General features: G+C 69.1%; 54 protein-coding genes and 1 pseudogene (2 of these 55 cut by a window edge). 15 read left to right on the top strand and 40 right to left on the bottom strand.

Going from position 1 to position 57671, the window contains the following annotated elements; all coding sequences use genetic code 11:
• Window positions 1-559: the 5' portion of a hypothetical protein gene (locus ROP_RS31145; protein ID WP_015889977.1), read on the bottom strand. The gene continues 281 nt to the left of window position 1, outside the view; 559 of the gene's 840 nt are visible here — the first part of the coding sequence; its start codon is at window positions 557-559; the stop codon falls past the left edge of the window.
• A 211-nt stretch (window positions 560-770) separates the two neighbouring features.
• Between ROP_RS31145 and ROP_RS31140 the strand changes: the two genes are divergently transcribed.
• Window positions 771-1982: a serine/threonine-protein kinase gene (locus tag ROP_RS31140; RefSeq protein ID WP_043825671.1), complete on the top strand. Its 1212-nt coding sequence runs from the start codon at window positions 771-773 to the stop codon at window positions 1980-1982.
• Between the two features lie 12 nt (window positions 1983-1994).
• Here ROP_RS31140 and ROP_RS31135 read toward each other — a convergent pair whose 3' ends face one another.
• The 6 genes from ROP_RS31135 to ROP_RS31110 all read right to left on the bottom strand — a co-directional run bounded on the left by ROP_RS31135 (window position 1995) and on the right by ROP_RS31110 (window position 6322).
• The gene (locus ROP_RS31135; protein ID WP_015889975.1) at window positions 1995-2654 is read right to left on the bottom strand and encodes a response regulator; all 660 of its coding nucleotides are present in this window, start codon (window positions 2652-2654) and stop codon (window positions 1995-1997) included.
• Complete coding sequence (locus tag ROP_RS31130; RefSeq protein WP_015889974.1) at window positions 2641-3138, bottom strand: RDD family protein; 498 nt, start codon at window positions 3136-3138, stop codon at window positions 2641-2643. Before ROP_RS31130 ends, ROP_RS31135 begins: the two co-directional genes overlap by 14 nt.
• Window positions 3135-3980, bottom strand: a complete 846-nt coding sequence (locus ROP_RS31125) for a hypothetical protein (protein ID WP_015889973.1) — start codon at window positions 3978-3980, stop codon at window positions 3135-3137. The genes ROP_RS31130 and ROP_RS31125 overlap by 4 nt, the downstream gene beginning before the upstream one ends.
• A complete protein-coding gene (locus ROP_RS31120; RefSeq protein WP_015889972.1) occupies window positions 3980-4294 on the bottom strand; it encodes a WXG100 family type VII secretion target in 315 nt (104 codons plus the stop codon). Before ROP_RS31120 ends, ROP_RS31125 begins: the two co-directional genes overlap by 1 nt.
• The gene (locus tag ROP_RS31115; protein ID WP_015889971.1) at window positions 4291-4788 is read right to left on the bottom strand and encodes a YbaB/EbfC family nucleoid-associated protein; all 498 of its coding nucleotides are present in this window, start codon (window positions 4786-4788) and stop codon (window positions 4291-4293) included. Before ROP_RS31115 ends, ROP_RS31120 begins: the two co-directional genes overlap by 4 nt.
• A 154-nt stretch (window positions 4789-4942) precedes the next feature.
• Window positions 4943-6322 carry a PspC domain-containing protein gene (locus ROP_RS31110; RefSeq protein WP_419789306.1) on the bottom strand — a complete coding sequence of 460 codons (1380 nt, stop codon included), beginning with the start codon at window positions 6320-6322 and terminating at the stop codon, window positions 4943-4945.
• A 68-nt stretch (window positions 6323-6390) separates the two neighbouring features.
• Between ROP_RS31110 and ROP_RS31105 the strand changes: the two genes are divergently transcribed.
• On the top strand, window positions 6391-7857 hold the full coding sequence (locus ROP_RS31105) for a PspC domain-containing protein (RefSeq protein WP_015889969.1): 1467 nt from the start codon (window positions 6391-6393) through the stop codon (window positions 7855-7857).
• Window positions 7850-8080, top strand: coding sequence for a hypothetical protein (locus tag ROP_RS31100; protein ID WP_015889968.1), 231 nt, complete (start codon window positions 7850-7852; stop codon window positions 8078-8080). Before ROP_RS31105 ends, ROP_RS31100 begins: the two co-directional genes overlap by 8 nt.
• A gap of 60 nt (window positions 8081-8140) precedes the next feature.
• On the opposite strand, the gene guaA is transcribed toward ROP_RS31100, so the two are convergent.
• The 4 genes from guaA to guaB form a co-directional block, all read right to left on the bottom strand.
• Window positions 8141-9712 (bottom strand): glutamine-hydrolyzing GMP synthase, encoded by a 1572-nt coding sequence (gene guaA, locus ROP_RS31095; RefSeq protein WP_015889967.1) that lies wholly within the window; start codon window positions 9710-9712, stop codon window positions 8141-8143.
• 64 nt (window positions 9713-9776) lie between these two features.
• On the bottom strand, window positions 9777-11519 hold the full coding sequence (locus tag ROP_RS31090; RefSeq protein ID WP_015889966.1) for a GMC family oxidoreductase N-terminal domain-containing protein: 1743 nt from the start codon (window positions 11517-11519) through the stop codon (window positions 9777-9779).
• A gap of 212 nt (window positions 11520-11731) precedes the next feature.
• A complete protein-coding gene (locus ROP_RS31085) occupies window positions 11732-12871 on the bottom strand; it encodes a GuaB3 family IMP dehydrogenase-related protein (protein ID WP_015889965.1) in 1140 nt (379 codons plus the stop codon).
• A gap of 33 nt (window positions 12872-12904) precedes the next feature.
• The gene (guaB, locus tag ROP_RS31080) at window positions 12905-14428 is read right to left on the bottom strand and encodes an IMP dehydrogenase (RefSeq protein WP_005239781.1); all 1524 of its coding nucleotides are present in this window, start codon (window positions 14426-14428) and stop codon (window positions 12905-12907) included.
• 222 nt (window positions 14429-14650) lie between these two features.
• Here guaB and ROP_RS31075 point away from each other — a divergent pair, with 222 nt between their 5' ends.
• Window positions 14651-15055, top strand: coding sequence for a DUF5319 domain-containing protein (locus ROP_RS31075; protein ID WP_005239778.1), 405 nt, complete (start codon window positions 14651-14653; stop codon window positions 15053-15055).
• A gap of 85 nt (window positions 15056-15140) precedes the next feature.
• On the opposite strand, the gene ROP_RS31070 is transcribed toward ROP_RS31075, so the two are convergent.
• From ROP_RS31070 to ROP_RS44365, 5 genes and pseudogenes are all read right to left on the bottom strand, one after another.
• Complete coding sequence (locus ROP_RS31070; protein ID WP_015889964.1) at window positions 15141-16175, bottom strand: anti-sigma-D factor RsdA; 1035 nt, start codon at window positions 16173-16175, stop codon at window positions 15141-15143.
• Window positions 16159-16737 (bottom strand): sigma-70 family RNA polymerase sigma factor, encoded by a 579-nt coding sequence (locus tag ROP_RS31065; RefSeq protein WP_005239770.1) that lies wholly within the window; start codon window positions 16735-16737, stop codon window positions 16159-16161. Before ROP_RS31065 ends, ROP_RS31070 begins: the two co-directional genes overlap by 17 nt.
• Window positions 16738-16897: 160 nt before the next feature.
• A complete protein-coding gene (locus tag ROP_RS31060; RefSeq protein ID WP_015889963.1) occupies window positions 16898-17731 on the bottom strand; it encodes a hypothetical protein in 834 nt (277 codons plus the stop codon).
• A 34-nt stretch (window positions 17732-17765) separates the two neighbouring features.
• Window positions 17766-18413, bottom strand: coding sequence for a transcriptional regulator (locus ROP_RS44370; protein ID WP_231869078.1), 648 nt, complete (start codon window positions 18411-18413; stop codon window positions 17766-17768).
• Window positions 18414-18533: 120 nt separating this feature from the next.
• Window positions 18534-18719, bottom strand: a pseudogene (locus ROP_RS44365) (MerR family transcriptional regulator); the annotation flags it as partial.
• A 306-nt stretch (window positions 18720-19025) separates the two neighbouring features.
• Between ROP_RS44365 and ROP_RS31050 the strand changes: the two are divergent.
• The 3 genes from ROP_RS31050 (at window position 19026) to ROP_RS31040 (ending at window position 20838) form a co-directional block, all read left to right on the top strand.
• Window positions 19026-19319: a WhiB family transcriptional regulator gene (locus tag ROP_RS31050; RefSeq protein ID WP_005239766.1), complete on the top strand. Its 294-nt coding sequence runs from the start codon at window positions 19026-19028 to the stop codon at window positions 19317-19319.
• Between the two features lie 129 nt (window positions 19320-19448).
• On the top strand, window positions 19449-20117 hold the full coding sequence (locus ROP_RS31045; protein ID WP_043825661.1) for a sigma-70 family RNA polymerase sigma factor: 669 nt from the start codon (window positions 19449-19451) through the stop codon (window positions 20115-20117).
• A 1-nt stretch (window position 20118) separates the two neighbouring features.
• Window positions 20119-20838, top strand: coding sequence for an anti-sigma factor (locus tag ROP_RS31040; RefSeq protein ID WP_015889960.1), 720 nt, complete (start codon window positions 20119-20121; stop codon window positions 20836-20838).
• A 97-nt stretch (window positions 20839-20935) separates the two neighbouring features.
• On the opposite strand, the gene groL is transcribed toward ROP_RS31040, so the two are convergent.
• Together groL and groES are read right to left on the bottom strand one after the other, a co-directional pair.
• Window positions 20936-22549: a chaperonin GroEL gene (groL, locus tag ROP_RS31035; RefSeq protein WP_015889959.1), complete on the bottom strand. Its 1614-nt coding sequence runs from the start codon at window positions 22547-22549 to the stop codon at window positions 20936-20938.
• A 92-nt stretch (window positions 22550-22641) separates the two neighbouring features.
• Window positions 22642-22941: a co-chaperone GroES gene (gene groES, locus ROP_RS31030; protein WP_003940763.1), complete on the bottom strand. Its 300-nt coding sequence runs from the start codon at window positions 22939-22941 to the stop codon at window positions 22642-22644.
• A 230-nt stretch (window positions 22942-23171) separates the two neighbouring features.
• On the opposite strand from groES, the gene ROP_RS31025 reads away from it, so the two are divergent.
• On the top strand, window positions 23172-24890 hold the full coding sequence (locus ROP_RS31025; protein WP_043825656.1) for a TIGR03767 family metallophosphoesterase: 1719 nt from the start codon (window positions 23172-23174) through the stop codon (window positions 24888-24890).
• On the opposite strand, the gene ROP_RS31020 is transcribed toward ROP_RS31025, so the two are convergent.
• Window positions 24887-25423 carry a potassium channel family protein gene (locus tag ROP_RS31020; RefSeq protein ID WP_015889957.1) on the bottom strand — a complete coding sequence of 179 codons (537 nt, stop codon included), beginning with the start codon at window positions 25421-25423 and terminating at the stop codon, window positions 24887-24889. The genes ROP_RS31025 and ROP_RS31020 overlap by 4 nt on opposite strands.
• Window positions 25424-25628: 205 nt before the next feature.
• Between ROP_RS31020 and ROP_RS31015 the strand changes: the two genes are divergently transcribed.
• Window positions 25629-27281 (top strand): Hsp70 family protein, encoded by a 1653-nt coding sequence (locus ROP_RS31015; protein ID WP_015889956.1) that lies wholly within the window; start codon window positions 25629-25631, stop codon window positions 27279-27281.
• Here the strand turns inward: ROP_RS31015 and tsaD are convergent.
• From tsaD to ROP_RS30980, 7 genes are read right to left on the bottom strand one after another with little or no spacing between them, the layout of a single operon-like run.
• Window positions 27274-28311, bottom strand: coding sequence for a tRNA (adenosine(37)-N6)-threonylcarbamoyltransferase complex transferase subunit TsaD (tsaD, locus tag ROP_RS31010; RefSeq protein ID WP_015889955.1), 1038 nt, complete (start codon window positions 28309-28311; stop codon window positions 27274-27276). The genes ROP_RS31015 and tsaD overlap by 8 nt on opposite strands.
• The gene (gene rimI, locus ROP_RS31005; protein ID WP_015889954.1) at window positions 28308-28790 is read right to left on the bottom strand and encodes a ribosomal protein S18-alanine N-acetyltransferase; all 483 of its coding nucleotides are present in this window, start codon (window positions 28788-28790) and stop codon (window positions 28308-28310) included. The genes tsaD and rimI overlap by 4 nt, the downstream gene beginning before the upstream one ends.
• Complete coding sequence (gene tsaB, locus ROP_RS31000; protein ID WP_015889953.1) at window positions 28787-29446, bottom strand: tRNA (adenosine(37)-N6)-threonylcarbamoyltransferase complex dimerization subunit type 1 TsaB; 660 nt, start codon at window positions 29444-29446, stop codon at window positions 28787-28789. The genes rimI and tsaB overlap by 4 nt, the downstream gene beginning before the upstream one ends.
• A 50-nt stretch (window positions 29447-29496) precedes the next feature.
• A complete protein-coding gene (gene tsaE, locus ROP_RS30995) occupies window positions 29497-29985 on the bottom strand; it encodes a tRNA (adenosine(37)-N6)-threonylcarbamoyltransferase complex ATPase subunit type 1 TsaE (RefSeq protein ID WP_015889952.1) in 489 nt (162 codons plus the stop codon).
• On the bottom strand, window positions 29975-31039 hold the full coding sequence (locus tag ROP_RS30990; RefSeq protein ID WP_015889951.1) for an alpha/beta fold hydrolase: 1065 nt from the start codon (window positions 31037-31039) through the stop codon (window positions 29975-29977). The genes tsaE and ROP_RS30990 overlap by 11 nt, the downstream gene beginning before the upstream one ends.
• A 3-nt stretch (window positions 31040-31042) precedes the next feature.
• A complete protein-coding gene (gene alr, locus ROP_RS30985; RefSeq protein ID WP_015889950.1) occupies window positions 31043-32245 on the bottom strand; it encodes an alanine racemase in 1203 nt (400 codons plus the stop codon).
• 17 nt (window positions 32246-32262) lie between these two features.
• Entirely contained in the window at window positions 32263-33744 is a 1482-nt protein-coding gene (locus ROP_RS30980) for an NAD(P)H-hydrate dehydratase (RefSeq protein ID WP_015889949.1), read from the bottom strand.
• Between the two features lie 82 nt (window positions 33745-33826).
• On the opposite strand from ROP_RS30980, the gene ROP_RS30975 reads away from it, so the two are divergent.
• A complete protein-coding gene (locus ROP_RS30975) occupies window positions 33827-34201 on the top strand; it encodes a cupredoxin domain-containing protein (RefSeq protein ID WP_015889948.1) in 375 nt (124 codons plus the stop codon).
• A 33-nt stretch (window positions 34202-34234) separates the two neighbouring features.
• On the opposite strand, the gene glmS is transcribed toward ROP_RS30975, so the two are convergent.
• Complete coding sequence (glmS, locus tag ROP_RS30970; RefSeq protein WP_015889947.1) at window positions 34235-36097, bottom strand: glutamine--fructose-6-phosphate transaminase (isomerizing); 1863 nt, start codon at window positions 36095-36097, stop codon at window positions 34235-34237.
• A gap of 97 nt (window positions 36098-36194) precedes the next feature.
• Between glmS and ROP_RS30965 the strand changes: the two genes are divergently transcribed.
• Window positions 36195-37031, top strand: coding sequence for a dienelactone hydrolase family protein (locus tag ROP_RS30965; RefSeq protein ID WP_015889946.1), 837 nt, complete (start codon window positions 36195-36197; stop codon window positions 37029-37031).
• 9 nt (window positions 37032-37040) lie between these two features.
• Here the strand turns inward: ROP_RS30965 and ROP_RS30960 are convergent, their stop codons facing one another.
• The 8 genes from ROP_RS30960 to ddaH all read right to left on the bottom strand — a co-directional run bounded on the left by ROP_RS30960 (window position 37041) and on the right by ddaH (window position 44653).
• Window positions 37041-37268, bottom strand: a complete 228-nt coding sequence (locus ROP_RS30960) for a hypothetical protein (RefSeq protein ID WP_015889945.1) — start codon at window positions 37266-37268, stop codon at window positions 37041-37043.
• Window positions 37269-37306: 38 nt separating this feature from the next.
• Window positions 37307-39493 carry a hypothetical protein gene (locus tag ROP_RS42775; RefSeq protein ID WP_231869012.1) on the bottom strand — a complete coding sequence of 729 codons (2187 nt, stop codon included), beginning with the start codon at window positions 39491-39493 and terminating at the stop codon, window positions 37307-37309.
• Window positions 39490-39798 (bottom strand): type VII secretion target, encoded by a 309-nt coding sequence (locus tag ROP_RS30950; RefSeq protein WP_015889943.1) that lies wholly within the window; start codon window positions 39796-39798, stop codon window positions 39490-39492. Before ROP_RS30950 ends, ROP_RS42775 begins: the two co-directional genes overlap by 4 nt.
• Window positions 39799-39883: 85 nt before the next feature.
• The gene (glmM, locus tag ROP_RS30945) at window positions 39884-41221 is read right to left on the bottom strand and encodes a phosphoglucosamine mutase (protein WP_015889942.1); all 1338 of its coding nucleotides are present in this window, start codon (window positions 41219-41221) and stop codon (window positions 39884-39886) included.
• A gap of 137 nt (window positions 41222-41358) precedes the next feature.
• Window positions 41359-41895 (bottom strand): 30S ribosomal protein S9, encoded by a 537-nt coding sequence (gene rpsI, locus ROP_RS30940; RefSeq protein WP_043825651.1) that lies wholly within the window; start codon window positions 41893-41895, stop codon window positions 41359-41361.
• Complete coding sequence (gene rplM, locus ROP_RS30935) at window positions 41892-42335, bottom strand: 50S ribosomal protein L13 (RefSeq protein WP_015889940.1); 444 nt, start codon at window positions 42333-42335, stop codon at window positions 41892-41894. Before rplM ends, rpsI begins: the two co-directional genes overlap by 4 nt.
• Before the next feature lie 168 nt (window positions 42336-42503).
• Window positions 42504-43730 (bottom strand): ornithine--oxo-acid transaminase, encoded by a 1227-nt coding sequence (rocD, locus tag ROP_RS30930; protein WP_015889939.1) that lies wholly within the window; start codon window positions 43728-43730, stop codon window positions 42504-42506.
• Between the two features lie 5 nt (window positions 43731-43735).
• Window positions 43736-44653 (bottom strand): dimethylargininase, encoded by a 918-nt coding sequence (ddaH, locus tag ROP_RS30925; protein ID WP_043826894.1) that lies wholly within the window; start codon window positions 44651-44653, stop codon window positions 43736-43738.
• Between the two features lie 81 nt (window positions 44654-44734).
• On the opposite strand from ddaH, the gene ROP_RS30920 reads away from it, so the two are divergent.
• Window positions 44735-45187, top strand: coding sequence for an Lrp/AsnC family transcriptional regulator (locus ROP_RS30920; RefSeq protein ID WP_015889937.1), 453 nt, complete (start codon window positions 44735-44737; stop codon window positions 45185-45187).
• Window positions 45188-45266: 79 nt separating this feature from the next.
• On the opposite strand, the gene ROP_RS30915 is transcribed toward ROP_RS30920, so the two are convergent.
• The 4 genes from ROP_RS30915 to ROP_RS30900 all read right to left on the bottom strand — a co-directional run bounded on the left by ROP_RS30915 (window position 45267) and on the right by ROP_RS30900 (window position 51431).
• Window positions 45267-45554: a WXG100 family type VII secretion target gene (locus ROP_RS30915; RefSeq protein WP_015889936.1), complete on the bottom strand. Its 288-nt coding sequence runs from the start codon at window positions 45552-45554 to the stop codon at window positions 45267-45269.
• A gap of 43 nt (window positions 45555-45597) precedes the next feature.
• Window positions 45598-45915 carry a WXG100 family type VII secretion target gene (locus ROP_RS30910; RefSeq protein ID WP_015889935.1) on the bottom strand — a complete coding sequence of 106 codons (318 nt, stop codon included), beginning with the start codon at window positions 45913-45915 and terminating at the stop codon, window positions 45598-45600.
• 132 nt (window positions 45916-46047) lie between these two features.
• Window positions 46048-47448: a type VII secretion-associated protein gene (locus ROP_RS30905; protein ID WP_231869011.1), complete on the bottom strand. Its 1401-nt coding sequence runs from the start codon at window positions 47446-47448 to the stop codon at window positions 46048-46050.
• Complete coding sequence (locus ROP_RS30900) at window positions 47430-51431, bottom strand: type VII secretion protein EccC (RefSeq protein WP_015889933.1); 4002 nt, start codon at window positions 51429-51431, stop codon at window positions 47430-47432. Before ROP_RS30900 ends, ROP_RS30905 begins: the two co-directional genes overlap by 19 nt.
• 285 nt (window positions 51432-51716) lie before the next feature.
• On the opposite strand from ROP_RS30900, the gene eccD reads away from it, so the two are divergent.
• Together eccD and mycP are read left to right on the top strand one after the other, a co-directional pair.
• Window positions 51717-53189 carry a type VII secretion integral membrane protein EccD gene (gene eccD, locus ROP_RS30895; protein ID WP_015889932.1) on the top strand — a complete coding sequence of 491 codons (1473 nt, stop codon included), beginning with the start codon at window positions 51717-51719 and terminating at the stop codon, window positions 53187-53189.
• Window positions 53186-54577 carry a type VII secretion-associated serine protease mycosin gene (mycP, locus tag ROP_RS30890; protein WP_015889931.1) on the top strand — a complete coding sequence of 464 codons (1392 nt, stop codon included), beginning with the start codon at window positions 53186-53188 and terminating at the stop codon, window positions 54575-54577. The genes eccD and mycP overlap by 4 nt, the downstream gene beginning before the upstream one ends.
• Before the next feature lie 10 nt (window positions 54578-54587).
• Here mycP and eccB read toward each other — a convergent pair whose 3' ends face one another.
• On the bottom strand, window positions 54588-56078 hold the full coding sequence (eccB, locus tag ROP_RS30885; RefSeq protein WP_015889930.1) for a type VII secretion protein EccB: 1491 nt from the start codon (window positions 56076-56078) through the stop codon (window positions 54588-54590).
• Window positions 56079-56190: 112 nt separating this feature from the next.
• Here eccB and eccE point away from each other — a divergent pair, with 112 nt between their 5' ends.
• Window positions 56191-57671 carry the 5' portion of a type VII secretion protein EccE gene (gene eccE / locus ROP_RS30880; protein ID WP_015889929.1) on the top strand. It continues 169 nt past the right edge of the window, so 1481 of the gene's 1650 nt are visible here — the first part of the coding sequence; its start codon is at window positions 56191-56193; its stop codon lies beyond the right edge, outside the window.

Here is a 57671-nt window from a genome sequence, read left to right as displayed (position 1 = left end):
GGGTGGACCCCTTGCTCCGGGCCCGGGCCACCACCGCACGCGCACGTGACGGCGCCACCGACGCCCCTCCCAGCCCGAGCACCACCAGATCCATTCCGTCCAGCAGCACCGCGGCGATCTCCACCGGATCGGCACCCGGATCCGGGATCAGGGCCAGCCGTTCCAGCTGCGCACCCATCTCGACCGCGGCCAGCACCCCGAGCCGGGGGTGCCCGATCACCGCGACGTGACCGCCGCCCCCGGTGACGGACGCGACCAACCCCAGCAGAAGCGAGGTGGCACCCGACACCGACACCACCGAACCGCGCACCAGCCCGCCCCGGGGAAGGAGACCGGCCAGCGCCGCCGGGACCGGGAGCACCCCGGCGGCGTGGGAATCAGGAGCCGCGGACGCGCCCGTCGCAGGAAACCCGCCCTCCACCGGGGCCCGGCTCGCCACCGATTCACCGCGTGCGGGAACAGCGGCCATCCGTCGCCGGAGGTAGTCCAGACGCTCCTGCCGGGACAGCCCGGACAACTCGGGAGACCCCGGCACCGGAAACCCCGGCTCGCCGGCCACTTCAGCCAACTCGACACCCCTGTCACTCGGCACCAACAGCGGTCGGCAACCACGGGGAAGACGCGGCTCGAACAGACGCTTTGTTCGAACGTATTTTCGAACTCGTTTCCAGTAAAGCCGGTCCGCACATACCCGTCAAGTGGACCCCGAACGAGCAGGTCAGGGCGGCCGCGCGTCCCGTGTCCGCACAATCCTCTAACCTGAACGCGTGATGGAGCAGGAGCAGAGCGAAAGGGGCATCGGACCCGAATACCTGGTGGCCGGAAGGTACCGCCTGCGGTCCAAACTGGGCGGCGGCGGAATGGGCGCGGTCTGGCTCGCACGGGACACCCTGCTGCACCGCGACGTCGCCATCAAACAGGTCACCACGACGGCCGGACTCGACCCCGACGAGGCCCGACGGGTCCGCGACCGCACCATGAGGGAAGGCCGCAACGCCGCCAAACTCGCGCACCGCCATTCCATCGCGATGTACGACGTGGCGCTCGAGGCCGGGGAGCCCTGGCTGGTCATGGAGTACCTGCCGTCCCGCAGCCTCGCCCAGGCGATGAACATCGCCGACACCCTGCCCCCGCTCGAGGTCGCCCAGATCGGCGCGCAGGTGGCCGACGCGCTCACCGCCGCCCACGCCGCCGGGATCGTGCACCGGGACATCAAGCCGGGCAACATCCTCGTCGCCGACCGCGGCCGCGAACTCGGCACCGTGAAGATCAGCGACTTCGGCATCGCCCGGGCCAAGGGCGATTCCGCGGACACCGCGAACGGGGTCATCACCGGCACGCCCGCGTACTTCTCCCCCGAGGTCGCCCGCGGCCAGGACCCCACCGAGGCCAGCGACGTCTTCTCGCTCGGGTCCACGCTGTACACCGTCGTCGAAGGGCAGCCGCCGTTCGGGATCGACACCGATTCCATCGCACTCCTGCACCGGGTCGCGAAGGCCGAGATCTACCGTCCGAGCAAGGCCGGACCCCTCACCGACACGCTGCTGCACCTTCTCGAACCCGACCCCGCGCGTCGTCCGACGATGGCCGAGGCCCGCGACGCCCTGGCCCGGGTGGCCATGGCCGGGGACGGCAACGTCGCGCACCTCGTCGGCTCGCCCGTCTATTCCGCGGACGGCACCATCCCGGCCTGGGCCCACCGGTCGACACCGTTGCCCGATTCACGACGGCGCGGAAAACTGGTGAGTTCCACGCAGGCCGGTCTGCCCGCCGTGCATCAGAGCACCCCGTTGAAGAACGTGCCGCGTCCGCTCGGCCGGTTGCAGTGGCCTCCGCGCCCGGCGAAACCCGCTCCGGGTTCGCCTGCCCCCACCGTCCGCGACCAGGTGGTCGCGTGGGCGCCGATCGCCATGGGTGTCATGGTCGCGATCCTGATCCTGGCCGTGCTGGTGGCCGTGATCGTCCTGCTCGCGCAGCCCTGACCTCCGAGGGCCTCAGTCGATCCGCCTGCGATGCGCCCACCTCGTGAGCGCATTCCGGTTGGACTGCTGCGTCTTCCGCAGCACGTTCGACGCATGCGTTTCGACCGTCTTCACCGAGATCACCAGTTCCTCGGCGATCTCGCGGTAAGTGTAACCGCGGGCGAGGAGGCGCAGCACTTCCAGCTCCCGCGGGGTCAGCGAGTCCAGCTCCGGATCCAGCTGCGGCTCAGGAGCATTGGAACGTCCGGTGAAGGAGTCCAGGACGAAACCGGCGAGCCGCGGACTGAAGACGGCGTCACCGCCCGCGACCCGGCGCACGCCGTCGGCGAGCTCGGCGCCCGAGATCGTCTTGGTGACGTACCCACGGGCGCCCGCACGAATCACGGCGATCACGTCCTCGGCGGCGTCGGACACACTCAGCGCCAGGCACACCGGACCCGACTCGATGCCCCGCAGTACGGCGACACCGCCGCCGTCGGGCATGTGGACGTCGAGCAGCACGACGTGCGGCGAGGTGGCGTTGATCCCGGACACCGCCTCCGCGACACCGCCCGCCTCGCCCACCACTTCCATGTCCGCTTCCCTGCCGAGCTCGGCGCGGACACCGGAGCGGAACACGGCATGATCGTCGACGAGAAAGACACGGTACGGGGGTGTTTCAGGCAAAGTCACTGCGGCTGTTCCTCGGCGTGGGCGGTAGTGTCACCCCACTGTAGAGCGTGTCGCACGATTCACCAGGTCGCCGCACCACCGCCGGCATCCCGTCTTCGCCGTCCATGGCGATATCCGATTCGACGATGGCAAAGACACTTCGGAACCAGGCCTTCACCAGATACCCGAAGCCCGGCCACGTTCCGTCCTCCGGCCGCACAACACAGAGATCCGTCATCCACTTGCCGAACGTCGCATGGAATCGCGCCTGGAATACGGTCCGGTGGACGAACGAGACCACGATCCACGCCGGTATCGCGGCGAGTCCCGCCGTTGCCCCTGCCATACTCGACGACACCGAGTCTCCCGCCGTCCGCAGCACGTACACGATGACGCCGACCATCCCGGCGAACAGCGCATGCAGCGCGACATCCAGCGCCAGCGCGACTCCTCGTCGCAGGCGACCGGCGGGCTGGGCCCGCCGCCGAGCGCCGGTCCTGTTCACCGCAGCCGCCCGTCGATCTCTTCGCTGACGCGCCGGACTTCGTCGTCGAGTCCGGTCCGGTCCAGCACCTCGTCGGCAACGGCATCGGCGAACCTCGGTTTACCCACCGTCTCCTCCTGCACGTAGGAGCCGAGCACGCCCCCGAATTGAGAGCGCGGATCGGTGAATTTCAGCCCGAACGCACCGTTGACCGCACCTTTCACCACGCCCTGCACCGCTCCCTTGCCGCTCGCCTCGGCGACGTTGCCCCAGTCCACGGTGTCGCGCCGGCCCACGTGCATCTCATACCCTTGAAGCGCAGCCTCGAGCCCGGCCTGAGTTGCAGCGCCACCTGCCGCACCGACGGCGGCACGTCCGAGGATCGAGGTGATCAGCTGCCGCACGATCATCCGCACGGTGACCTGTGTGGCGGCCTCCGCCGCGAACGCGGCCGGACTCGCCGCACCGAACGTCATCGCGCTGGCCGCGGCTACCGCGACGAGTTCGGCCGCCAGCGCCACCAGCGCCGCGATGATCGACAGCTTCGCGACCCGGATGTCGTCGGCCGACCAGTCCAGAGTGTCACCGAGTTCGTGTAACAACCCCGACAACTCGCGCAACGCGCCGTCCGCGCCGATCCGCGCCCACTGCTGCGCCATCGCGGTCTCGACATCGCCACCGACCCCGGACAACGCCGACCGCATCGCGGCATCGGCCTCGTCGATGATGTCGTCGAGCGCGGCCCCGGCGTCCTTCCACCCCTGCCCGAGCCGTTCCATCGCCGTCTCGTCCGCATCGGGCCAGTCCGCCCCGACCACCTTCTCCGCCAGCCACCGGACACCACCCGGAACCTCGATGCCCATCAGAACAGCCCGGCGAGGCTGGACGCGGTGCCGCGGTCGGTGTCGTCGAACGAATCGGCGGTGCTCCGGAGCCTGGATCCGACCGCCGCCAGCGCCGCGACGGCGAACCCCAGCGAGTGTTCGGCTGTGTCCGCGGACGGCAGGTACCCGTTCGCGAACGTCGTCCCGGTCTCGTCGGCGCCCCAGCACTCGCCCTCCCCGTCGAGGGTTGCGGTCAGGGTGGCGGCGACCTCGGCCATCCGCTGCGACAGGGCATCGAATCGGGGTGCGACGCCGCGCAGATGTGCGGGGTCCACCCACAGGTGCGCGCTCACTGCCATCCGTCCCGCAGCAGCGGCCGATTCCACTGCCCGTCGTCGCGATCATCCGGGTCCGGATCAGCTGGGAGGACGCGGACGTCGGGTTCGAGGGGCGGGAGGAAGTCCCGCAGGCTCGGGGCGCCGGGAACGAGGTCCGGCAGATCCGGCACAGTCTCGGTCGCGGACACGATCGATCCCATGATGCGCATCGACTCGGCGTGGGCGGCCTCGCCGGCGCGCCGCGCGGCGTCAGTCATGGCACGCCCCAGCGATTCGGGAGTGGACCGCCGGAACGCGTCCGGCGCCAGGTGCACCTCGACCACCCCGCCGACCGAGTTCACCACCACCTGCACGAGCCCGTCGGCGGACGTCCCGCTCACCCGTAGCTGCGCCACCTGGTGCTGAGCGGCATGCAGATCCTGCGTCTGCCGGTCGAGCGTGGTCAGCATCGAATCGATCTGTCCCTGCAGTTCCTGCTCTCGCACCCGCAGACCTTCACGGTCGAACATGAATCCCCCCTTGACGTCTCGCGTCGCACCCCGCCGCGGCACGGTGCGACCACACGACCCCCACAGTCGCGTCGCGGGCGAACACTACCCCCTCATGGGGACAGCATGCGAGCAGACACCGCGCACCCGGTGAACCGACAGGAGAAAGCGATGCTCACGCGCCCTGACTGAACGGCACGTCCTCCACGCCCGTATCCGTGTTCTCGGCCGCCCCCGCTCCCACACGTGTCCGGCCGTTTCGCGGCATGTGGATTCGCACCTCGGTGCCCTTGCCGGGCGTGGACCGCACGTCGACGTGCCCGCCCCGCCGTTCGATCCGCCCACGAATCGACTTCGCCAGCCCCTGACGGTCCGGGGACACCTCGTCGACGTCGAACCCGACGCCGCGGTCCCGGACGAACACACTGACCTGATCGCGCTCGGCCTCGGCGAACAGGTTGATATCGGTCTCCCCGGAATGCTTGGCCGCGTTGACCAGAGCCTCGCGCGTCGCGCCGAGCACCGCCGTGAAGCTCTCCTTCGACAGTCCCTCTCCGGTGCCGTCGACGTCGAGTGCGACGTCGCCGACCGTCACCGGCCGCACCGTGACGCCGTGGTGGTCCTCCACCTCACCGGCGATGATGCGCAACGCCTCCGCCAGGCTCGAATGGTCGGTGTCTCCCCCACCGAACAACCACTTGCGCAGTTCCCGTTCCTGACCCCGGGCGAGCCGCGCGACCTCCTGTGGATGATCGGCCTGCTTCTGGATCAGCGCCAGCGTCTGGAGAACGGAGTCGTGCAGATGCGACGCGATCTCCTCGCGCTCGTCGTTGCGGATCCTCGCGGCACGCTCCGCCCCCAGTGCCCGCCACAGCCGCAACCACAGGGGCACGGTCAGCAGTCCGGCGCCGACCAGGGTGACCACGACGGCCAGCAGCGACGAACGCAGCGCGGCGAGGTCGACCTGCGCGAGGATCACCACACCGAGACCCGACACGATCAGCGTCACGCCGCCGAGCACCCGCGCCCACGTCAGGACGGTGGGGCGCTGCGGCAGCCCGATGACGGTGCGCGGCCCCTCGGAATCGAATTCGCGCCACACCAGGGCCGCGCCGACCGCCACCACGATGATCGGCGCGATCACCGAACCGACCCGGCCACTGAACAGCCACGACAGGGCGGACGCACCGGCCAGGCCGATCGCGATCAGCCCGTATGCCCTGCGCCGCTCGGACGCACTGGGCTTCTCCGTGTCCGAACCCGCAGCCGTGAAGATCCACAACAGCCCGTAGCCGACGATTCCCGCGCCGGCGAGCGCGGCGAGACAGGCGAACGCGACCCGCACCTTCATCACGTCGATATCCAGCTGGTCGGCGATACCACCTGCGACGCCGCCGACGATGCGGCCACCGGTCCGGCGTTCGAGCCGCGGCATGGGCAGACCGCCGGGCGGTACCGGCGCGGTCACGGCGCCGGCGAACTGGGCACCGCCCGCGGACGCGTTCGACACAGGTTGCACACCTCCGATACTGGCACGATCCCCGGACCGCGGCATCAGGGTCCGACCCTGACTTCGGGCCGCGTTCCGGCCCACCCCGACCGGAAAGATCAGGGTACTTCCCGATGTACGCGAAACGCGGCGACCGCAACGATGGTCGTATGAGCAATGGGAGCTTCCAAGAGCAGATACAGGATCTGTGGCGGACCCGACCGGTGCGGTTGCCCGGCCGCGGCCACGTCGCCGGTGTCTGTGCGGGAATCGGCTACCGCTACGGCGTCGATCCCGTACTGATACGAGTCGCCTTCGTCGTGTCCACCATTTTCGGCGGCGCCGGTGTGCTCCTCTACCTGGCGTGCTGGCTCGCCCTCACGAAGTCGGGCGACCCGGCCTCTCCCGCGGAGTCGTTGATGGGACGCGGTCACAGTTCCGACTCGGGCACCAAGACCATCGTCCTTCTCGTCGCACTGGCGATCGCGGTGAGCACCGTCGGCCCCTTCGGCGTCGGACTCGGCGGCTCCGGGCTGGTCAGCATGGCGCTGATGCTCGGCGGCCTGTGGCTGCTGTACCAGCGGCAGCCGATCCCCCCGCCGTCGCCCGTCGGAGCCGTCGCCCCCGGTGTCGGCACCGGCTATCCCGGGACGAGTTTCTCGCCCGGACAGTTCGGCGCCAATCCGTTCGGCCCGGGCACGTACGGTTCGGGTGCGTACGGCCCGTACACGAAGCTTCCCGACTCCTACACGCCGAGCACAGCTCCCACTGCCGGGCCGCCGGCGGACACGCCCAGCGACGCCCCGACCGAGGCACTGAAACCCGAAACCGCTGCCGCCCAGAATGATCCGGTGTCGTTCGAGAAATCCCCGGCCGCCGGTCCGCGGGCCGACACACCGTCGGCGCCGTTCGCGCCGCTCGAACCGCGACCACCGGCATGGGATCCGCTCGGCGTCGCCCCGTTCGCGTGGGACCTGCCCGAACCGGCCAGGACCACCACTCCCGCAGTGCAACCGGAGCGCACACACTCCCGTCTGACCACCATGGTGATCGGACTGGCCATTCTCGCCGCCGCGGCCGCGACGGCGCTGGCGGTCGCCACCGGATCCGACTGGCTGAACCCCGGTCGGATCGGCGCGGTCGCGCTCGCCGTCATCGGAGTGGGGCTGCTGATCGGCGGCTTCCTGCGCAAGGGCTACGGGCTCCTCGTCGTCGCGGGCCCGCTGATCGGCTTCGTGATCCTGGCGTCACTCGTCGGGTCACTCGACCTGAACAGCGAGAACATGGGCGACCGGACCTGGGTGCCCCTGACGGCCGCCGACATCGACCCCGCCTACTCCGGTGGGTTCGGCAGTTTCACGCTCGACCTCCGGAACGTCACGCTCACCGAGGACAAGACGGTCGACGTCAGCGGTCAGTTCGGTGAGGTCGTGGTGCTCCTGCCGCCCGGCATGAACGTCGACAAGCATTGCACCGCCCAGTTCGGCGACGCGCAGTGTCACCCCGACGGTCTCGACGGCGGGTCCGACGGCACGGACGGTCCCGTTCTGACCCTCAATGCAGATGTCCGGTTCGGAAGTATGGAGGTGCGCCGTGGATGACATCGACGACACCCAGGACGGCGAGCAGACCCGGACGCGCAAGCGCCCGTCGCTTCTCCTGCTCCTCGCAGGATTGGCAGCACTCCTGGTGAGCGGCTGGGCGCTCGCGGGACCGTTCTCGCTGGAACTGCTCGCGAACGTCGAGTTCCGCTGGCTGTTCGTGCTGGTCGCGGTGCTGGTCGGCGTGGTTCTCGTGTTCGCACCCAATCGTCGGAAAAAATAGGGCGCAAGCGCAGAGTGCGCGGTGAACGAGTCAGGCGACTCGCTCACCGCGCACAGTGCGTCACTCCCACTCGATGGTGCCCGGCGGCTTGCTCGTGATGTCCAGCACGACCCGGTTGACGTCGTGGACCTCGTTCGTGATCCGGGTGGAGATCCGCTCCAGGACGTCGTAGGGCAGTCGCGTCCAGTCGGCGGTCATCGCGTCCTCGCTGGACACGGGACGGAGCACGATCGGGTGCCCGTAGGTGCGCCCGTCGCCCTGTACGCCGACGCTGCGGACGTCGGCGAGCAGCACCACCGGGCACTGCCAGATCTGGCCGTCGAGCCCGGCTGCCGTCAACTCTTCGCGCGCAATGGAATCCGCGTGACGAAGCAGGTCGAGCCGCTCCTGGGTGACCTCGCCGATGATGCGGATGCCGAGCCCGGGGCCGGGGAACGGCTGACGTCCCACGATCTCCTCGGGCAGACCGAGCTCCCGTCCCACCGCGCGGACCTCGTCCTTGAACAGCAGACGCAGCGGTTCCACGAGCGTGAACTGCAGGTCTTCGGGCAGCCCGCCGACGTTGTGGTGGCTCTTGATGTTGGCCGTGCCGGTACCACCGCCGGATTCCACGACGTCCGGGTAGAGCGTGCCCTGCACGAGGAATTCGACCGTGTCGCCGTGCGCGGCGTTCTCGCCGAGCACGTCGCTGACGGCACCCTCGAAGCTGCGGATGAACTCGCGGCCGATGATCTTGCGCTTGGTCTCCGGGTCGGACACCCCTGCCAGTTCACCGATGAAGGTGTCGGCGGCGTCGACGGTGATGAGCCGGGCGCCGGTGGCGGCGACGAAATCCTGCTCGACCTGCGCGCGCTCGCCGGCACGCATCAGACCGTGGTCGACGAACACACACGTCAGGTTGTCGCCGATCGCACGCTGCACGAGCGCGGCCGCGACGGCGGAGTCGACACCGCCCGAGAGTCCGCAGATCGCCTTGCCGTCGCCCACCTGCTCGCGGACCTGCTCCACGAGGGCGTCGGCGATATTCGCGGCCGTCCACGCGGGGGGAATGCCGGCGATCTCGTGGAGGAACCGGCTGAGCACCTGCTGGCCGTGCGGCGAGTGCAGGACCTCCGGGTGGTACTGCACGCCCGCGAGCCTGCGGGCCCGGTCCTCGAATGCGGCGACGGGTGCGCCCTCACTCGTGGCCGTCACCTCGAAACCTTCGGGGGCCTCTGTGACCGCGTCGCCGTGGCTCATCCACACGGGCTGACTGGACGGCAGCCCCTCGTGCAGCAGGCCGCCCTGCACCTTCAGGTCGGTGCGGCCGTACTCGCGGGTGCCGGTGTGGGCCACCGTCCCGCCCAGTGCACCGGCCATGGCCTGGAATCCGTAGCAGATGCCGAACACCGGAACGTCCAGATCGAACAGGGCCGGATCGAGCTGGGGCGCCCCGTCGGCGTAGACGCTGGACGGTCCGCCCGACAGCACCACGGCGAGCGGATTCTTGGCCGCGATCTCCTCGACGGTCGCGGTGTGCGGGACCACCTCGGAATAGACCTTGGCCTCACGCACCCGCCGGGCGATCAGCTGCGCGTACTGCGCGCCGAAGTCGACGACGAGGACCGGTCTCTGCTGCTCGATATCTGCCACCGGGTCAGTCTAATCGGCGCAGCTCTGTGGTCTGCGCGACCCCATGACCCGGCCCTCGCCGGCGCTACGCAACGCCGTGCTTCTGGGTGTCGGGCAACACGGAGCCGCTTCGGATCTCGACGATCGGCAGCACCAGCGCGGCGGGCGCGCCTTCCGGGACGACCGGCTTGACCGGCGCGATCGGGTTCAGCCGCCGGTATCCCTCCCCCTGCTCCGGACGCAGGTCCGCCTCGCCCTTGTTCGGCCACAGCGACGCCGCACGCTCGGCCTGCGCCGAGATCGTCAGCGACGGGTTGACGCCCAGGTTCGCGGACACCGCCGAACCGTCGACCACACTCAGCGTCGGGTAACCCCACACCCGGTGGTACGGGTCGATGACGCCGTTCGACGGCTCCGAGGCGATGGTGCAGCCGCCGAGAAAGTGCGCGGTGAGCGGAATGTTGAACACATCTCCCCAGGTACCGCCGGCGCGACCGTCGATCTTCTCGGCGATCCGCCGGGTCGCCTCGTTGCCCGCGGGGATCCAGCTGGGGTTCGGCTGACCGTGGCCCTGCCTGCTGGTGACCTTGCGCCGGCCGAACAGGCCCTTCTTCGTGTATGTGGTGATGGAGTTGTCGAGGTTCTGCATCACCAGCGCGATGATGGTGCGCTCGCTCCACTTGTACGGGGTGAGGACCTTCAGGGCCGTCGGATCCTTCGCCAGTTCCCGGAGGAACGTCATCCACCGCCGCCCGCCGCCGTCGGTCAGCAGCGTCTGCAGCATGGCCATCGAGTTCGACCCCTTGCCGTAGCGCACCGGCTCCACGTGGGTGTCGGACGTCGGGTGGAACGACGACGTGATGGCGACGCCCTTGGTGAGCTCGAGCGCGGGATCCACCTTGTTCTTGGCGGCGCCGAGGATCGACTCCGAGTTGGTGCGGGTCAGCACACCCAGCCGGTCGGAGATCTTGGGCAGCGCGCCCGACTCCTTCTGGTCGAACAGCAGATGCTGAGTACCCCACGTCCCGGCCGCCAGGACGACGTTCGCGGCGGTGTACGTCTTGCGGTTCCGGTTCTTCCGCGGCCCGCTGCGCCGGGTGAAGACGTCCCAGGTGCCGTCGGACGCCTCGCGCAGACCGGTGACCGTCGTCATCGGGACGATCTCCGCGCCGGCCTTCTCCGCGAGGCCCAGGTAATTCTTGAGCAGGGTGTTCTTGGCGCCATGACGGCATCCGGTCATGCATTCGCCGCATTCGATGCATCCGGTGCGGTCGGGGCCGACGCCGCCGAAGTAGGGGTCGGGCACGGTCTTGCCCGCTTCACCGAAGAAGACGCCGACCGGGGTCTGGATGAACGTGTCGCCCACGCCCATGTCCTCGGCGACCGACTTGATGATCTCGTCCGCGGGCGTCATGTGCGGGTTCTGGACGACTCCGAGCATCTTGCGGGCCTGCTCGTAGTACGGCGTGAGCTCGTCGTGCCAGTCGGTGATGTGCGACCACTGCTTGTCCTGGAAGAAGGAGGCGGGCGGTTTGTAGAGGGTGTTCGCGTAGTTGAGTGAGCCGCCGCCGACGCCGGCGCCGGCGAGGATGAGGCAGTCGCGGAGCAGGTGGACGCGCTGGATGCCGAAGAAACCGAGGGCGGGCGCCCACAGGAACTTCTTGAGATCCCAGCTGGTCTTCGCGAAGTCGGCGTCGGCGTAGCGGCGGCCCGCCTCGAGGATGCCGACCTTGTAACCCTTCTCGACCAACCGGAGTGCGGTGACGCTGCCACCGAATCCGGAACCGACGATGAGAACGTCGTAATCCGTTGTGCGCTTCTTGCTCATCACTCGACCTCCAACGAACCTGGATTTGTTACTCGCCAGTATGCACCCGGTAGTTGTGACAACTGCCACAAGGGTCACCTTACCTGTAACGAGAGGTATCAGGAACGGTCGCGATACCCGCAAACGCACGTCGCCCGATGCCTCACCGGTGCAGTTGAACTGCACCGATGTGACATCGGGCGACGAGAGGAGCAGCAGCGGCGGCGAACGCCTCAGGCGCGAACCGTCAGGCCCACCTTCTGGAATTCCTTCAGATCGGAGTATCCCGCCTTCGCCATCGAGCGGCGCAGTCCACCGACCAGGTTCAGGGAACCGAACGGGTCGTCCGACGGACCGGTGAGGACCCGGTCGAGCGACGGGCGGTCACCGAACGAGACCGGCAGCATCGTGCCGCGCGGCACCGACGGGTGCGCGGCGGCCGACGGCCAGTACCAGCCGCCGCCGGGAGCCTCCGACGCAACGGCCAGCGGTGCGCCCAGAACCGCGGCGTCCGCGCCACAGGCGATCGCCTTCGCGAGGTCGCCCGAAGACGTGATGTCGCCGTCCGCGATGACGTGGACGTAGCGCCCACCCGTCTCGTCGAGGTAGTCGCGGCGGGCGGCCGCGGCGTCCGCGATGGCCGTCGCCATCGGGAGACCGATGCCCAGCACCTCACCGGTGGTCGTGGCGCCCTCGGTGGAGCCGTACCCGACGATCACACCGGCCGCGCCCGTGCGCATCAGATGCAGAGCGGTCCGGTGATCGCTCACCCCACCGGCCACGACGGGAACGTCCAGTTCGGAGATGAACGTCTTCAGGTTCAGCGGTTCGCTGTCGCCGTGGGCGACGTGCTCGGCGGAGATGATCGTGCCGTGCACCACCAGCAGGTCGATGCCCGCCTCGAGCAACTGCGGGGTCAGCGCCCGCGCGTTCTGCGGACTGACCCGCACGGCGGTCGTGACACCCGCGTCGCGGACCTGCGCCACCGCAGCGGCCAGGAGACCCGGCTGCAACGGCGCCGCATGCAGTTCCTGCAGCTTCTTGATCGGCGCCTCGACGTCGACGTCCGACTCCGCCAGCGCGACGAGTTCGGCGAGCTTGGCCTCGACGTCCGCGTGCCGGCCCCACAACCCCTCACCGTTGATGACTCCGAGGCCACCGCGCTTGCCGAGTTCGATCGCGAACGACGGCGACACGAGCGCGTCGGTCGGATGCGCCAGCACCGGAATGTCGAACCGGTACGCGTCGAGCTGCCAGGACGTCGACACCTCCTTGGAGGAGCGGGTCCGGCGGGAGGGGACGATGTCGATGTCGTCCAGCTCATAGGTTCGTCGGGCTGTTCGGCCCATGCCGATCTCAACGAGGTCGCGCACGCGCGCCCCTTTCTCGTGAATCGTGACTGGTTGCTAGCGAGCGGTGTAGTTGGGAGCTTCGACCGTCATCGTGATGTCGTGCGGGTGACTCTCCTTCAGACCCGCAGCGGTGATCTGCACGAACTGCGCGTTCTGCAGTTCCTCGATCGACGACGCTCCCGTGTAGCCCATGGCGGCCCGCAGACCACCGGTGAGCTGATGTGTGACCTGGGACAGCGGACCGCGGAACGCGACCCGGCCCTCGATGCCCTCCGGGACCAGCTTGTCCTCGGACAGCACGTCGTCCTGGAAGTAGCGGTCCTTGGAATACGACTTCGCGGCCCCGCGGCTCTGCATCGCGCCGAGCGAGCCCATGCCGCGGTAGCTCTTGTACTGCTTGCCGTTCACCAGGATCAGCTCACCCGGCGACTCCGCGGTACCCGCGAGCAGCGAACCGAGCATCGCCGTCGACGCGCCGGCCGCGAGGGCCTTCGCGATGTCGCCGGAGAACTGCAGGCCGCCGTCGGCGATCACCGGCACCCCGTGCGGCTTGGCCGCGGCGACCGCTTCGAGGATCGCGGTGATCTGCGGGGCGCCGACACCGGCGATGACGCGGGTGGTGCAGATGGAGCCGGGGCCGACACCGACCTTGACCGCGTCCACACCGGCCTCGATGAGGGCGGCCGCGCCGCTGCGGGTGGCGACGTTGCCGCCGATGATCTGCACGCGCTCGTCGACCTCGGCCTTGAGCTTGGAGATCATGTCCAGCACACCGGCCGAATGGCCGTGGGCGCTGTCGACGACGAGAACGTCGACCCCGGCGTCGGTGAGAGCCATTGCGCGGCTCCACGCCTCGTCGCCCACACCCACGGCGGCACCGACCAGGAGCCGGCCGTCGCGGTCCTTGGTGGCGTCCGGGTGCTGCTCGGTCTTCACGAAGTCCTTGACCGTGATGAGGCCGGTGAGCTTGCCCTGCCCGTCCACGATCGGCAGCTTCTCGATCTTGTGGCGGCGCAGCAGACCCAGCGCCACCTCCGCGGTGACACCCTCCTGGGCGGTGATCAGCGGCGCCTTCGTCATGACCTCGGACACGGCGCGGTTCTGGTCGACCTCGAAACGCATGTCGCGGTTGGTGATGATGCCGACGAGCTGGCCCGCCGCGTCGGTGACCGGAAGTCCGGAGATCCGGAACCGGGCACACTTGGCGTCGACCTCGGCGAGGGTGTCGGACGGCTTGCAGGTGACCGGGTCGGTGACCATTCCCGCCTCGGACCGCTTGACCGTCTCGACCTGTCCGGCCTGCGCCTCGACGGACAGGTTGCGGTGCAGCACGCCCATGCCGCCTGCGCGGGCCATGGCGATGGCCATCCGCGCCTCGGTGACGGTGTCCATCGCGGAGCTGACGAGCGGCACCCGCAGCCGGATGTCCCTGGTCAGCTGGCTGGACGTGTCGACCTGGCCGGGGATGACATTCGACGCCGCCGGCAAGAGCAGGACGTCGTCGTACGTGAGACCCAGCATCGCGACCTTGTTCGGGTCGTCACCGCCGGTGTGTACATGCCCTGCTGAACTTGTCATGCGGTTCGGGCCCTCCATGGAACATAGGTGCAGCGCCGCGGCGCCGTCTGTGGACAGTCGGATCGTCGATCCGGTTTACAGGGAAAAGTCGGGAGCGTCGATCGATATTCCCAGCTCCGCACACCATGATATCGGCTCGACGCGATCGCCACGGAGCCCACCCACGCTGGGCGTACGCCGAACGGCTGGCGCAGACCGGGCTGACCTGCGTACCGTGGTGCTGTGCGCGATCAACTGCCTCCAGGTCTGCCCCCGGACCCCTTCGCCGGCGACCCCGCCGACCCGTCCGCAGCTCTCGATGCGATCGAACCCGGCCAGCCACTCGACCCCCACGAGCGTCTCGCGGTGGAGGAAGACCTGGCCGACCTCGCCGTGTACGAGGCGCTCCTGGCGCATCGTGGGATCCGCGGGCTCGTCGTCTGCTGCGAAGACTGCCAGCAAGATCACTACCACGATTGGGACATGCTCCGTGCCAACCTCCTCCAGCTCCTGGTCGACGGCACCGTGCGCCCGCACGAGCCCGCCTACGACCCGACACCCGAGGCCTACGTCACCTGGGACTACTGCCGCGGCTACGCGGACGCCTCGATGAACGACGCTCTGCACGGAGACGGCTTCGACGCCTGATCCGGCACAACTCGACACAGACCACTGTGGCCCGACACGCGAAGTGTCGGGCCACAGTGGTCTGTGCGGGAGGGCCGGCGGACCGCTAGCTGGTGGGCGGCAGCACCGGGACGGTGGTCGTCGTGGTCGGCAGCGGCACAGTGGACGGCTCCTGCGGCGGCTGCTGAGTGGACGGCTGCGTCGTCGGATTGTCGGTCGGCAGCATCGGCAGCTGCATGATCGTCGGATCCGGGCTCGTGGACGGCATCGTCTCGGGCGGAAGCGGCGGCTGCGGCGGCAGGGTGGGCAGCTGCGGCAGCGGAATCGGCGGCAACCCCGGAATCTGCAGATCCGTGGGCAGCTGGCCTCCCGGCAGCAGCTCTGCTCCCGGCACCGTCGTCGAACCGGGTGTGCCCGGCACGGTGGCAGGCAGTTCGGTGGCCTGCGTCGTCGCGTCCGCGGTGGTGGTTCCCGGCGTGGTCGTCGCCGGCGGCGTGGTGGGAGCGATCTTCTCGACCTCCGCGGCCAGCTTCGCCCGCCACACGTCGAGTTCGTTGCGCATGTCGGCGTCGCGTACCCCGCCGGCACGGTCGGCGGCGCCGTCGAGCAGGTTCTTCGCCGACTCCGCGTCACCCGCGGCGATCAGCCGCTCGGCCTCCTGCAGCTGCGTCGTGGTGTCGATCTGCGCGACCGTCGAATCGGCCTGCTGACTGAACACGACCGACTTGACGCTCCACAGCGGATCACCGGGTTCGGCGTTGTACGAGAAGATGGTGGCACCGCCCATGACGACCGCGATCGCGGCGGCAGCGCCCGCGATGGGCCGCAACAGCCGGAGCTTGCCGCGGGCGGCGCTGCGTGCGGAACGGGCGTTGTCCGAGGCGTCGATCGCCGCGATCACGTCGTCGAGCAGCGGTCCGGTCGGCATCGGCGTCGACACGATGTCGGCACGCCAATTGGTCAGCAGAAGCGCGAGCTCGTACTGCTCCGGCGAGTCCGTTGCGACGGGACCGCCACCGGCGATCGCGTCGATCAGCGCATCGTCGCGGCGCACAGCCGCGACGTCCACCGGTGCGTCGTCTCCTGGGAGATCGGCATCGGGATTGCCGTTGCGCTTGATGCCCCTAGCCAAACCTCTCACCTGCCCTCGTCACTTCTTTTTTCAGTTTCGCGATGGCTCGGTGTTGAGCCACGCGGACAGCTCCCGCGGTACTACCCACGGCCGCGGCCGTCTCCTCCGCCGACATACCGACCACGAGCCGGAGGATCAAGATCTCCCGGTGCTTTTCCGGCAGCGTGCTCAGCAGTTCGTTCATCTGCCTGCTCGCTTCCGAGTCCAGCGCCCGTTGTTCGGGTCCGTCGTCGTTGGCTACGACATCAGGTACTTCGGCGACGGGCTCCGACTTGTTACGTGCGGAGTTCCGATGCGCGTCGGCGACCTTGTGCGCGGCGATCCCGTAGACGAATGCCATGAACGGCCGGCCCTGATCCTCATAGCGAGGAAGGGCCGTCATCACGGCGAGGCACACTTCTTGTGCCACGTCGTCCGCGGAGAGTTGTCCCCTCTCCGCAGCACCGACCCTGGCTCTGCAGTAACGCACAACCAGGGGCCGAATGTTTTCCAGGACCAGAGCTAAAGCGGCCCGGTCACCCTGCGTTGCAGCGGCGACGGCGGAGTCCAACTCCTCGCTCGTGTTAGTCATCGTTGCTGAATATCCTGGCGTTACAGTGGCACCTCCCCCGATGGGTGTGCTCCCGCTCTCAGCGGAACACTCCAAGAGTAACGGTGCGGACCGAACGGTATTCGCCCGGATTCGCACCGATTCGTGAACAACCCGGCCCCACGGCAGCCGACCAGCGGAGTCAGATTCGGAAGTGCCCACCTCGCGCCCTGATGACGGCTTCGCACTCCTTGCACACCGTCTCCGCTCGTGAGTCGGACGTCACACCACCGAGCAACATCGCAGCCGCCCACTTCAGAGGTATCAGGCCGTACCGATCGCAACGGTCGACCACATCCGCCGCGAGCCGCGCCGCCGGACCGGAATCGGAGTCCCCCGTCATCGACGCGCTCCGTAGCAGGTCCGATTTGACGTGGTGCCGCACCGATCCGGCGGCCTCCGAAATTTCTGCCGCGGTCTCGGCGTGGCGGCGCGCCGCGGTGAAGTCCCCGGCCGCGAGAAACAGCTCCGCGCTCACCCAGTGCCTCCGGACGTGCTGGCGCCACAGTGCGCCGAGGTCGTGCGCGTCCAGGTGCTCGGCGCACCGATCGAGCAGCCGCCTGCCCAGTGCGAGCCGGCCGCACCCCAGTGCGTCGGCGGCGAGTCCTGTCAGTGCGTCGCACCGCGCCTGCACGGCGAGAACACCGAATGCGGCTCCGGGATCCGTCCCGACTAGCGCCAGGGCCCGGCCGTCGAATCCGGACGCCACGGCGTGCCAGCCGAGTTGTCTCAGCAAGGACGCCCGCGTGCTCCAGGCGAGCGAGACGACCGCGGGTTCGGCGGCCCCTCCGCGCGTCAGGGCGTCCAGTTCGGCGCGGGATCGGCCGTAGTGCCCCTGGGCGCCCCACGCCACCGCCCGCATCCAGCGTTCGACGGGGACGTCCGAATCCGGCAACGGGCTCGCACCGGGATCGGCGCCGAACGCCGCGCGGATCAGTCGATTCGTGGCTGCGGAACGGAGAGAGGAGTCGGGCACGCCGAGATCATCGCATCGCCCGGCCTCTTGCCGGTCAGGTGACCGCGGCGACGGCGTCCACCGCCGCATCCAGCGCGCCGAGCGCGGCGATCGTCCGCGGCAGCGCCTGTGTCCGGCACCCGGGACCGCCCGCGAGCATCGTCAGCCCGATGCGCCTGCGGCGGATCGCCCGCAGCAGGGACGCGACGTCGCATCCGGCGGCCGGCAACCAGAGGACGATCACGTCCGGTTCGGCGTTGGTCACGGCGGCGAGCAACGCCGACCGGCACAGCGGCAGCGCGATCCGCGTGTCCACCGAGGCGGTGGCCAGGGCCGCGCCCAGGGCCCGGAATTCGAGACCGTACGGGTCGGCGGGAACCGCGTCCGGCGTGTCCGCGGGCACCTGCACGAGCAGGACCCGGCCACCGCCGCCGATCGGTGCATCCAGGGTCATCGTGGACAGAATTCCCGTGACACATTCGGCGAAGACGCGGACGCTCACTGCGGCGACGTCGGAGTTCCTGCCCTCGTCCGCCCATTCCAGCACCGGAGTGACCACCGTCGTCCACATGGAGCTGAATCCCCGCTCCGCGACGGCTCGCGCGACGATCCGGCGGATGGTCACGACGTCTCGCGCCAGCAATGCGCCCGACAGATTGCGCACGGCGGCCTCGGCGTCGGCGAGGCCGGAAAAGGATGACAAAAGGTTCGACGAGCCTGTTTTCGTCCCGTTCACCGAGTTGTCATCCAGATTTTCGCCAACCGGCCGGAGGCCGCTTTCTGACGAATATGTAGCCATTGCGTTAATCGCATATCTCGCGGCCTCCGCGGAGTTTGCACCACCGTCCAGAGCCTGTTGCATGCATTCGAGCCGGGCGACGTCGCGCGGGGTGTACCGCCGGTGACTTCCCTGCGGATGGACGGACGGGCCGATGCCGTAGCGGCGGTCCCAGGTACGGAGCGTCGACGGGGCCACCCCGAGCCTTCTGGCCAGCGCAGATACCGACATCGTGGGTCCCTCGTCCGGAGATCCGGAGGGGGTCTGCGTTTCAGGCTCCGCGGGCTGGGGCACCCGCACATCGTTACCCGTGCCCCAAGGTCTTTCAACCCGAAACGGAAACATGGAACCGCGGGAAAGTAAATATTTTCCAGGTTAACTTTCAGCTCGTGGGATATGTAAATTCCCACTGTGAACAACTATTGACGCGATTTCCGAACCGACTCTACGGTTAGCAACGTGAATGATTCAGCGGCTTGAACGTCGAGCCCACGGTCCGCTCGCCGCCCGAGGCGAGCTTGCAGCTAAGGAGTCCACATGCCTGCACCCAACCACCTCCCCGGCCCGAACGCGGATATCTGGGATTGGCAGATGCACGGACTGTGCCGCGGAGTCGACTCCTCGATGTTCTTCCATCCCGACGGCGAGCGTGGCCGTGCCCGCGCCCAGCGGGAAACCCGTGCGAAGGAAATGTGCAGACGCTGCCCGGTCCTCGCCCAGTGCCGCAATCACGCGCTGAGTGTGTCCGAGCCGTACGGGATCTGGGGTGGAATGTCCGAAACGGAACGCGAGATGCATGCCCGGCACAGACGCGGCCGGATCGCCGTTTGACCGCTCGACCACACTCACCGGGGAACCCTCGCCGCCGCGCGGGGGTTCCTCGCGTCACATCGGCCCCTCGCCACCCATCCAGGACGACTCGGTCTCCGAATGCCTACCGGCTGGAGGAGATGAGCGGACATGCACGCTACCGTGGTTCTCGATGAAGCGAGACGAGCGCCGGTGACGAACCACGAGGGCAGTACCCCGGCAGAAGACGTGTGTTCGGCGGACGCGGCGGGGGCACACAGCGCCCGAGCCACCGAATCCGCGGAACTCTACGACACCATGGCTCGTGTGGCGAACGGGGACGCCGACGCGTTCGCCGAACTGTACGACCGGACGAGCGCCCGAGTGCACGGCATGGTCCTGCGGGTGCTGCGCGACCCCGGGTATGCGGAGGAGACGACGCAGGAAGTCTTCCTCCAGGCCTGGCGCACCGCGTCGAACTTCGACCCGGCACGGGGTTCCGTGCTGTCGTGGCTGATGACACTCGCGCACCGCCGGGCCGTCGACCGCGTGCGCTCGGAGCAGGCCGGCACCGACCGCGAATCCCTCTACGAGACCACCAATATCGCGGGGCCGTTCGACCACGTCACCGAGGAGGTGACGCGCCGGCTCGAGCACCAATCGGTGCTCGCCTGCCTCGACTCGCTCACGGACATGCAGCGCGAGTCCGTTGCGATGGCGTATTACGACGGCCGCACCTACCGGGAAGTCGCCTCCCAGCTCGGGGTCGCCCTGTCGACGGTGAAGACGCGCATCCGCGACGGCCTGACGCGTCTTCGCGGCTGCCTGGGAGGTCTGTGACATGAACGACGAACTCGTGGGCATGGCCTACCCGTACGCACTGGACGCGCTCGACGACAGCGAGCGCCGCGAACTCGACACCGATCTCGCAGGCACCGACGAGGACACCCGTTCCATGTTCACCGACGAGGTGCGGCGGATCCGCGAAGCGTTCGCGGTGGTGAGCGCGGTGGGCGCTGTCGAACCGCCGCCGCGAGTGCGGATTCGGGTCCTCGACGAAGTCCGGCGTTCGGCGCCCGCGCCGACCTCGCTCGCCGCGCGCCGCTCCCGTAGGCGGCGCTGGCAGATCGCCGTCGCCGCTGCCGCAGCGGTCGGCGTGCTCGCCGGCGGCACGGTGATCGTCCGGCAGCTCACGGAAGGCCCGTCACCCACCGTCGCGGAGCAGGTGCTCGATGCCGCCGACATGCATTCGTCGACGAGCGAGATCACGGCGGGTGGGTCGGCGACCGCCAGCTACTCGAAGTCGCAGGACGCCGTGGTCTTCGTGCTGGACGGTGTCGCCCCGCCCAGCGCCGACACCGTGTACCAGCTGTGGTTGATGCCCGAATCGGGCGACGCGCCGGTGCCGGCCGGAATCATGTCCCCTTCGGACGTGCTGTCGAACACGCCCGTCGTCCTCGACGACGTCGGGTCGATGTCGAAGCTGGCCGTCACCGTCGAGCCGCCCGGCGGGTCACCGCAGCCGACGTCGGAGCCGTTCGCGGTGCTGCAACTGAGCTGATCCGGCGCAGCCCGGACAGAAGAAACCCCCGCGCGGTGATCCGCACGGGGGTTTCTTCGCTGAACGGTCGGAAGTCCGACCGGCCGTGTGGCAGAACCTAGTGGCTGTGCCCGTGACCGGTCTGAGCCTCTTCCTCTTCCGCCGGCTTGTCGACGACGGCGCTCTCGGTGGTGAGGATCATCCGCGCCACCGAGGCCGCGTTGACGACCGCGGAGCGGGTGACCTTCACCGGGTCGACGACGCCGTCGGCGAGCAGGTCGCCGTAGGTGAGGGTCGCCGCGTTGAAACCGTGCCCCTTGGGCTGCTCGGCAACCTTGCTGGTGACGACGGACCCGTCGAGGCCTGCGTTGCTGGCGATCCAGAACAGCGGCGCCTGCAGGGCTTCGCGCACGACCTTGACGCCCGTGGCCTCGTCGCCGGTCAGACCGAGGTTGTCGGCCAGTTCGGTGCTCGCCTGGACGAGGGCGGAACCGCCACCGGGGACGATGCCCTCGGCGACCGCGGCCTTCGCGGCGTTGACGGCGTCCTCGACACGGAACTTGCGCTCCTTGAGGTCCGTCTCCGTGGCTGCGCCGACCCGGATGACGGCGACGCCGCCGGCCAGCTTCGCCAGACGCTCTTCGAGCTTCTCGCGATCCCAGTCGGAGTCGGTGTTCTCGATCTCGCGGCGCAACTGCGCGACGCGGCCCTTGATGTCGTCGTCGGTTCCGGCGCCGTCGACGATCGTGGTCTCGTCCTTGCTGACCACGACGCGGCGGGCGCTGCCGAGCAGGTCCAGTCCGGCGTCCTTCAGCGTGAGGCCGACGTCGGAGTTGATGACCGTGCCACCGGTGACGACGGCGAGGTCGTCGAGGAACGCCTTCCGGCGGTCACCGAAGAACGGCGCCTTGACGGCGACGGCCTTGATGGTCTTCCGGATGGAGTTGACGACGAGCGTCGAGAGAACCTCGCCCTCGACGTCCTCCGCGATGATGAGGAGGGGCTTGCCGCTCTCGGCAACCTTCTCCAGCAGCGGCAGGAAGTCGGGCAGCGACGTGATCTTCTCGCGGTACAGCAGCACGAGTGCGTCCTCGTACACGGCCTTCTGCGCGTCGAGGTCCGTGACGAAGTACGGCGACAGGTAGCCCTTGTCGAACTGGACGCCCTCGGTGATCACGAGTTCGGTCGCCAGGGTCGAGGATTCCTCCACCGTCACGACACCGTCGGTGCCGACGCGGGTGAGCGCCTCTCCGACCATCTCGCCGATCTCCTCGTCACGCGAGGAGACGGTCGCGACCTGGGCGATGGAGTTCTTGCCCTCCACCGGCTTCGCGACGGCGAGCAGTGCCTCGACGACCTTGTCGGCGGCGGCGTTGATGCCGATGCCGAGTGCCATCGGGTTCGCACCCGCGGCGATGTTCTTCAGACCGCCCCGCACGATGGCCTGGGCCAGCACGGTCGCGGTGGTGGTGCCGTCGCCTGCGACGTCGTTGGTCTTGGTGGCGACACTCTTGACGAGCTGCGCACCGAGGTTCTCGAACGGGTCCTCGAGCTCGATTTCCCGGGCGATGCTGACGCCGTCGTTGGTGACGGTCGGGCCGCCGAAGGCCTTCGCCAGCACTACGTGGCGGCCACGCGGACCCAAGGTCACCTTGACCGCGTCGGCAAGCTTGTCGACTCCACGCTCGAGAGACCGGCGTGCGATCTCGTTGAACTCAATCTGCTTGGACATGTGTTCTGTCTTCTCCTGGATCTCAGGGTTACGCGCGTGAACGCACTCCGCCCCGGGATCCTGTGGGGACTCCGGGGCGGATCACGTATGGCTTACTTGGAGACGACAGCCAGCACGTCGCGTGCCGACAGGATCAGGTACTCCTGGCCGGCGTACTTGATCTCGGTTCCGCCGTACTTGGAGTAGATGACCGTGTCACCCTCCTTGACGTCGACCGGGATGCGGTTGCCCTGCTCGTTGACGCGGCCTTCGCCGACTGCGACGACAGTGCCCTCCTGGGGCTTCTCCTTGGCCGTGTCGGGAATGACCAGGCCGGAGGCAGTCGTCGTCTCAGCCTCGTTGGCCTGGACGAGGATCTTGTCCTCGAGCGGCTTGATGTTGACGCTCGCCACGATGAGCCCTCCACTTTGGGGTATGCGGATCCGGAGACTTCTCCGGACTCCTGTTTGAGTGTTCCGTTTACGGCACTTCACACAGCCCCGTCGTCGCGGGTGCCGGAGCTCGATCGGCGCCACTTGGCACTCTATACGTGAGAGTGCCAACCCTCAAGGAGAAGGGGGTGGTGGATCGCGGCGCGCCGAATATCGTCCTGTCTCAGGGGTCGTCACCTAAGGTTCCTCTGGTGTCTGACATGAATCGGCGTAAATTCCTGACGTTTGCCGGGCTCGGGGCGATCGGGACGGTCGGGTTCGGAGCACGTCCGTGGGGGTTGCAGTACGCGGGCGCGGCCCCGCTCCCGACCTCAGGGGCCGGCACCACCCTCGAAGCGGTGGCCGTCCCCCTCGGAAGCTCGGGCTACCGCAGACTCGGCGCGGGACCGGGGTGGCCGACGATCGTCCGCACCGAACTCGCCGAGGCCCGCAGCGGGCGCGAGGACCGGCGCACCGCGCTCGCCTCGCTCGTCCAGCTCACCGACGTCCACCTGGTCGACGCCCAGTCCCCGATGCGCTTCGAATACGTACACCCCTTCACCGGTTCCGCGTTCCGCCCGCACGAGACGCTCACCGCGCAGGGTCTCGTCGCCCTGGTCGCCCGCGTCAACGCCCTCGCGTCGGGCCCGCACACCCAGCGCGCGTTCGATGCGGTCGTGAGTACCGGCGACAACACCGACAACAAGGAGTTCGCCGAACTCGGCTGGTTCCTCACCGCACTCAACGGCGGCACCATCGTCCCCAACACGGGCGCCCCCGACCGCTACGAAGGCGTGCAGAACTCCGGGGCGGACCTGTACTGGAACCCGGAGTCCTCCATCCAGGACATGTACAAGAAGGCCGGATTCCCCGAGATCCCCGGCCTGCTCGGCGCGGCGATCGCCCCCGTCACGAGCCCCGGCCTGAACACCCCCTGGTACTGCGTCTTCGGCAACCACGACGACTCGGTGGAGGGCACCGTCCCGAGCGGCATCCCTCCGCTCGAAGCCATGTACACCGGTTCGCTGAAATTCGAGGTCCCCGGGTCGCCGGAGCAGGCGAAGACCGTCGACATCGCCACCAAGTTCGACCCCGGCGCCATTCCCGGCGCGCTGTCCGCGTTCACCACACCACCGCGGGTCGTCACGCCCGACCCCGCGCGGGCACCGTTCACGCCCCGCCAGTTCATCGCCGCGCACCTGGACCCGGCCAACACCGGACCCGGACCGGCCGGTCACGGCTTCGCACCCGACGCCGGTGAGACCGGAATCGGCTACTACTCGTTCGAGATCGCACCCGGCGTCGTCGGAATCAGCATGGATTCCACCAACCGGGCGGGGTTCGTCGACGGCTCGCTCGGCGCGGCGCAGTTCCGGTGGATCGAGGACACCCTGGCGGCCGGCAGCAGCCGGTACTACGACCCGGCGGGCAACCCCGTGTCCCAGGCACGCAGCGACACCTGGTTCGTCCTGTTCAGCCACCACACCAGCGGCAGCATGGACAACGTCGTCCCCGACCCCGCCGCACCGGCGGAACCCCGGATCCGCGGTTCGCGACTGGTGGACCTGCTGCACCGATTCCCGAACGTCCTCGCCTGGGTGAACGGACACACCCACGAGAACCGGATCACCCCGTGGCCCGGATCCACTCCGGAACAGTCGTTCTGGGAGATCAACACGGCCTCGCACATCGACTTCCCCCAGCACGGACGGATCATCGAGGTGGTCGACAACGTCGACGGAACCGTGTCGCTGCTCACGACGCTGTTCGAGGCCGACAGCCCGTACGCCGTGGACCACACCGACCTCTCGCCGCTCGGGCTGGCATCGCTGTACCGGGAATTGTCGTTCAACGACATTCACGCCGACCCCGACCTGGGCGGCGGGACAGTCGACCGGAACGTCGAACTGGTGCTGGCGTCGGGTCGCTAGGTCCGCCGCTTACGAGCCCAGTCGACCGCCGCGACGATCGACCGTATCCCCACGCCGAGCAGGATCAGGTTTCCGATGATCTGCACACTGACGACGGCTCGCGACGGGTCGGTCGTCGCGGCGATGTCGCCGAACCCGACGGTGGAGAACACGGTGAGCGAGAAGTACAGCGCGCCCATGCGTGTGAGGGGTTCGGTGAAGTAACCCGGATCACTTTCGGACATCAGGCAATATCCTGCCGCGAACCCGAGCAGATACAGCGGCAGGATCAGGGCGAGCGCCTCGATCGCCTGGAGCGCAGGCACGTCGGATCGGAAGATCCGGCGGATCTGCCAGACGGACGCCAGGCCGACGACCAGCAGGCCACCCACCAGGAAGAGCAGCGCGGACACGTCCCCGAGCGAGGTCCACGGCAGGATGAAGTAGAGCACCACGCACAGGATGACGGTGCCCAGTGGGCGCACGAATGCGCGCAGCAGGAGGCGGCGGCGCTCGCTTCTCGTGAGGTTGCGAAAATCGCTGGCGCGTCGCATGAGATTCCTTCGGACAACTGTGCAGGTGAGACCGGATATCGAGCGCCATCTTCGTCTTCGGTGGCCGGAAGCCGGGAGCGAAATCCGTTTGTTTTCTGTAACGTTCAGATAACAGTCGCCGATTCAACGGGCAGGGAATTCCCGCTGAACGGGGCGTTCCGGCAGAGACAGCAGGTCACGCGTCGAAAACGTGAGGGGGTGTGTGATGGGTACGTCCCTGGGGATGTCGACCGGCGCGGCAGGTGTGAGTTCCGCGCTCGTCACCACCGCCTCGAACGGTGCGCAGAACGTCGAGTTCCGTTACCTGTCCGCCGATCAGGCTCACACCGACCTCGGTGACCTGGTTCGCTCGTCGATCTCGCTGATGACCACCCAGGTTCCCGCCGATCCCACTACGCCGGACGCGTTCGCCGTCGCGTACCGCACGCAGGAGCAGGCTCACTCGATCCGCAGCGCCGTCAGCAGGCAGCGCCATCGCGTGCACCTCGTGCCCGAGACCGCGGCCACCCTCACCTACCTGCGGCACACCGGCGAAGTCGCTCAGCATGCCACCGTCGCGATCGTCGATTTCGGCGAGTCAGGGTTGTCCGTCGCCGTCGTCGATCAGGTGGACGGCACCGTCCTGCACGCCGACCGCACGAGCCACGTGAGCGGCACCGGTATCGACGACCTGATATTCCACCACGTCGTCGGCCGCCTCTCCACTCCGCATCCCCTGCGGCACCTGGACCGGGATCTGCTCTCGGCGCGGTGCCGCGTCGCCAAGGAGCAGTTGTCGTCGGAGCCGAAGGCGCACGTCGACATCGATCTGCAGGGCATCCGGCCGATCGAGATCAGCCGCACCGGGTTCGACGAGATCGCCGCACCGACCGTTCGGGTCGCGGTCGAGTTCATCCGTGCCACGATCGCCGACTCTCCGCGCCGACCGGAATCCTTGGCGCTGGTCGGCGGCGGCGCGAACGTTCCCGCGATCACCGCCGCCGTCACCGAAGCCTTCACCGCACGGGTCATCGCGGTGCCCGAACCCGACACGGCGACCGCGAAGGGCGCAGCGCTGCTCGCCGTGTCCTCGGCCATCCGCGACTACCCGGCCACCGAGTCGAACCGTCCCGGTTCGGCCGCGAAGGTGTCAGGGGCTCTCGTCGGCGCGCTCGTGGTCGGCGGCCTCGTTCTCGGTTACGGCGTCAAGGAACTCGCGCCCGCACCGGATCCCAACGTCTCCCCCGCGGGGACCGACATGTTCCAGACCACCGAGCAGGTCGCGACCACGACGACGGACGAGCCTCCCGCCACGCGGATCCCGTCCTATGATCCGACGCCGACGTCGGAGTACTACCCGCATCAGGTCGCCCCGCCCACGTCGGAGCCGCAGACGGATCCGACTCCCGTTCAGGTGCCCGATTCGACGACCGAGACGACGGCCCCGCGCACCACCACCCCCCCGCCGACTCCCACGACTCCCGCACGTCCGGCGCTGCCCGGAACCGAGGCGCCGCAGCCATCGTGGCCGCACATCGAGTGGCCCGCGATTCCGCCGCTGTGGCCGCAAGTTCCCGGGGAGTCGACGCCGAACGAACCCAGCCCCGTCGCGCCCGCACCCGGCGGTCCCGCAGTGGCACCGCCGCCGACCGGGGAACCCACCGAATCCCCTGCGCCTGCGGCACCCCCAGCGCCTGCGGCACCTCCTGCGCCCGCGGAGTCCGTCGCGCCCACCGCACCCGAAGGGCTCTTCCCGATGATCCCGGCGCCGGGCACGGTTGCTCCGAGCGCTCCCGCCGGGGCGCAGCCGAGCGGCGCTCAGCCCGGTGCGGCGCTGACTCCCCCTGCCACGCAGACCGTCACCATTCCGGTCAGCTGAACACCTGACTCGTCGCCACCGACAGTCCGGGATCGCTGGCCACGGTCAGCAGGGACGGCGCGGCGCCGCCGGCGATCAGATGCGCGCCGAGCGAGGCGATCATCACTCCGTTGTCGGTGCACAGCCGAGGTTTCGGGACTCGCAGGGTCAAACCGGCTTCGGCGCAGCGTTCCTCGGCGAGCGCGCGGATGCGTGAGTTGGCGGTGGCGCCGCCACCGAGCACCAGGGTGTCCACGCCGACGTCGCGGGCGGCGCGCACTGCTTTCATCGTCAGCACGTCGGCCACGGCCTCCTGGAAGCTCGCGGCTATGTCCGGGACCGAGCACGCCTCCCCGGCCCGCTCCTTCGATTCGACGTACCGCGCGACGGCCGTCTTGAGGCCGGAGAACGAGAAGTCGTGCCGTGCGTCCCGGGGTCCGGTCATGCCGCGCGGGAAGGAAATCGCGTTCCGGTCGCCGTCCTGCGCCGCGGCGTCGAGGGCGGGGCCGCCGGGGAATCCGAGTCCGAGCAGGCGGGCCACCTTGTCGAAGGCTTCGCCGGCGGCGTCGTCCACGGTGGTGCCCAGTTCGACGATGGGCTTCGCGAGGTCCTCGACGTGCAGGAGGTGGGTGTGTCCACCGGAGACGAGCAGCGCCACGCAGGGCGGCATCGGACCGTGCTCGAGGGTGTCGACCGAGACGTGCCCGCCGAGGTGGTTCACCGCGTAGAACGGCACGTCCCATGCCGCCGCATACGCTTTCGCGGCCGCGACGCCGACGAGCAGGGCCCCGGCCAGACCGGGGCCGATGGTGACGGCGAGCGCGTCCGGTTTGACGATCCCGGCGGCGGCGAGGGCCCGCCGCATCGTCGGGACGATCGCCTCCAGGTGCGCGCGGGACGCGACCTCGGGCACCACCCCGCCGTAGCGTGCGTGCTGGTCGACGCTGGAAGCGACCTCGTCCGCGAGGAGCTCGCAGGTTCCGTCGCCGTTCCACCGGACGATGCCGACTCCGGTCTCGTCACAAGAGCTTTCGATCCCCATGACGATCATTGCACCGGCTCCTCACCCGATCCGGGGCGACGCATCGTGAACGCGTCCGCACCGCTCGGTTGGTAGTACTTTCTACGGGTTCCCACGATCTCGAATCCTTCACGTCGGTACAGGGCGATCGCCGCCTCGTTGTCGGTGCGCACCTCGAGAAACACGGGGCCGCCCCGGGTGTCGGCCACGCGCAGGAGTTCGCCGAGGAGGGCCCCGCCGATCCCCCGCCGCTGGCACGCCGGGTCGGTTCCGATCGTGTGTATCTCGGATTCGGGGTGCGAACCGCTGCCCAGCAGGGCGATTCCGGCGTACCCGACGACGTGACCGGTGTCCTCGTCCCGCGCCACGGTGTAGTGCACGTGCGGGGCGGCGAGTTCCGCCCTGAACGCGTGTGCGCTCCAGGGCCCGTCACCGGCGAAGAGGAGGGTCTCGAGCTCCGCGCACCGTTCGGCGTCGGCCGCCGCCATCGGTTCGATGCGGAAAGTCATTTCTTCCGGTCCGCCAGTTCCACCGCATCCGGGCGTCGCAGGTAGAGCGGGACGAGCGCCGCCGGGGCCGCACTGCCGAACAGCGCCTCCGCGGCCACCGCGGCCAGCCCTGCGGGCGAGGGTGTTTCCACCGGTTCGACCGGCAGATCGAAGAAGTCGACGTGTGACGGAGACCCCGCCACCACCTCGGACGGCATGGGTTCGAGTTCGCGCGGCTTCACCACCGCGGGTCCCTCCACCCGGACTCCCGCCGAATAGCGCGCCCAGTACACCTCGCGCCGCCGTGCGTCCGTGACGACGAGCAGATTCCGGTCACCGTCCACCTGCGCCGCGATGGCGTCGAGGCTGCACACCCCGTGGACCGGAATACCGAGGGCGTCGGCGAACGCGGCGGCCGTGGCCATCCCCACACGCAGTCCCGTGAACGGGCCCGGCCCGGCCCCGACGACCACCGCGTCGAGGTCCGCGGGGACGTGCCCGGCCTCGGTGAGGCACTCCAGGATGTGCGGGGTGAGTACCTCCGCGTGCGCGCGCGGGTTGACCGTCACCCGCACCGCGAGCGTGTCGACCGCCTCCACCGATGCGGAATCGGCCGAAACCCGGACGACTCCGGCGGTCACGGCAGGCGTGGACGTGTCGATGGCGAGAACAAGCACGGTAACTGAGGGTACTCGCACGTCAGAACCGCTCCCGACACCCGACCCGTTTAGGAAATCCACTCCCAGTGGGCCGTGCGGACATCCGACTCCGGTTCGCGGCGCAGGCGTACCCGCAGGTGACGATCGGCCAGCTGCTCGACGATGCCCTCGCCCCATTCGACGACGACAACGGCTGCGGCCAGGTCGGTGTCGAGGTCGAGTGCGTCGAGTTCGTCCAGCGCGTGCGGACCGCTTCCGCCCAGTCGGTACGCGTCCACGTGCACCATCCCGACCGGCGCACCCCCACCCGGCCGAGTCCCCGCCCGGTGCTCCCGCGCGATCACGAATGTGGGCGAAGTCACTCGACCCTGCACACCGAGCCCGGCCCCGATTCCCTTCGTCAGTGCGGTCTTCCCCGCGCCGAGTGGGCCGTCGAGCACCACGAGATCGCCGGCGACGAGTCCCCGGGCAAGGGTCCGCCCGAACTCCTCGGTGTCCTCCGCCGTCGCCAGCACCACGGTCCCGCTCACGGGCAGTACTCCCTCCTCAGCCGACATCGGACTGCTCACGCGATTCGAAGGTGGCCAGGCCACGATGCAACAACCGGTCGATCGCGTCCGACACCACGGACGGGAATTCGAGCTGCACCAGGTGACCGGCGCCGCGCACCCGCACCAGCTCGGACTCCGGCAGATCCGCCGCCAGTTTCCGGGAGCTGCCGAACGGGATGGTCATGTCGCTGTCGCCGCACACCACGACGGACGGGGTGTGGTCGAGCGCCTCGAGTGACGCGGACTCGTCGTGCAATTCGAGCGTGCGCAGGAAGTTCACGATGGTGACGACCGACGTCCGGTCCAGCATGGAGTCGGAGAACCTGTGCAGCCGCGGACTCACGTCCGTGCCGTACGACGCCGCCCGCAGGATGGGAGTGATCAGGACGCGGGCCGCGCCGCGCGCGTGCTGGACGAGTTCGGGCGAGGTCCGGACGGCGAGCCGGAACCCGTCGATGACCGGGTTCTGCAGGTTCCGCGTCAACCCGGTCTCGCTGAGCCCGGCCGCGGCCGTGGCCACCAGGCCTGCACCGATCACCCGGGCCGCCACCAGCTCGGGCCGCTGCCCGGCGAAGGCGAGCACCGTCATCCCGCCCATCGAATGCCCCACGAGCACAACCGGTCCGGTGGGTGCCTTCGCCTCGACGACGGTCGCGAGATCGGCGCCCAGCTGAGCGATGGTGCAGCTCGCCGCGGACGGCACACCCGAATCGCCGTGCCCGCGTTGGTCGTAGAACACCATCCGCACGTCGTCGCCCCACCGCTCGGCGAGCTGACGGCGCTGGAAGTGCCACGACGTCATGTCCAGGCAGTACCCGTGCACGAACACCGCCGTCACCGGGGCGTTCTCCGGGCCCACCTCGCGGACGGCGAGCGCGACGCCGTCCTCGGCGACCACCACACTGCGCCGGTCCCGCGACATCAGGGTGAAGTCCTCGTCGCCGTAGATCTCGCGGCCGGGCCGCGCCGCGCTGCGCACCGCGTTGACTCCGGCCACCGAGCCGAGCGCCAGCGCGCTCAGCACACCGCCGACGAGTCCCAACCGCTTCGACACACCCATGGCCTACGTGCCCGTCCCACCGACGTAGGTGCGCACCGTGCGTCCGCGCACCCCCGTCACCACCTCGTAGTGGATGGTGTCGAGCTTGTCGGCCCATTCCTGTGCGATCGGCTCGCCGAGGTCCCCGTTGCCGAAGAACACCGCGGTGTCTCCCTCCCGGACTCCCCCGCCGTCCGGTCCGAGATCGACGACCACCTGGTCCATGCAGACACGCCCGATCCCCGGACGTCGCTCGGCACCCAGCTGGACCTCGAATCGGCCGCTCAGCGAACGCGGGAGCCCGTCGGCGTACCCCAGCGGCAGCAACGCCACCGTCGTGTCCCGGGGCGCCACCCACTGATGCCCGTAGGACACGCCTTCACCTGCCGCCACCTTCTTCACCAGGGCCACCCTCGATCGCAGTGTCATCGCCGGTCGCAACCCGAACTGCCCGAGTTCGGGTACTGGCGACAACCCATATATCGCGATTCCCGGGCGAACCATGTCAAACCGCAGGTCGGGGCGGGTCAGGGTGGCCGCGGAATTGGACAGGTGCACCACTTCGGGGACCAGTCCGTGACGCTTGGCGTCCGCGATCGCGTCGACCAGCCGATCCCGCTGGGAGTCGATCCAGGCGTGATGCGGTTCGTCGGCGTGGGCCAGATGCGAGAAGATGCCGCGCAGCCGCACCGAGCCCTCGGCCTGCGCGCGCGCCAGGTCGACGAGGACCTGCGCCAGTTCGTCGGGCGCCACCCCGTTGCGGTTCAGGCCGGTGTCGACCTTCATCGTGACGATCGCCGGGGTGCCGACGCGCCGCGCCGCAGCCACCACCGCGGCGAGGTGGCGGGGCGAGGAGACGCCGAGTTCGACGTCGGCCGCGATCGCGGGGGCGAAATCGGCATCGACGGTGTGCAGCCACGCGAGGACGGGCGCGTCGATGCCCGCCCGGCGCAGCGTGAGAGCCTCCGACACCGTCGTCACACCCAGTTCCGACGCTCCCGCGGCCAGCGCCGCGCGGGCCACGGCTACCGCGCCGTGGTTGTAGCCGTCCGCCTTCACGACGGCCATCATCGCCGCGCCCCGGGCGCTGTCCCGCAGGATCCGGACGTTGTGCGCAATCGCATCCAGATCCACCACTGCCTCGGCCTGCGGTGCCGCCGCCTGCGCGGGAGCTGCAGGCTCGCTGTGTCCGTGGTCGTCCGCCGGTACTGCTTCAGCAAGCGTCATATGCTCGATCCTGCCATTCACGAGGTGGCCGGCATTTCCTCGGGTGACACCCCCGCACGGAGAACTCTGATCGACTCCCGGAGATGGGCGAGCAGGGTCCCCGCGGAGATCGGTGCTGTTCCGCGCCCTGCCGAGAGGTCGGCGCCGCCGCCTCGGGCCGCCAGGTTCGCGGCCAGCGAGTGAGCGCGCGCACCCACCGCGGCGGCACGATCCGGCTCGAGACCGGAGGCCATGAGTGCCCCGATGATTCCGGCGAGTACGTCGCCCGCCCCCGCCGTGGCGGACCACGAACCGCCCGCCTCGTTGACGAACACCCGGCCGCCCGGTCCGGCGATCACCGTGGCCCGCCCCTTCAGCAGCACGTGCGCGTTCCAGTCGGCGGCGAGCGCGCGCGCCGACGCCACGCGGTCCGGTCCCGGGTCCTTCCCCGTCAGCCGGGCGAACTCCCCGGCGTGCGGTGTCAGCAGCGTCGCCGCCGTCCGCGAGCGCACCAGGTCCGGGTCCTCGGCGAGCAGGGTCAGTCCGTCCGCGTCGACCAGTACGGGAACGTCGGCGCCCAGCACCGTCCGCAACGTCCGGCGCGCGGCGTCGTCGGTGCCCATGCCCGGCCCGACCACCCACGACTGGACGCGGCCGGCCGCCGCGAGATCGGCGGTCGCGATCACCTCCGGCGCGTGCACGAGCACCTCCCGCGTGCAGGGCCCGGCATAGCGGACGAGCCCCGACGTGGCCGTGACGGCTGCTCCCGTGCACAGGACACCGGCACCGGGGTAGCCGGCGCTGCCCGCGACGACTCCCACCACGCCCTGCGAGTACTTGTCGTCCTCGGCTCCCGGCACCGGCCACGCCGCGCCCACATCGGCGGCGTCCAGAGCGGTGATTCCGGCTTCGCCGAGCGACAGGCCGATGCGCACCAGCTCGACTCGGCCACACTGCGCCGCGCCCAGCGCGTGGACCGGTTTGAGGGCGCCGAATGCCACGGTGACCGCGGCTCGCACGGCGGGCCCATCGACAGCGCCCGTGTCCGGGTCCACGCCACTCGGCAGGTCCGCCGACACGATCGGCGCCTCGATCCGGTCGACCACCGCGGCAGCATCGGGGCGCAACGGTCCCCGGCCGGAGATTCCGACGATCCCGTCGATGACTAGATCGGGCAGGCCGGAGTCGTCGGAAGGGGCGGCCACCCGGCCGCCGGCCGCGGTGAACGCCGCCAGCCCGGCCGCGTGTGCCTTCTCCGGTTTCAGCAGGACCGCGGTGGCGGCGACACCACGCTTCCGCAGCATCGCCCCCGCCCACAGCGCGTCGCCCCCGTTGTCACCGGACCCCACCAGCACCGTGATCGTGCGGCCGGCGACTCCCCCGGTCCGCGCACGCAGTTCCGCCGCCACCACCGTGGCCAGCCCGTGTGCTGCCCGTCGCATCAGCGCGCCGTCGGGAAGAGATGCCAGCAACGGCGCCTCCGCGGATCGAACCTCGTCAGCGGTGTAGTAGCCCCGCATAGGAACTCCTCGTCGTGCCGGCGTCACCGCCGGCCGCTGTGCAGTGAAGGGTCGGTATCGGGGTCAGACTACGCTCGACGTCATGCGTGTTCGTGGAACGTCGTGGATCGCCGGAGTGGCTCTCGCCGCGAGCATTTCGATGACGGCCGTCGTGTCCGGGTGCGCTGCGCCCGCCGACGAGGCGCCCGAGGCACCGACCGGTCCCGTCGTGCAGGTCGCGAACATGGCCTATGCGCCCTCGACGATCACCGTCCGGGCCGGCGACACCGTCACCTGGAATTTCGACGATCGGGGCGTCACCCACGACGTGGTCGGTATCGGCGCCGCCAAGAGCGTGCTGCGGAGCCGGCTGATGCAGACCGGCACGTTCACGTACACGTTCACCGAACCGGGAACCTACGAGTACACGTGTTCGCTGCACCCGGACATGACGGGCACCGTCATCGTGACCCCGTAGGGGCGCGGCCCGGCCGCGCCCCTCGCGTCGCTGCTATTCGACGGTGACGGACTTGGCGAGGTTACGCGGCTTGTCGACGTCGTAGCCCCGGGTCTGCGCGACCTCCGCCGCGAAGACCTGCAACGGCACCGTCGACAGCAGCGGCTGCAGCAGTGTCGGCGCCGCCGGGATCTCGATCAGGTGGTCGGCGAACGGACGCACGGCCTCGTCGCCTTCCTCCGCGATCACGACGGTCCGCGCACCGCGGGCCTGGATCTCCCGGATGTTGCTGAGCAGCTTCGAGTGCAGCACCGCACGCCCCTTCGGCGACGGCATCACCACGATCACCGGCAACCCGTCCTCGATCAACGCGATCGGCCCGTGCTTGAGTTCGCCGGCCGCGAAGCCCTCGGCGTGCATGTACGCCAGCTCCTTGAGCTTGAGCGCCCCCTCGAGCGCCACGGGGTAGCCCACGTGCCGGCCCAGGAACAGCACCGTCGACGACGACGCCAGCTCCCGCGCCAGCGCCCGCACCGGTTCGACCGTCTCGAGCACCCGGCTCACCAGATCGGGCATCGCCTCGAGGTCGGCGTACTCGCGAGCCACCTCGTCCGGATACTTGGTGCCGCGGGCCTGCGCCAGAGCCAGGCCGACCAGGTAGTTCGCGGTGACCTGCGCGAGGAACGCCTTGGTCGACGCGACACCGATCTCCGGACCGGCCCGGGTGTAGAGAACGGCGTCGGCCTCGCGGGGAATCTGGGCGCCATTCGTGTTGCACACCGCGAGCACCCGCGCCTTCTGATCCTTCGCGTGGCGCACCGCCTCGAGGGTGTCGGCCGTCTCACCGGACTGCGAGATGGCCACGACCAGCGTCGACCGGTCCAGGACCGGGTCGCGGTAGCGGAATTCGCTGGCCAGCTCGACCTCGACGGGCAACCGCGTCCAGTGCTCGATGGCGTACTTCGCGAGCAGCCCCGAGTGGTAGGCGCTGCCGCACGCGACGACGAAGACCTTGTCGACGTCGCGCAGCTCCTGATCCGACAGTCGCTGCTCGTCGAGAACGATCTTCCCGTCCGCGAAGTGACCGAGCAGAGTATCGGCGACCGCGGCCGGCTGCTCCTCGATCTCCTTGAGCATGAAGTAGTCGTGACCGCCCTTCTCGGCGGCGGCGAGGTCCCAGTCGATCCGGAACGGGCGGCCCTGCGCCTCGGACCCGTCGAAGTTCAGAATCGAGTACCCGTCCGCGGTGATCACCACGACCTGGTCCTGCCCCAGCTCGACCGCGTCGCGGGTGTGCTCGATGAACGCCGCGACGTCGGACCCGAGGAACGTCTCGCCCTCGCCGACGCCGATGACGAGGGGTGTCGAGCGGCGCGCCGCGACGATGGTGTCCGGGTGGTCGGAGTGCGTGAAGACGAGCGTGAACGCGCCTTCCAGCCGGCGCAGCACGCTCAGCGCGCTCGCGACGAAGTCGCCTGCCGTCTCGCCCGAGGCGTAGGCCCGCGCGACGAGGTGCACCGCGACCTCGGTGTCGGTGTCGCTGGCGAAGTCGATTCCGTCGTGCTCGAGTTCGGCCCGCAGCGGGGCGAAGTTCTCGATGATGCCGTTGTGGACGACGGCAACCGTGTTCCCCGCATCGCGGTGCGGGTGCGCATTGCGGTCGGTGGGCCTGCCGTGCGTGGCCCACCGGGTGTGGCCGATGCCCGTGCTCCCGGTGAAGTGCTCGGCCCCGACCTCGTCGAGTTCGGCCTCCAGATTCGCGAGACGCCCCGCCTTCCGCTCGACCGCCATCCCGCCCTGCCCGTCCAGCACAGCGATGCCGGCAGAGTCGTATCCGCGGTATTCCATTCGCCGCAAAGCCTCCACCACAACAGTCAGAGCCTGCCGGTGGCCGACGTATCCCACGATTCCGCACATGGTTCATCAGGGTACTTGGACCGGCCGACGCCGCGAAGTCGGAGTGTGGGCCGCATCGGCTCTCTCGCCGGCCCGCGAATCGGATAACGTTCTCTCCGTGGCGCCGAAACCGAAGACCCTCGCCCGTGAACTGTCCAAGCGGGGACCGCACCGCGTGCTGCGCGGTGACCTCGCCCTCGCCGGACAGCCGGGCGTCGTATACACGCCCGAATCAGGCTTCAACCTGCCCGCCGTCGCGTTCGCGCACAGCTGGATGGCAGGTGCCGACCACTACCGGAAGACGCTCGAACATCTGGCGTCGTGGGGAATCGTCGTCGCCGCTCCCAACAGCGAACGCGGTCCGGTGCCCTCGCACCTGGGCCTCGCCACCGACCTGCGGGCCACCCTCGACATCTGTGTGGGTGTGCGGCTCGGTCCGGGACAGATCAGCGTGGGGCCCGACCGCGTCGCCTTCGCAGGCCACGGGATGGGTGCGGGTGCGGCCGTGCTCGCCGCCGCCCAGCGGGACGTGGCCGCGGTCGCAGCCCTGTTCCCGGCGCCGACCGCGCCGAAGGCCGAGAGGTATGCGTCCAAGATCACAGCGCCGGGGCTCGTCGTGGCCGGTGCCGACATCGACACCATGAACAGCAACGCCAAGGCGCTGGCCGAGGCGTGGGGCGGCGAGCACGTCCTGCGCGCCGTCAACGGCGCCTCGGAGTCCGGGCTCACCGAAGGTCGCCGCCTGCTGGGCGCACTCGGCATCGGCGGTTCGGAACGCAAGACCCAGCAGATCACCCGCGCACTGCTGACCGGCTTCCTGCTCTACCACCTCACCGAGGACAAGAAGTACGACGTGTTCGCGAAGGCGGACGCCGAACTTCCCCACACCACCCTCGTCGATCCTCACGAGGAGCACACCAACGCTGGCTTCGAGGGCGTGCTTCCGCACATCTGAGGCCGTCCGTCACACCAGCCAGCTGCGGGGACGGTAGTACTCGTCGTCATCGTCGAGTGCGCTCGAGCGGGGCGGCGGCATCGCAGCCACGGGCGCGGTGCGCCCCCGGTTCGCCACGGGCGCGGTGCGCCCCCGGTCCGTCGTCGGCGCGGTGCGCCCCCGGTTCGCCACGGCCGCCTCGTCTCTGGCTCGGCGTTCGTCGATCCGCTCCCGGAACATCTCCAGGTCGGCGCGCATCTGTGCCCGGTATGCCCGTAATTGGGCGGCGCGATGGCTCACAGCGGACCGGCCTCGGCCAGTTCCGCGCCGCTGTCGAGTCCGGCGACCGGAGCGGTCGCGAGTTCGGGTGCAGACCGCGGTTCCTGCGGCTCGGCCGGTTCGTCGGGCGGCGCGGGGGCCGGCTCCGGCTGCATTGCCACCGCCTGCGGCGGCGGGACGGTCGCGGCGTCTCCGGCGGGCGCAGGGGCCGGTGTGTCTTCGTGGTCCGGCACGTCCCCGGCACCTCCGCCCGGCGCCGGACCGGCTTCAGCCGTCGTCGCCGATGGGTCCTCTGCTCCGCCGTCGACCTGCGATTCCGGGTCGGGCTCGGCGGGTGCGCAGTCTCCATCGCCGGAGTCTCCGTCACCGGCAGCGTTGTCGGCGACGATCTGTGGCAGGCCGTCCGGGCCGATCTCGACCCCGAATCTGGCTGTCCCACCCTGTCCGTCGCTCATCTCGAGATGGATACCCTGACCGTTCGCCTCGACGGCGAGCGTCCACGACTGTCCGTCGAGGTCCAGTTCGAGACTCTTGCCCTTCGACGTGCCGGGAGCCGACTCGTCTTCGTCCGCACGCGGATTTTCGAGTTCGTCGCGGTTCTCGTCCTCGTCGGCTCTGTCGGTGAGGCCCGAGACGGTGTCCGCGATCAGCGGGCGGAGGATAGAACCCAGATCCGCCAGACCGCCCGCCAGGCCCTGCCCCACCAGGTCCCCCAGGCCGGGGACGGTTCCCGTGCCCGGGACAACGCCCGGCGCCGGCACGAGCGACCCGGGAATCGCGGGCATCCCGACGAGGCCGGGCATCGCCGGCGGGACCGGTGCGACAGGGGCCGCCGTCATCGGCGATGTGACGATCGGAGGAGCGGCGGACGCCGGGGTGGTCGCGGAAGGCGCGGCGGACGCCGGGGTGGTCGCGGAAGGCGCGGCGGCCGCCGGACCGGTGGTCGCGTCGCCGCCACCGGATCGACGCGGGACGTACGCGGGGCCGTCGTTCGCGGGTGCCGCGACGGGCCCGGTCGGCGCAGCAGGTGCGGGAGCAGGGCCCGGCGTAACTGCCGGGGCAGGGGCCGGGGCGGGGCCGGTGTTCGGCACCTCGGGTGCCCTCGGCGCCGGCGCCGGTGTGTCCTCGGGTCGGAACCCGGGATGCACCTCGATCGACCGCGCCTCGGCGACGACGGCGTCGTAGGCGGCGTGCACCGCTTCGGCGCAGTCCGCGCAGGCAGCGGTGAACTCCTGCTGCTTCTCCTCGTACACGCGCCGGAAGTTCGCGTCGAGCCAGTCCTTGGTGATTCCGGCAGCCCGCCGCACCACATCGTCGCGGTCGAGCAGGCGGAGCGCGCCGGCGCCCCCGTCCTTGTACAGGCCGTTCACGTGGCGGTAGTCGTCGTCGGCGAGTTCGGGAAACCAGTAGGACGCGTCTTCCATGCAATCCTTCGCGACGGAATTGTCGCCGTCCCTGCCCTCGGCGTAGATCTGCGCGAGGACGTCGATCTGCGCGGCGCTGTATCCCCCGACCGTCGGCTGGTGCAGCGACACCACCTTGTACGCCTTGTTCGTCACGGCGGCGCTCAGGGTGAGGTTCGCTTCGAACAGCACCTCGGCGAGGTCTCGGAGCCGATCGACGGTGGCGGCGACCTCGGCGTTCCGGCGGTCGGCGGCGTCGAGCGCTGCCGCGGCGGCGATTCCGCTCCACCCGGTTCGCACCGCGGTGACGCATTTCTCGTTGTCGTCGAGTTCCGTGCGGGCCGTGTCGACGCTGCGTCCGAGGGTGTCGACGTCGCGGGCGAGCGCGTGCAGGCGCATCCCCCGCTCGGCGTCGAACCGCGCGTAGTAGTCGGTGAGTTCGAGGGATTCGTATCCCAGTCTTCTCGCGGCGGGGAGGAACAACTCGAAGAATTCGAGCCCACGAGCGCCGAGATCGAGCATGTCCTCGGGATCGTTGAGGGCATCCGGGCGCAGGTGCTCTCCCAGCGCGGTGCGGGATGCGTTGGCGGCCTGCGCGTCGCTGCCGTGCTCGAGCAGTGCCGCGTACCGCTGGTCGGCGGACGGCGTCCGGTCACGTCTGCCGAGTCCGTACTCGTCGAAGTACGGCTGCCACGACGACTGGTCCTCCTCGCGGGAGGCGGCCCACGCCTGGAGGAGTTGCTCCTTGAATTCGCGGCTCAGGTTCGGGTCTTCGATCAGCGTTCGGGGATCCGGGGTCACCACTGCACCCCGCTCACGTCGGCGGCCACATTCGCGTCCGTTCCGGAGTAGCGGTCCGCGGCCGCCCGGAACGCGTGACCGAACGAGTCCGCGTCCGCGGCCCACTGCGCGAGCGCGACTCCGACGACGCCGAGGGCGTCACGCACCGCATCGCCCTTCGCGGCGTAGTCCCGGCCCGCCTGCGCCCCGGCGAATTCCAGCCGGGCGGTCTCGGCGGCCTGCTGCCTCAGGACCTCCGCCGACCGCAGCAGCCTGGTGCCCGCGTCCGTCACCACCGCGACGTCCACCTCGAGTCCCTCGCCCATTGCCCCACCCTCTCTTCGCGACCTACTGCATTAGACGCGACAGCGCACCGATCGGTTCCCCGGCCGATCGGTGCGCTGTGTCCGCTCACACGGAGGCGACGGTGCCCGCCAGTTCGTCGGCGAGTTTACGAGCCACTTCGAGATCGGAAGCCTCGACCATCACCCGCACGAGTTGCTCGGTGCCGGACGGCCGCAGCAGCACCCGGCCGTTCTCGCCGAGGCTGCGTTCCGCGGCCAGCACCGCGTCGAGCACGACCGGGGACGCGGCGACGGCACGCTTGTCGGCGACCTTCACGTTGACCAGGACCTGCGGAAGCGTCGTCATCGCCGACGCGAGTTCCGCGATCGGCTGCCCGGTTTCCGCCATCCGGCCCATCAGCCGCAGTCCCGTCAGCACTCCGTCGCCGGTGGTGCCGAAGGCGGGAAACACGACGTGACCGGACTGTTCGCCACCCAGGCTGAACCCGCCGGACCGGAGTCCCTCGAGGACGTAGCGATCACCGACAGCCGTGGTCACCAGCGAGATCCCGGCCTCGCGCATGGCGATGTGCAGGCCGAGATTGCTCATCACGGTCGCGACGAGGGTGTCGTCCACCAGTTCGCCCGCATCGCGCATGCCCAGGGCGAGCACGGTCATGATCGCGTCGCCGTCGACGAGGGAACCGCCGGCGTCGACGGCGAGGCATCGATCCGCATCCCCGTCGTGCGCGAGCCCCAGGTCGGCGCCGTGCCGGACGACGGCCTTCTGCAAGCCCTCGAGGTGCGTCGATCCGCAGTTCTCGTTGATGTTGAGTCCGTCGGGTTCGGCGTTGATCGCGACGACGGTGGCGCCGGCAGCCCGGTAGGCGGCGGGGGCGACGTCCGAGGCCGCGCCGTGCGCACAGTCGACCACCACGGTCAGTCCGTCGAGGCGGTTCGGGAGCGCGGTGGTCAGGTGCTGCAGGTACCGGTCCGCGGCGTCCGGCACTGTGTGAACACGTCCGATCCCGGCCCCGGTCGGCGCCCGCCGTGTCGCGGTCCCGGTGGCGACGGACTCGATCCGGTCTTCGACCTCGTCGTCGAGTTTGTGGCCGCCTGCCGCGAAGATCTTGATGCCGTTGTCGGGCATCGGATTGTGCGAGGCGGAGATCATGACACCGAGAGCGGCGTCCAGCTCCGCGGTCAGGAAGGCCACCGCGGGTGTCGGCAGTACCCCGACGTTCAGGACGTCGACGCCGGCAGACGTCAGGCCCGCGACGACCGCCGCCTCGAGCATTTCGCCGCTGGCTCTCGGGTCACGGCCGACCACAGCCGTCTTTCGTCCGCCCGAACCCGGCGACGCCAGCACCGTCGCGGCGGCGGAGGCCACCTGCAACGCCAACTCGGCGGTCAGCTCGGTATTCGCGAGACCGCGAACCCCATCCGTCCCGAACAATCGACCCATAGACCAGACCCCTCGCACCTAGAAAACCCATTACATCTCGGATAAAGCACGAGAGCAGGCGTCCGGTAACGATGGACGCCTGCTCTCGGGAAGAACAGGTGCCGAAGCCGACCCCGGAGGGCGGCTTCGGCGACACATCAGCGCTTCGAGTACTGAGATGCCTTGCGGGCCTTCTTCAGGCCGTACTTCTTGCGCTCGACGGCGCGGGCGTCACGCGTGAGGAAGCCTGCGCTCTTGAGAGCCGGACGGTCCTCGGGGGTGACCTCGATGAGCGCGCGGGCGATGGCGAGACGCAGTGCGCCGGCCTGTCCGGACGGTCCACCACCGTGCAGCAGTGCCACGATGTCGAAGGACTCGGCGCGCTCGACGGTGACCAGCGGAGCCTTGATCAGCTGCTGGTGCACCTTGTTCGGGAAGTAGTCCTCGATGGTGCGGCCGTTGAGCTTGAAGTCGCCCGAACCGGGGGTCAGACGGACGCGGACAACCGCTTCCTTACGACGACCGACGGTCTGGATGGGGCGATCGATCACGATCGGGGCCTGCGGCGCAGCAGCGGCCTCGATGTCCTCGGCGACCTCGGGCTCCTCGACGGACACGTACTCGTCCGCCGCGACCTCGACGACCTCGGTGATCTCTTCGGGGTTGGACACGTTCTGCTCCTCCGGCGCCGTCACTGGGCCACCTGCTTGATCTCGAATGGCACCGGCTGCTGCGCGGCGTGGGGGTGGTTCGGGCCCGCGTAGACCTTCAGCTTGCTGCTGATGGCGCGACCCAGCTTGTTCTTGGGGAGCATGCCGACGACGGCCTTCTCCACGAGGCGGTCGGGGTTCTTGTCGAGAACCTCACCGACGGAGCGGGACTTCAGACCACCGGGGTGTCCGGAGTGGTGGTAGAGGAACTTGCCCTCGCGCTTGTTGCCGCTGATCGCGACCTTGTCGGCGTTGATGATGACGACGAAGTCGCCGCCGTCAACGTGCGGTGCAAAGGTGGGCTTGTGCTTGCCGCGCAGCAAGTTGGCTGCCTGGACGGCAAGGCGGCCGAGCACCACGTCAGTGGCGTCGATGACGTGCCACGTGCGGGTCACATCTCCGGCCTTCGGGGTGTACGTAGACACAGAACTTCCTCGTCTTGTTCAATCCGCTGCTGGCCATTGCGTATCGTCGAGCGATTCCCGGCGGCCAGTTGAGACCCGAGAACCGCCAGCCACTGCGACACGGAGACGCAGCGGCGCACGGCACGCCAACGGAGAACAATACCGGCCAGGGCGCCCCAGGGTCAAAACTCACTCGGCGAGCGCATCGGCGAGCTGTTCGACCGCCCACGTCAGCTCGTCGCGTTCGATCACCAGCGGCGGGGCGATGCGGATCGTGCCCTCGTGCGCGTCCTTCGCGAGGACCCGGCGCGCCAGGAGTCTTTCACAGATCGTGCGGGCGGCCGGCATGCCGTCGGCCAGCTGCACACCGGCCCACAGGCCGCGCCCACGCACCTCCGACACGTGCTCGGGCGGCAACTGCGACAGCATGTCGTGCAGGTAGGCGCCCAGTTCACGGCTTCGCTGCTGATATTCGCCGGTCTCGAGCAGGTCCACTACCGCGCTGCCCACCGCGCAGGCGAGCGGGTTGCCCCCGAACGTGCTGCCGTGCTGCCCGGGGCCGATCACCTCCATTACCGGCCAGTCGGCCACGACGGCGGAGACCGGCATCAGGCCACCGCCGAGCGCCTTGCCCAGCACATACACGTCGGGAGTGACGTTCTCGAAGTCGCACGCGAACGTGTCGCCGGTCCGCCCGAGCCCGCTCTGGATCTCGTCGGCGATCATCAGGAGTCCGCGACGGGTACAGATGTCCCGCACCGCCGCGAGGTAGCCCGGTGGCGGCACCAGAACTCCGGCCTCGCCCTGGATCGGCTCGAGGAGCACGGCCACCGTGTTCTCGGTGATCGCGGCGTCGAGCGCATCCGCATTCCCGTATTCGACGGACGCGAACCCTGCCGGGTACGGGCCGAACCCCGTGTACGCGTCAGGATCGGACGAGAACCCGACAATCGAGATGGTGCGGCCGTGAAAGTTTCCGGCGAACGTGACCACCTCGGCGCGCCCGGGCGGCACACCCTTGACGTCATAGCCCCACTTGCGGGCCAGTTTCAGCGCGGTCTCGACGGCCTCGGCGCCCGTGTTCATGGGCAGCACCGCTTCCTTGCGGCACAGCCGGCTCAGGTCCTCGCAGAACGAAGCGAAACGGTCGTGCTGGAAGGCGCGGCTGGTCAGGGTGAGCCGGCCGAGTTGTTCGCGTGCGACCCGGACGAGCGCCGGATGTGCGTGGCCGAAGTTGAGCGCCGAGTATCCGGCGAGGACGTCCAGGTAGTCGACGCCGTCGATTCCCTTCACCCACGCGCCGGCGCCCGATTCGATCACGACCGGCAGCGGCGAGTAGTTGTGGGCGCTGTGCTCGTCGGCCCTGCGCAGCTGCTCGCGCGTGGCATCCGACACGGATACGACACTGTCCGACATTGCGGTCACCCCTGACTTTCCGTGTCCCGGATCCCGCGGAACCCGCGGAGCTCCAAAGTGCTGCACTTGATTCCGCCACCGGATTTGAGGAATTCCGAATAGTCGACCGGAACGGGTTCGTACCCGCGGTCCGACAGCTGTCCCGCGAGGTGCGAAGCCTGTACGGGCAGCACCACATTGGCACCGTCGCTGACCAGGTTGAGTCCGAGCCAGTCGGTGTCCGTCTCGGTGGCGATCACCGCATCGGGGAACCTCCGCTCGAGCACCTCGCGACTGTCTCGTGAGAACGCGGCGGGCAGGTACGCGATGGTGCTGTCGTCGAGCACGCCCAGTGCGGTGTTGAGGTGGTAGTAGCGGGGATTCACCAGGTTCAGGGTGACCACCGGACGACCGAGGTGTGCCGACGCCTCGGCGTGCGACCGTGGGTCGGACCGGAACCCGGTGCCTGCGAGGATCACGTCGCCGACGACGAGGAAGTCGCCCTCCCCCTCGTTGACGTACCGTGGCAGGGTGGGTCTGACCAGCCCGTTGTCCCGAAACCACCGGAACACGTGTTCGGCCTCGGGGCGTCGCTCGGCGGTCCGGTACCGGGCGCCGAGAGCGACCCCGTCGACGACGAGTCCGCTGTCGGTGACGAACACCATGTCCGGGAGCCCCTCGACGGGGTCGATCGTCAGCACCTCGTGGCCGAGCCGCCGGTAGGTGTCCGCAAGTGCGGACCACTGCGACATCGCACGGTCCCGGTCCACCGGTTCACCGGGGCGCATCCAGTCGTTGATGGCGTAGACGACGTCGAAATACGTCGGCGGGCACATCAAATAAGTCCGTGGGTGGGCGTGGCGGACGGCGCGAGCGGCGTCGCCCGGCGCTACCGCCGGCTCCTCGTACGGGCTCTCGGACTCGATATCAGCGGTGGGCCCCATCTCCACTCCCCCTCGATCGGTGTCGGTGACATCAGTATCCACCCACCAAAAGGCCTGATCAATGCGCTAGCGTTCCATCACATGGACGATTCGTTGCGCTTGGACAGGCTCGATCGGCGGATCGTTGCGCGACTGGAGCGCAACGCACGGTCAAGCTTCGCCACGATCGGCGCCGAGGTCGGGCTGTCCGCACCGGCCGTGAAGCGCCGGGTCGATCGTCTGGTCGAGTCCGGAGTGATCACCGGATTCCATGCGGCGGTCGATCCGCGAGCCCTCGGCCCGGGTGTCGAGGTGTTCGTCGAGTTGTACTGCAGCGGTCGCACGTCGGCCGTCGAGATCGCGCGGATCGTGTCCCGCCACACCGAGGTTCAGGAGGCGTACACCGTCACCGGCGACGCCAACGCCCTGCTCCGCGTCCGGACCACCGACACCGCACACCTCGAACGCACGCTGGAAAACCTGCGGTCGGAGCCTGCCGTCCTCCAGACCAAGAGCAGCGTCGTCCTCAGCCGCCTGATACCGCCCGCCGACTGACCCACTCGTCGTACACGGCGAAGCCGACAGTGCCCCGGCAACCGTGGATTGCCGGGGCACGCGACGTGTCATGTGACGATCAGAGCCAGGCCGTGGCGTTCCGGTCTTCCGCGGTCTGCATGTCGATGGCGCCGTCCTGGACGACCTTCGCGATCGTCTGCAGGACCTGGAGCAGATCCTCGTGAGAGCTGTCCCACTTGGCCTGCACAGCCTGGTAGTTGTCCCGCGCACCGCTCTCCCACTGCGCCACCAGGCCGTTGACGTAGCCCTTGAGCTCGTCGTGCGTCTCGCGCAGCTTCGCTTCGTTCGACTTGATGTCGCTCGCCAGCGCCTGCAACTCGGCAAATCCGTACTTCAATGAAGACATTCGGTGCTCCCCTCGAGCTTCGTAACTGTTCTCGGTGCCGGCGTCAGATGTCGAGCGAACCCGAGGCTCCGGCCGAATGGATCGCATCCTGGTTGGCCTGCTCGGCGGCGTCGTAGCCCTTGCCGTTCTCGCGGATCTTCACCGCAATCTCGTCCAGCGATTCCTGCATACGGCGCGACGCATCTCCGTACCGAGCCATCAGGTTCATGAACGCGGTCTGCGCTCCACCCTGCCATGCCGAAGACGACTCCTCGCAACGGCCCTTGAGGCTGTTGATCGTGCCCTGCAGCTGGCTGTTCACCGTCTGCACGTGATTGGCCGCGACCTCCATCTGGCCGACATCGGTAACAACTCCCGCCATGTGTGACTCCTTCTGCTCTCGGTGCGGCGGCCCCCACTGGACTGCCCGAATTCACCCCTACACATGATTGGACGCGTCTTCCGCCCAATCGGTTCCACCTCTGTGGAAGACTTTCCCGCGAAGAGAACGCGGTCACCGGACGATCACCAGCGACCGCACGACGTCTTCGCATGCGCTCTCGATCGATTCCCACTCCTCGGCCAGGAACTGGCAGCCGACGCTCACCTGGAGGTCCCGTTCGACGAGGACGTGCCAGCGCACTACGGAGCTCTCGTCGGGGAACTCGCTGTACGCGATGCCGGGCCGGCCCCCGAACACGACGTCGCGCTCGAGCTCGCCGAACAGTTCGGGCCGGCCGCGCTGCGCAATCTTCGACGCGAGCGTCGCCGCCACCTCGTCGTATCCGGAACCCTCTCGAACCGAGTTCTGCGTGATGATGATTCGCCGGTCGGCACCACCCACGGGCACCAACTCCAGCCGGGGCGGCGACGAGGTCGACGCGGCGGGTGCCCGCTCCTTCCACCCGCTCGGCAGCGTCACGCGAAGGCCGCCGACCACGAGGCTCGGGTCGGCCGCGGTGGTCGTCGGCACCGCGGACCGCGTGAGCGTCGGGGCGACCGGTGCCGCACTCGCGTCGAGTGCGCGGACCGTTTCGGTACCGGCATCAGGCTTCTGAAGTGTGAAGACGAGAACGGCACCGACGACCACCGCCAGCACCGCAGCCACCGCGAGGAACGTGGGCCGCACGTTCCGTCGGTCCCCGCGATCCGACCCCTGCAGTGCGGGTTCGAGCCAGTTCGCCTGCGGCACAGCCATTGTCGTCGGCACTTCGTCGACATCGACCACGCTGGTGGCGAGTGCCCGGACAATCTCTTCTCCGGTGACGATCCGAACATCGGTGTCGACGGACGCAACCGCGATCACGGCGTCCCGCATCGATGCGCGCTCCTGCGAATCGCCGGCCCCCGTCAGGAGTAGTCCGTCGACGGGGCGGTCGCCGCGGGCCCGCGCGCCGAGTTCCACGATCGCCGCAGCCCACTCGTCGATCCCCTCGTCGGCGCAGAGCGACGGGTCGTGCTCGCATGCGACGACCCGGTATCCGCCGACCTCACCGACCACGTAACTGGCCGTGGCGCCCACGGCCCGGCTTTCGAGCACCAGCCATCGACCACCGGACGACGCTGCAGCCTCGGCCGTCACGACGGCGACCGGAACCAGCACCGTGTCGGCGGCAACCCGGGAACCCGCGGCGGCCAGCACGTCCCGTCGCGCGGAACCCCACTCCGTCGGGTGCGACAGTACCGCCGTCGCGATCGGCGACGCCTCTCCCGCGCCGCCGGTCACAGACCGGAACACCGCGGTCAGCGCGTCGGACACCGCGAGAAGGCCACCGTCGACGTCGACGTTCTCGTCCTCGACGAAGCAGAGCGGCGTCGTCTCGTGCACCGCCCTCGTCACGCCCCGCACGCAGGACCACATGCCGGATTCAGTGAGATGAATCGCGACCGACGACATCACAGCGGGGGCATCCACGCGAGCTGGATCAGGCCGGTACCCGCACGGTTGACCAGCGTTCCGCGCCCGGGAGGCATCGCGCTCGGACGAACGGTGCCGATGAGGTTGCCCTCCTCCCGGTTGCCACTCATCACGAGGCCCGTGGATTGCAGATCACGCAAGCGTGCGATGACCGGCTCGTACATTGCCCGTGCCGCACCGCCGGAGCGTCGCGCGATGATCAGGTGGAATCCGATGTCACGGGCGTGCGGCAGGAATTCGACGATCGCGGAGACGGGGTTGCCGCTCGACGTCACGACGAGGTCGTAGTCGTCGATCACGACGAAGATTTCGGGGCCCGACCACCAGGACCGGTCGCGCTGCTGCTGGCGGCTGAAACCGGGGCCCGGCATGCGCTCCTTCAGCAGGAAGGCGAGATCCTTCATGTTCGTGCCCAGCACGTCCTCGGACGGTGCGTACGAAGCGAGGTGCGCCGTTTCGACGACACCCAGCATCGTGCGCCGGTAGTCGCCGAGAATGATCTTCGCCTGTTTGCTCGTGTTCGACGCCATGATGCCCTCGCAGATGTTCCGCAGGAGCGTCGTCTTACCGCATTCGGTGTCGCCGAACACCAGGAAGTGGGGCTGCTCGGCGAAGTTCAGGAACGTCGGGGCCAGATCGGCCTCGTCGAGGCCGATCGGAATCTGCAGACATGCCTGCGCGGGATCGAGGTAGGACGGCCACCCCCCGGCCGCGTGGAGCAGGTCTTCGCGGGCGATCTGAGCCGGCAGCATTCGCACCGCCGGAGCGGGTCTGCCGTGGGTCGCGGCGGCGACGGCCGACACCGCGTGCGCCACCCCGGTTGCCAGGTCGGTCGGATCCGAACTCCCGTCGAGCCTCGGCAACCCGACCAGCAGATGCAGGCTGTCGCGGGTCATGCCGCGCCCGGGCCTGCCTTCGGGAACGAGTGCCGCGGTTTTGCGACCGAGGTCGGAATCCGAGGGATCGCCGAGCCGCAGCTCGATGCGCGTGCCGAGCTGATCCTTGAGCGCGGGACGGACCTCGCCCCACCGTGAAGCCGTGAGGACGACGTGCACGCCGTACGACAACCCCTGGGACGCAAGGTTGGTGATCTGCTGTTCGAGAGCTTCGAAATCCTGTCGGATGCTGCCGAAACCGTCGATCACGAGGAACACGTCGCCGAACGGGTCCTGCGCGACCCCCGCAGCCGCGCCGCCACTACCGGGGTCGGAGGCGCGCAGACGCCGGAACTCCGCCATCGACTCGACGCCGAGTTCGCGGAAACGCTCCTCGCGTTGCCGGACGACGGTGTTCATCTCGGCGATGGTGCGCCGCACCCGGTCCACGTCGAGGCGGTTGGCAACCGAACCGACGTGCGGCAGTCCCGACAGTCCGGCGAGCGTGCCGCCACCGAAGTCGAGGCAGTAGAACTGCACCTGCTCCGCCGAATGGGTGGCGGCGAGCGACGTGATGAGCGTGCGGATCGCAGTGGACTTGCCCGACTGCGGTCCGCCCACCACCGCCATGTTGCCGGTGGACCCGGACAGGTCCACGATGAGCGGGTCGCGCCGCTGGTCGTAGGGCCTGTCGATGATCCCGATCGGTGCACGCAGCGAGCTCAGCGCGGGAACCGGCTCGGTGAGAACGGACCTCGGCAGCATCTGGTCGAGCGTCGGCGCGGCGTCGAGGGGCCGCAGCCACACCTCATGAGCGCGCGGTCCGCGGTCCTTGATCCGTTCGACGACGACGTCGATGGTAGTGCGGGTTTCCGCCGCCTCCTCGGTCAGGTGGAGCGACTGCGGTTCGTCGGGGATCTCGACCACGTCGGCGGCGACGGGTGCGGCCGTGAAGATCCTGGGCCGCAACGGGGTCGCCGCCGCACCGGGGTGCCGCACGTTGTCGGCCCGCCCGCCCTCGTAGGTGCCGGACACGTACGAGGCCTGGAAGCGGACGATCTCCGCGGAATCGCATTTGAGGTATCCGGCGCCCGGAGTCGCGGGCAGGTGGTAGGCGTCCGGCACACCGAGCACGGTGCGCGATTCGTTGGCCGAGAACGTCTTGAGGCCGATCCGGTACGACAGGTGGCTGTCGAGACCCCGCAGTTTGCCCTCTTCGAGCCTCTGACTCGCCAAGAGCAGGTGGATGTGCAGCGACCGGCCGAGCCTACCGATGGCGACGAAGAGGTCCGCGAACTCGGGCTGCTGACTGAGCAGTTCGGAGAACTCGTCGACGACGATGAACAGGGCGGGCAGCGGGTCGAGGTCGGCGCCGGCCTGGCGGGCCTTCTCGTATTCGGTGACGTTCGCGAAGTTCCCGGAGGAGCGCAGGAGTTCCTGGCGTCGGTTCATCTCACCGGCGAGGGCGTCCCGCATCCTGTCGACCATCGCGAGTTCCTCGGCGAGGTTCGTGATCACCGCGGCCACGTGCGGCGCTTCCTCGAGACCGAGGAACGTGGCGCCGCCCTTGAAGTCGACGAGGACGAGGTTGAGCACGTCGGGCGAATGCGTCGAGATCAGCCCGAGCACCAACGTCCGCAGGAACTCCGACTTACCGGAACCGGTGGCTCCGATGCACAGGCCGTGGGGCCCCATTCCGTTCTCGGCCGACTCCTTGAGGTCGATCTCGACCGGGTGACCGTCCACTCCCACACCGATCGGGACCCGCAACCGGTCGCGGCCCTGACGGGGCAGCCACGCGTGATCCGGGTTGAGACGGCCGACGTCGCCGATTCCGAGCATCTGGCTCCACGTCTGCACCGGCTGGTCATCGTCGCCGGCGTCCACTGCCGACTGCGACGCCGTCCGGTACGGCGCGAGCCGCCGCGCCAGCGTTTCCGCCTGGTGAGCGCTGACGAGGTCCGCTGTCGCGAACATCTCCACTCCGGCCCCGCTGCGGGCGCCGAGCGATCCGTCCTGCGCGACGAGCTGGAGGCCACGCGTGGCCGTCAATCGCGGGCAGAATTTGCTGATGTCGAGAACGGACACCGAGTCGACCCCGCCGTCGGTGATCATCCCCGATTCGCCCTCGAGAATCCCGCCGTCGACGACGATGACGAACTGCGGAACACCGGGCGCGGCGGGCGCGTTGCGCGAGAACCGGTTTCGCATCGACAGCAGGGGGCCGAGCGCAGATTCGAGTTCGAGGATCGAGCCGTAGATCATGCGGGACGAACCGACACCGTCGGACGAGTCCGGATGCTGCGCGTGCGGCAGCCACTTCGCCCAGTCCCACTCGTGCTCCGTGTCGGGGCCGCACACGACGGCGACCAGGAGGTTGTCCGGGCCGTGGAATGCACACAACTGCATGAGCATCGACCGCACCAGGGACCGTGCGGTACCGCGGTCCCCTTCCACGGAGATGGCCGCGAACCCGCGCAGCGACACCGCGGTCGGCAGATCCTGAACGACGGAGTGCGCGCGGACGAAGCGACGGAGCGACACCGCTGCAACCGGTTCCAGATCCTCCACCGGTCCGGTCTCCGGCGCGATCAGACGGGTCGCGAGGCGCTGGCTTACCCGGCCGACGCGCACGTGGCAGTAGTCGGGGTCGGTGATGCGGCGCTCCCACATGCGCGCCGTGCCTGCGAGGGTCCACAGCAGACCGGGTTCGGGGTGACTCCAGTCGAGCGCTTTTCGCTGCTGCTCGCCGGTCTCGTTGACGTCGCGCCGCAGCTGATCCAGGTAGCGCAGGTAGTCCTTGCGGTCCTCGTTGGCCTCTGCCGCTTTCGGGCCGCCACGACCGCCGCCGGCCAGCATGCCGAGCATCGACACCATCATCATGACGGGAAAGAGCATCGACATCGGGTTGCGGGCCATGCCCGAAGAGAACATCAGGGCCATCATCCCGACCATGGCGACGACCATGACCACGGGAAGGAGCTTGGTCAGGAGGTTTCCGGGAACCAGACGTGGAATCTCGGGCGGAGCCTGCAAGCTCACTTCGCCGCCCGGAATGCGTGGAACTTCCCGTCGCGCTTTGCGCACGAACAGAATAGTGCTCACTACCCGCCCCCCATGACTACAACCGCCCCGAAAAAACCGTGCAGCCGATCCGAACCCGAAACTCCGGGTCCGCCCCCCTGGGCTCGATCCGCGAAGTCAGACACTAACCCATGACAGGCGATCGGGCATATAGGAGGCCGGCGCCCTGACGGACACTGGAGGCGCCGCCCGCAGTGTCGTAAGGTCACCCGTGATCAAATCGGATGACGATCCGTGACCGGTCGTCGATCGGTGTCGTAACGGCGCAGATGGGGTTGTGCGTCGGAAGAGTTGGGGGAAATCGTAGTGTCCGTCACCCATGACGAATCGCGGGGATCCGCCTCGTCCACCCGTCCCGGTGCCGCGGCCGATCTGTGCCGCATCACCGTCCTGTCGAAGCATTCGCAGGTCGACATGGCCGTGCCGTTCGGTGTGCCGCTCGCCATCCTCGTCCCGGGGATCGTCGACACCATCCGCACCAATCGCAGTACCAACGATTTCGACGACTCCCTCGAGCAGTACGAACCGAGCGAGTGGGTTCTCGCGAAGATCGGGCACTCGCCGCTCTCGACCACGTTGACGTTGCACGAGCACGGAATCCGCGACGGCGATCTCCTCGTGCTCCAGAGTGTGCACGCCAGCGCACCTCCGCCACTGTTCGACGACATCATGTACAACGTGGCGATCGCCGACGTCGAGGGCGACCGCGAGTGGACCCGTGGCTCCGCGCGGGTCGTCGGCTCCGTTGCCGCCGTGCTCGGCACCGTCGTCGGCTCGTTCGCGCTGTTGTGGTCCGGGGCGGGGACGGAGGGATTTCTGGGGGCGGGTTGTGCCGTCGCCGCGGCCCTGTTGTTCCTGATCGCCGGCGCGGTCACCGCCCGCGTCTACGGCGACGCGCCCAGTTCCGTAGTACTCAGCGGGTGCGCCGTTCCCCTCTCGTTCGCCGCGGGAATGCTGTTCGTGCCCGGCGATCTCGGCGCTGCGCACCTGCTCCTCGGTCTCGCACTGGCGGGCACCACCGCAATTCTGGCGTTGAGGCTGGGCGGTGCCGGGCTGCGACTGTTCACGGCGCTGTCGGTGACGTCCCTGTTCGGTTCGATCGCTGCCCTCGTCGCCACGCTGTTCGGCAACCCGATCGCCGGTGTCGGCGCGGGTGTCGTCGCGGCGGCGCTGATCGGACTCGCCTTCTCGGCCCGGGTGTCGATACTGCTTGCGAAGCTTCCGCTGCCTCCCGTCCCCGCGCCGGGCACGTCGGTCGATCCGTCCGAGGACGACCCGGACGACGAGGTGACGATGCCTTCGTTCGACTCGCTCGCACAGCGTGCCGCACGTGCCCACAAATACCTCACGGGCCTGGTCGGCGCGATGACAGCACTCGCCGTGACCGGCGCGCTCCTCGCGGCACACCCCGGCGTGCACGATGGAATATTTTGGCCCGGACTCTCTCTCGCCGTCGCCACCGCCACCGTCCTGATGTTCCGGGGACGCACGTACAGCAGCGCCGAGCAGGCCGTTCCGCTGATCGCAGGCGGGGTGACGATACTGGTTCTGCTACTCACCGGCGCCGCTGTCGCCGTGCCAGACTTCGCGATCGCGTCGTTCGCGGTCGCGATCCTGTTCGCCGTCGGTGGGCTGGTACTGGGAATCCTCGCCCCGCGCCAGACGTTCTCGCCCGTGATGCGGCGGGTGGCCGAGCTCATCGATCTGGCGGTGATCGCGTCGATCGTCCCGCTGGTGTGCTGGGTGACCGGCCTCTACTCGCTGATGCGTGGACTGTGAGGCGCCGGATCACCCGCGTCGTCCTGGCCGCCGCGATCGTGGCGGTCACCGCCGCCGTGGGGCAGGGCGGCGCGGCGGCTGTGGTGCCCGCTCCCGTGGAGGACGGACTTCTTCCCCCGAAGGACCGCCAGAAGGCCGAGCTACGCCGCAGTTGCAAAGATGCTGTGCGGGTACCGGACAGCCCCGACGTGCCTGCGGCACAGCGCGATCTCGATTTCCAGTCGGTCTGGCCGATCACCAGGGGCGCCGGTCAGCTCGTCGCGGTGATCGACACCGGCGTCTCGCGGCACCCCCGACTCCCCGGCCTCGAGGACGGCGGCGACCTCGTGGGAACGGAGACCGGAACGGTCGACTGCGACGCGCACGGCACGCTGGTCGCCGGGTTGATCGGTGCCGCGCAGGTGCCCGGCTCCGGTTTTTCCGGTGGCGCACCGGATTCGCGGATCATGTCCATCCGGCAGTCGAGCACTGCGTACAGTCCCGTCGGCCAGGCCGACGAGATCGACAACGCGGGCAACACGGTCGGCGGATACGGAAACGTCGAGACGATGGCGACCGCGATCCGGCGTGCGGCCGACCGGGGTGCGACCGTCATCAACATCTCCGAGGTCGCGTGCAAGACCGCTGCGGAGGGGATCGGCAGTAGCGACCGGTACGTGGGGGCTGCCGTGAAGTACGCCGTCACGGTGCACAACGCCGTGGTGGTCGCGGCGGCAGGCAACTTCGGTTCCGGGAACTGCAAGATTCAGAATCCACCGGTCGACCCCCTCCGGCCCGGCGCCGATCTGTCGGACTCCGTGAGTACCATCGCCAGCCCCGCCTGGTACGACGACTACGTGCTCACCGTCGGCTCCGTCGACGCGAACGGGTCACCGAGCAACTTCAGCCTGGCCGGTCCGTGGGTCGACGTCGCAGCTCCCGGAACCGGTCTCACTTCGCTGCACCCGACCACCGGCGATCTGACGAACACTACGTACGGCGCAGAGGGCAACGCGGAGCCGGTGCAGGGGACGAGTTTCGCCGCCCCGTACGTCTCGGCAACCGTCGCCCTGGTCCGGTCGCGCTTCCCGCAACTGTCTGCGAGGCAGGTCATGGCCCGTATCGAGGCCACGGCGCATGCTCCGGCAGAGGGGTGGAATCCGTCGGTCGGGCACGGGATCATCGATCCGCTGGCGGCAGTCACCGCCGACGTTCCCCTCGACGGCGTCACCGTCGATCAGTCGAATTCCGTCGCGATCGAGGCGCTTCCGGCCGCGGCTCCCCCGGACCATCGGCCGCGCGACGTCGCTGTGGCGGCCACCGGAACGCTGGGTGCACTGCTCGTGCTCGGCGTTCTGGCGTCGTTCCCGCTCCGCCGCCGGTTCCGCTCGGCGGCCGACCGGCACTGACCGAACCGGCTCACTTGGATCCGGACGCGACAGCGGCAGGGTCGAGGTCGGGTGCGACTCCGTCGTGTGCGACGAGCGCCGACGACTTCCCGAGCGAGGGGCCCTGCGCCAGGAGGCCGAGAATCTGCCAGGGCGCGAGTGGCTGGGCACCGTCGAGGCCCAATGCCGCTGCAGAGTCCTTGTCCGCGTCCTTGTCCGGGATGCCGAACCGCACTCCCGTGTCCGCGACGAAGAACTTGCTGTCGCGTCGGGTGCTCGTGGGCTCGATGCCGGTGGACTGCACGAATCCGCTGGTTCCCGGCTGAACATAGACCGTGTCGGCGTTGTCGCCCGCGCCGTCCGACTGGGCCAGTTCGACCGCGCGGGCGTCGCCGGGGATCGGGAGGGCACGGCCCGCGACCAGCGACAGTTCGGCCGCCGGACCACTCGCGCCGGTCTCGTCCGGTGCACGGAGTGGCTTCCACGTCAGGCAGCTCACGGGACTGTCGGAGGCATCGACGATCGCAGGCGCCGACTCGGGGAAGCTGTCCACCGCAAGCTGTTCCACCGAGGGAATTCGCTTGGTGGCGTCCGGCGGGACGCTCGACATCTCGGTGTCGCCGTGTGAGTCCGACAGGAAGATCAGATTCGCGACGGCGGAGCTGATCTTCTGAATTCCATCGCGAAGGACCACATAGTGGGCAGTCTCCGAACCGATCAGTGCCGTGAACACCGATCCCACGACCTTGTCCTGCAACGGGTACCGAGGGCTGCTCCCGGCGTCCGGAATGACGGGAGCCGCGAGTGGCGGCACCTCGGGAACGGCGTTGACGAGGCCCTTGCTCACCGGGCGCGGGCGCGCGCCTTCGAGTCCCAGCGCGCGGGTGACCGCCGGGTCGTCCAGATCGACCCTGGCCCGCTTGCCCCCGTAGATCAGGTACGACGCGTCGGAAGTCGACGCGAGCAGCGCCTGATCTCCGGTGAGGGTCGCGCCGCCGTCGGAGCCCTCGGTCTCGCCGACGATGACCGATGTTGTGACGGAGAGATTTCCGTCGGCCGCAATCGAATCGCACACGGTCCACGGTGTCTTCGCCGCGGGATCTCCGGCCGGCAGCGCCGACGGTGCGCCGGGGATCCCCACGAGGGCACCGCGCGGGCGGGTGTCGAGTTCGGATTCCTTGACGATCACCGGATTCTCGGGCTTTCCGACGATGAGCCGGGCGGACGCAAGATTCAGTACGGGACGGAGCGTGTCGCCCGTGACGACGAACATTGCGCCCGAATCCTTGCCGACGACGATCGACGCGTCGCCGATCTTGTCCTGCGGACGGAACAGCGCGAGCGCGGCGCACCCGGCGAGGCCGAGCGACGCGATCACGACCCCCACCGCGAGTGCGCGCGACTGCGACCGCATGGGATCGTGCAACATTCGGACATCGCGACGCACCAGCGCGTGCTCCATCCTTCGGACCAGAAAACGATACCCGTTGACCTGCCACCGGGTAGTGGGTGTTACAGCCATTGTTCCTCCCCCGTGCTGCACAGCGCTCGGGGTGACACAGTACAGTTCCATCGACAATCTTCACGGCGGACGGGTACGGGTCTGCTGGGTTCAGGTATTCGGGGGAGGAACCATGAACCGTTCACGCGTCACACGTCGGCCGTCGTCTCTTCGGTTTTCGGCCACCGAGGTGATCATCGCGCAACTTCTGGGAGTGACCGGTGGAGTCGTGGCCTCGCTGTGCGGGCTGGTCTGGTGGGGCGCCGCCACACTTGCCCTCGTCCTCGTCGTCGGCGCACTCGTCCGGGTGGGCGGCTGGTCGAGCCTGGACTGGGCGCGGACGTACTGGCGGTACTGCACGGAACCTGGGCGGACGGAGTCCCGCACCGTCGGTTTCCAGGCGCCGACCGGCCAGTCCGTCGGGCTCCGCTGGGACGGGGGGAACGTGGTCGCCGTCGTCGAGGTACTTCCTCCCGCGGGCAGTCTCACCCAGATCACCCGTGACGGATTTCAGACGACGCACGAACTCCCGACCGACGCGCTCGCCGCGTGCCTCGTGCAGCACGACATCTCGCTGACCGGAATCGACATCGTCAGCCACGGTTATCGCGCCGCGGCGGGCACGCCCGCAACCGACGTGTACGACAGGCTGGTCGGTCCGCTGCCGGCGACTGCGACCCGGATGGTCTGGCTCGCCCTGCGATTCGACGCCACCGAGAGCGTCGCGGCTGTGGCGCGGCGAGGCGGCGGCGAGGACGGCGCCTCCCGCGCGATCACGATCGCGGCCGGCCGGGTCGTGCGCGCTCTCGCCGATTCCGGCTGCCGCGCACGGATTCTCACCGCCCCGGAGATCGAATCCGCCGCACTGCAGATCAGTCGCGGCGTCGACCCGAAGACGTTCACGCAGACGTGGAAGCAGGCGCCGCTGCCCGGCGTGTGCAACACCGGCTACGGCGTCGACCCGCGGTACCTCACCAGGGATCTGCTGGCGAAGCTGTGGGTCCCGTCGAGCCTCGGCACGACCGTGACGATCCGGCTCCGTCCCAGCGGGTACGACGGGCAGGTGAAGATCGGTGCGGCCTGCCGGGTGACCACCCGGACGATGCCCGAGCCGCTCGCTATTCCCGGGCTCGTCTCGATGCAGGGCAGGCACAGGGACGGGCTGCTGTCCAATCTCCCTGTCGCGATGTCGGATCTCGACGACGTGATGCCGTTGACCGACATGTCCGTCCAGGATCTGCGGGGCTTGCAGTTGCCACCGGCGGGGTGCGGACAGCTCATCGGCTCCGACGACTACGGCCACGGAATCACCGCTCGCATCGCGGGTCCCGGCGTCGGCATGGTCTATGTGGCGGGCGAACTGTACCTCGCCCAGCAACTCGTGTTCCGTGCTGTCGCGACAGGTGCCCGGGTGCTCATCCACACCGATCGGCCGGACGCGTGGTCGTCGTTGATCGATTCCATCGCCACACCCGACCGGTTGCGCATCGCCGGTCGGAGCCCGCAGTCCGACAGCAGGTTCAACACGGTGGTGTTCGACGGCGTCGATGCGCTGCCGCCCCGCGCCGGGGTCACGGCGATCTACCTGTACGGGGAGCCGAGTCAATGGCCGGG

This window comes from Rhodococcus opacus B4, from assembly GCF_000010805.1.
Taxonomy (GTDB): domain Bacteria; phylum Actinomycetota; class Actinomycetes; order Mycobacteriales; family Mycobacteriaceae; genus Rhodococcus_F; species Rhodococcus_F opacus_C.
This window is presented reverse-complemented; position numbering and strand designations above follow the sequence as displayed.

Coding starts and splice junctions, on each gene's coding strand:
- ROP_RS31125 (WP_015889973.1), bottom strand. CDS start 3,980: ATGGGCATCGAGGTTCCGGGTGGTGTCCGGTGGCTGGCGGAGAAGGTG.
- ROP_RS30960 (WP_015889945.1), bottom strand. CDS start 37,268: ATGCGCGCCGACCTGGAGATGTTCCGGGAGCGGATCGACGAACGCCGA.
- glmS (WP_015889947.1), bottom strand. CDS start 36,097: ATGTGCGGAATCGTGGGATACGTCGGCCACCGGCAGGCTCTGACTGTT.
- ROP_RS31115 (WP_015889971.1), bottom strand. CDS start 4,788: ATGTTCGACCGTGAAGGTCTGCGGGTGCGAGAGCAGGAACTGCAGGGA.
- ROP_RS31110 (WP_419789306.1), bottom strand. CDS start 6,322: ATGCCGCGGTCCGGGGATCGTGCCAGTATCGGAGGTGTGCAACCTGTG.
- tsaE (WP_015889952.1), bottom strand. CDS start 29,985: ATGTCGGCTGAGGAGGGAGTACTGCCCGTGAGCGGGACCGTGGTGCTG.
- ROP_RS31015 (WP_015889956.1), top strand. CDS start 25,629: ATGGGTACGTCCCTGGGGATGTCGACCGGCGCGGCAGGTGTGAGTTCC.
- ROP_RS30910 (WP_015889935.1), bottom strand. CDS start 45,915: ATGGCGGGAGTTGTTACCGATGTCGGCCAGATGGAGGTCGCGGCCAAT.
- ROP_RS30990 (WP_015889951.1), bottom strand. CDS start 31,039: ATGGGTGTGTCGAAGCGGTTGGGACTCGTCGGCGGTGTGCTGAGCGCG.
- ROP_RS31090 (WP_015889966.1), bottom strand. CDS start 11,519: ATGAGCAAGAAGCGCACAACGGATTACGACGTTCTCATCGTCGGTTCC.
- ROP_RS31045 (WP_043825661.1), top strand. CDS start 19,449: ATGCACGCTACCGTGGTTCTCGATGAAGCGAGACGAGCGCCGGTGACG.
- ROP_RS30920 (WP_015889937.1), top strand. CDS start 44,735: ATGGACGATTCGTTGCGCTTGGACAGGCTCGATCGGCGGATCGTTGCG.
- glmM (WP_015889942.1), bottom strand. CDS start 41,221: ATGGGTCGATTGTTCGGGACGGATGGGGTTCGCGGTCTCGCGAATACC.
- rimI (WP_015889954.1), bottom strand. CDS start 28,790: ATGACTTTCCGCATCGAACCGATGGCGGCGGCCGACGCCGAACGGTGC.
- ROP_RS30975 (WP_015889948.1), top strand. CDS start 33,827: ATGCGTGTTCGTGGAACGTCGTGGATCGCCGGAGTGGCTCTCGCCGCG.
- eccB (WP_015889930.1), bottom strand. CDS start 56,078: ATGGCTGTAACACCCACTACCCGGTGGCAGGTCAACGGGTATCGTTTT.
- ROP_RS30950 (WP_015889943.1), bottom strand. CDS start 39,798: ATGGGCGAGGGACTCGAGGTGGACGTCGCGGTGGTGACGGACGCGGGC.
- ROP_RS31140 (WP_043825671.1), top strand. CDS start 771: ATGGAGCAGGAGCAGAGCGAAAGGGGCATCGGACCCGAATACCTGGTG.
- ROP_RS30980 (WP_015889949.1), bottom strand. CDS start 33,744: ATGCGGGGCTACTACACCGCTGACGAGGTTCGATCCGCGGAGGCGCCG.
- tsaD (WP_015889955.1), bottom strand. CDS start 28,311: ATGATCGTCATGGGGATCGAAAGCTCTTGTGACGAGACCGGAGTCGGC.
- alr (WP_015889950.1), bottom strand. CDS start 32,245: ATGACGCTTGCTGAAGCAGTACCGGCGGACGACCACGGACACAGCGAG.
- ROP_RS31105 (WP_015889969.1), top strand. CDS start 6,391: ATGTACGCGAAACGCGGCGACCGCAACGATGGTCGTATGAGCAATGGG.
- ROP_RS31065 (WP_005239770.1), bottom strand. CDS start 16,737: ATGACTAACACGAGCGAGGAGTTGGACTCCGCCGTCGCCGCTGCAACG.
- ROP_RS31040 (WP_015889960.1), top strand. CDS start 20,119: ATGAACGACGAACTCGTGGGCATGGCCTACCCGTACGCACTGGACGCG.
- guaB (WP_005239781.1), bottom strand. CDS start 14,428: ATGACAAGTTCAGCAGGGCATGTACACACCGGCGGTGACGACCCGAAC.
- ddaH (WP_043826894.1), bottom strand. CDS start 44,653: ATGGGGCCCACCGCTGATATCGAGTCCGAGAGCCCGTACGAGGAGCCG.
- ROP_RS31050 (WP_005239766.1), top strand. CDS start 19,026: ATGCCTGCACCCAACCACCTCCCCGGCCCGAACGCGGATATCTGGGAT.
- rocD (WP_015889939.1), bottom strand. CDS start 43,730: ATGTCGGACAGTGTCGTATCCGTGTCGGATGCCACGCGCGAGCAGCTG.
- groL (WP_015889959.1), bottom strand. CDS start 22,549: ATGTCCAAGCAGATTGAGTTCAACGAGATCGCACGCCGGTCTCTCGAG.
- ROP_RS30915 (WP_015889936.1), bottom strand. CDS start 45,554: ATGTCTTCATTGAAGTACGGATTTGCCGAGTTGCAGGCGCTGGCGAGC.
- ROP_RS31020 (WP_015889957.1), bottom strand. CDS start 25,423: ATGCGACGCGCCAGCGATTTTCGCAACCTCACGAGAAGCGAGCGCCGC.